The sequence below is a fragment of the Roseospira navarrensis genome (assembly GCF_009601025.1).
Taxonomy (GTDB): domain Bacteria; phylum Pseudomonadota; class Alphaproteobacteria; order Rhodospirillales; family Rhodospirillaceae; genus Rhodospira; species Rhodospira navarrensis.
In genome coordinates this window covers 1-52,996 of the sequence record NZ_WIVE01000028.1, presented here as the reverse complement: position 1 = coordinate 52,996, position 52,996 = coordinate 1, and the positions used below count along the sequence as shown (strand labels likewise).

Here is a 52,996-nt window from a genome sequence, read left to right as displayed (position 1 = left end):
GGACGGGGCCGGGTCGCCCGCGCCGGCAGGTCGGCCAGCGCCCGCTTCAGCACCGAGGCGGCGTCGCGCCGCCGCACCGCGTCCAGCCCGCGCAGTTCCAGGGCGTTGCGGCCGTCGATGTCATTCCCCAGGCGCTGCGCGGCCCGCGTCAGTTCCTCAAGGGACGCCAGCCGCACGCCGGTGCGCAGCAGGGCATCCGCCTCCAGCTCGGGCGTGGATTCCGCCAGCACCGCCTTGCGGTTCGACAGCAGGTAGAGCAGCCGCGTGGGCTCCGGCGTCTGGTCCTCCATCGGCGCCAGTTCCAGCACCAGCCGGGCGCGCGCCACCAGGGCGTCGCGCTTGTTGCCATAGACCTCCGCCACATGGCGCACGGCGTGGCCCTGGGACTCCAGGTCGGCCAGCAGGCGCCAGCGAACCCGATCCATGGGCCCGATGTAGAGCAACCCGATATCCTGGGCGCGCGCCACCGGCACCCGCCCCAGGCCGGGCACCCAGCCCGGCGGCACGTGCTGGAGCCCGTCGCCCGCGGTCCGGCTGCTGAACGCGGCCAGCGCGTCCAGGGACGTCCGGCTGACGTCCCACACCGGGTTGCGCGCCAGCAGGCGGGCATAGCCGGGAAAGCGGTCCGCCAGCCCGCCCGGCGGCACCGTCACGGCGTTGTAGACCACCACCTCGGGCGGCACGGCCTCGATCCCCCGCGACTCCAGCAGGTGGCCGCCGATCAGGATCGTCAGGGTCTCGGGGTCGATGTCCTCCGTGGCGTGGTCCACGGTGTGGCCCAGCGCCCGCAGCCCCTCCACGGTGATCGCCGCCAGGTCGTCCAGGGCGGAGGCCCCGGGCACCCCGGGCGGCCGGGCCTGGACGACGCGAATGGCGGAGGGCTGCGACATGCGAACGGGCTCGGCGCGCGGCGGATGCGACCCCCAGGCAGGGAGGGGCCGCCGCCGTCAGATGTCCAGGTTGACGACGTTGAGGGCGTTTTCCTGGATGAAGTCGCGGCGCGGCTCCACCAGATCGCCCATCAGGCGGGAAAAAATCCCCTCCGCGTCGTCCACGGCGCTCACCTTCACCTGCAGCAGCGAGCGGGCGTTGGGGTCCAGGGTGGTTTCCCAGAGCTGTTCCGGGTTCATCTCGCCCAGGCCCTTGTAGCGCGACAGGCTGAGCCCCTTCTTGCCGACCGCCATGACGGCGTCGGCCAGCCCGGCGGGGCCGTAGACGGTCAATGGCCCGTCCGGGGTTTCCAGCAGGACCGGGGCGTCGAAGGCGGCCCGCAGATCGGCGGCCCGCCCGTGCAGATAGCGGGCCTCGGCGCTGTGCAGGAGCGCGGCGTCCAGGTGATGACGCTCCGTCACCCCGCGCAGGGTGCGGGTGAACAGCAGGCTGCCGTCCCCGGGCAGGGCCTCGCCCCGCCAGCCCCGACGGATGTCGTCCTCCTGGCGATCCAGTCGCTGCGCCACCTCGGCCGCGCGCGCGCCGGCGGCCGCCGGATCGGCCAGCACTTCGGGATCGAAGCCGTCGGCCACGGCCATCTGCTCCAGCACCCACACCGGCACGCGGCGGCTGATCGCCTCCAGCGAGTGCTTGAACAGCCGCGCCTGTTCGGCCAGGGCGCGCAGGTCCTCGCCGATCATGGCGCTGCCGTCGGCCAGGATCAGGCGCAGCTTGTCCAGGCCGCTGCGGATCAAATACTGCTCCATCTCGCGGTCACCCTTGAGATAGACCTCGGATCCGCTGCGCTTGACCCGGTAGAGCGGCGGCTGGGCGATGTAGAGATAGCCCTTCTCGATGATCTCCGGCATCTGACGGAAGAAGAACGTGAGCAGCAGCGTGCGGATATGGCTGCCGTCCACGTCGGCGTCCGTCATGATGATGATCTTGTGGTAGCGGATCTTGGCGATATCGAAATCGTCGCGGCCGATGCCCGTGCCCAGCGCGGCGATCAGCGTGCCGATTTCCGCCGACGACAGCATCTTGTCGAAGCGCGCCCGCTCCACGTTCAGGATCTTGCCCTTCAAGGGCAGGATGGCCTGAAATGCCCGGTCGCGCCCCTGCTTGGCGGAGCCGCCGGCCGAGTCTCCCTCGACGATGAACAGTTCGGACTGGGCCGGATCGCGGTTCTGGCAGTCCGCCAGCTTGCCCGGCAGGCTGGAGATGTCGAGCGCCCCCTTGCGGCGGGTCAGGTCGCGGGCGCGGCGGGCCGCCTCGCGCGCGGCAGCCGCCTCGACGATCTTGCCGACGATCTTGCGGGCTTCCTGCGGGTGCTCCTCCAGCCACTGGCCGAGCCGGTCGGCGGTGATGTTCTCGACCACCGGCCGGACCTCCGACGAGACCAGCTTGTCCTTGGTCTGGCTGGAGAACTTCGGGTCCGGCACCTTGACGGACAGCACACAGGTCAGACCCTCGCGCATGTCGTCGCCGGTGGGGGTGACCTTCTCCTTCTTCAGCAGGCCCGACTCCTGGGCGTAGTGGTTCAGGGTGCGCGTCAGCGCGCCGCGGAACCCGGCCAGATGGGTGCCGCCGTCCCGCTGGGGGATGTTGTTGGTGAAGCACAGCATGGTCTCGTGGTAGCTGTCGGTCCACTCCATCGAGACCTCGACCACGATGCCGTCGCGCTCCCCCATCACCGTGATGGGTGGGGCATGCAGGGCCGTCTTGGAGGTATCGAGGTACTTCACGAAGGCTTCGATGCCGCCTTCGTAATGCAGATCCACGCTGACGGCCTCGCCGGCGCGGGCGTCCACCAGTTTCAGATAGACGCCGGAGTTCAGGAACGCCAGCTCGCGCAGCCGGTGTTCGAGCGTCTTGAACTCGTAGGTCGTGTTGGTGAACACGGCGGTCGAGGCCTTGAAGGTGATCTCGGTGCCCGTCGTGTCTCCGCAGTCTCCGACCACGGACAGCGGCGCTTCCGCCTTGCCGTCGCGAAAGCGGATGTGGTGTTCCTTGCCGTCGCGCCAGATGCGCAGATCCAGCCACTCCGACAGCGCGTTGACCACGGAGACCCCCACGCCGTGCAGGCCGCCGGAGACCTTGTAGCTGTCCTGGTTGAACTTTCCGCCGGCGTGGAGCTGGGTCATGATGACCTCGGCCGCCGACACGCCCTCGCCCCGGTGCAGGTCCACGGGGATGCCGCGCCCGTTGTCGCGCACGGTCACCGAGCCGTCGGCGTTCAGGATCACCTCGGTGCGGTCGCAGTGGCCGGCCAGCGCTTCGTCGATGGCGTTGTCCACGACCTCGTAAACCATATGGTGCAGCCCGGAGCCGTCGTCGGTGTCCCCGATGTACATGCCCGGCCGCTTGCGGACGGCCTCCAGCCCCTTCAATACCTTGATGGATTCGGCGTCGTATGCCTGCTGCGCCATGCTGGGTCCCATTCGTGATCGAAAAAGTGAATCAGTCTACCAGATTGCCGTCGGCGAGACGGAGAAATTGCGCCTGACCCGCAAACGACTCGAACAGCGCCACGTCGGTCCCGGTCAGCCAGGCCTGGGCCCCGAGCCCGGCCAGAGTGGCGGCGAGTGCGGCCCGGCGCTCCGCATCCAGATGGGCCACCACCTCGTCCAGCAGCAGCAGCGGCGCCCCGCCCCGCGCAGTGGCCACGACGCGGGCATGGGCGAGGATCAGGGCGATCAGGACGGCCTTCTGCTCGCCCGTGGAGCACTGCGCCGCCGGCAGATCCCGGCCGGCGTGGCGCACCAGCAGATCGGTGCGGTGCGGCCCGATGGCCGTGCCGCCGCCGCCGTCGGCATCACTGGCCCGGGTCGCCGCCATGGAGTCGCGCAGCCAGTCCTCCACCGCCAGCGCCGGGCGTCGGGCGAGCGCCGTTTCCACCGCGCCATCCAGCGTCATGGTGGCCCGGGGGAACGGCCCCACCGCCTCGGCCAGCGCGGCCGAAAGACGGCCCACCAGATCCTGACGGGCGGCGGCGATGGCGACCCCGTAGCGGGCCAGCGTGTCTTCCAGGGCATCCAGCCAGGACGACGTGCCCCGCCCCTCCCGCAGCAGGCGACTGCGCTCGCGCAGGGCGTGGGCATGGGCCGCGCAGCGCCCGGCGTGGTCGGGGTCGAGCGCCTGCACGAGCCGGTCCAGGAACCGCCGCCGGCCGCTGGCGCCGTCCCGGAACAGGCCGTCCATCGCCGGCACCAGCCACAGAGCGCCCACGTGCCGGCCCAGCTCGGTCTGCCCGCGCGCGGTCTCGCCGTTGACCCGGACGACCCGACGGTCGGGTCCACCGGCGCCCTCTGCCCCGCCGACGAGGCCGCTGCCCAGGGTGACCGGCCCGCTGTCCGTATCCAACGTGGCGGCCACCGCCCAGGCCCCGGACGCCGCCCCATGCCGCGTGATCTCGCCCAGCCGCGCGGTGCGCAGCCCGCGCCCCGGGGTGAGCAGCGACAGCGCCTCCAGCACGTTGGTCTTGCCGGCGCCATTGGGCCCGGTCAGCACCACCGAGGATGGCTCCACGTCCAGGCGCAGCCAGTCATAGCAGCGAAAGTCGGTCAGGGTCAGCCGCCGGACCGCCGGCAAAGCGGCGGTGACCGGCGGCGATGCATTGGCGGCGAACCGATACGGGGGCGGTCCTGCGGGCGCCATCACACCCGCATCGGCATCAGCACATAGATGGCGGAGCCGTCGGCCACGTCCCGGATCACCGTGGGCGCGGAGGCATCGGCCATGACCAGCCGCACGGCATCGCCCTCGACCTGCCCCAGTATGTCCAGCAGGTACCGGCTGTTGAAGCCGATCTCGATCGGGGACGCGTCGTAGCTGGCCTCGATCTCCTCCACGGCGCTGCCCGCATCCGGGCTGTTGGCCGAGAGGGTGACCTGCCCCTTCTCCACCGCCATCTTCACGGCCCGGGACTTCTCGGCGGAGATGGCCGACACCCGGTCCACCGCCTTGCCCAGGGTGGCGGCGTCGATCTCCAGGACCTTGTCGTTGTCCGTCGGGATGACCCGCTCATAGTCCGGGAAGGTGCCGTCGATGAGCTTGGAGACCATGACGCAGTCGTCGAAGGCGAAGCGGATCTTGGAGTCGGACAGGGACACCGAGACGTCCATGCCGGTCTCGTCGATCAGCTTGCGCAGTTCCGCCACCGTCTTGCGCGGCACGATGATGCCCGGCATGCCGGCCGCCCCGTCGGGCAGCGGCACCTCGACCCGGGCCAGCCGGTGGCCGTCGGTGGCCACCGCGCGCAGCACCGGCACACCGTCGCTGGTGGTGGCGTGCAGGTGGATGCCGTTCAGGTAATAGCGCGTCTCCTCGGTGGAGATGGCGAACCGCGTGCGGTCGATCATGCCGCGCAGGTCGGCGGCCGAGACCGAGAAGCTGTGCGTATAGCTGCCCGCACTCATGGCCGGGAACTCGTCCACCGGCAGGCAGGCGAGGTTGAAGCGCGACCGGCCGGAGCGCAGCACCAGATGGTTGCCCTCGCCGTCCAGGCTCAGTTCCACCTGCGCACCGTCCGGCAGCTTGCGGACGATGTCGTACAGCGTGTGGGCCGGCGCGGTCGAGGCCCCCGCCTTGGCGATGTCGCTGCCGACGGACTCGGCGATCTCCAGATCCATGTCCGTGGCGTTCAGGCCCAGCGCACCGTCGCGGGCATCGAGCTTCACGTTGGACAGGATGGGAATGGTGTTGCGGCGCTCGACGACACTCTGGATATGGCCGAGGGACTTCAGCAGGGCGGAACGCTCAATGGTCAACTGCATGGCCGGTTCGTTTTTGTCTGGGATGTCGGAGCGGCGGGCGGGCCGGCGCGGGGCCGCACAGTATACTCATGCGACCCTGGGGCCCAAAGTGAAATTCCGCACCTGCGCACGTCTCGCGACAGCCGGCCCGTATGGCGCCGGTCAGCGCCCGATCAGCCGGGTGATCGACCCGGGCGGCGGGTGGAACAGCGGGTGGGACGGGCGTGAAAACGTGGAAGTCTATTCAAATTGCGCATAACGCACCCCTAGCCATGCGACCGTTGCATGGCAAATGTTCGCAAATCAGTGTGGTGTCCAGAGGGGCGTCTCATTACCTTACGCACATCGGCGTTGGCCGAGACGGTTGTTCGGCACTGGGTGCGCGGTCGCGATGATAGCGATAACCACTTGGGGCCGATCCGGAACATCGGGTGTCTCATCCGGTGCGGGTCCTGTCTCCGACAGGTTCCCGACGTCTCCCAGACGTGAAACCTCCCTGTTCCACTTGCCCCGGAAAGCCTTCGCTTTCCGGGGTTTTTTTTGCCCAGGGACAGCCGCGACAGGCCGAAAGCAGATCTCCGGGGCCGGATCGTTCGCCAGCGCAAGAGGCCCCATCGCCACAGGTGGGAGTGGACGGTTACGGCCGTTCGAGCCAGGGGTTCAGGAAGGGAACGCCCGTCTCCCGGAAATCTCCCACGTTCCGCGTGACCACGGTCATGCCGTGAACAAGAGCGGTCGCGGCGATCAGCGCGTCCCTTTCTGCTCTCGGATCCGGCACATGCAGTTTGGCGCACCGAAGGGCGACGGGTATGTCGATCGGAAGAACGCGGCCCGAAAACTCGGGCAGGACACGGCCGTCAATCCATTCGCGCAACCGCGCACCCCGGGCCGGGTCACGCCGTTCGACCCGACCAACGCCGATTTCGAGTTCCAAGAGCGTCACGACAGAGAGGAAGAAGCGGGGTGCATCCTCCCCGGCCAGCCAGTCGGTCACCCCCTTGTCCGCTCTCCCGTCGCCCGCCTTGCGCAGTTCCGAAACGACATTGGTATCGAGCACATAGAGCATCAGGAGAGATCCGGAACGTGACTCCCGATCCGCACGGGCGGGGGCTCAAAAGCAATGTCGGATAACCCCGGCATTGACAGGGCCTCCACAATATTCCGGCCTCGGCTGGTCAGGTTCTCATAGTCCTCAATGCTCAGAAGAACATGGGAAGGCTTGCCCCGGTCGGTGATGAAGACGGGCCCTTGCCGTGCCGCCTTTTTGGCCCGGCCAACATCCTGATTGAGTTCGCGGCTGGACAGGGTGGTGATCGGCACGATGACCTCCTTCGCCGAACTGGTGGTAGTGATGTTACTACGTCGTGGGCGCCCTAGCAAAGGTCGATCGACTCTCCCCGGGCTTCGGTGATGACCCCCTTTTTTTCATGCTTAGGCCGCCCGCGTCACGCCAGCGGCAGCGTGAACCAGATGGTGCTGCCCTGGTTCTCGCCCGCCGACTCCGCCCAGATGCGGCCGCCGTGGTACTCGACCACCTTCTTGCAGATGGCCAGACCGAGGCCGGTTCCCCCGCCGAAGGCCTCGCGGTGGTGCAGGCGCTTGAACAGGCCGAAGATCCGCTCTTCCTGGCCCTCGCCGGCCGGCAGGCCGATGCCGGTGTCGCGCACGAACACCCGCACCATCGGCGCGCCCGTGGCCACCTCCGGGGACAGAACCTCGGCGCCGATCTCGATCTGAAGCGGCCGGCCCGGCTGGCGATACTTGACCGCGTTTCCGATCAGATTCGTGAAAACGCGCCCCAGATCATCGGCGTGCCCCCGTACGGTCGGCAGGTCCTGCGCGACGGACACCCGGGCCTCGGTCAGATCGATCTGCGCACGCATTCCATCCATGGCGGCCTCCACCACGGCCCGCAGGGACACGGCGGCCGCCGGTCTGTCCGCCCGCCCCACGCGGGCGAACTCCAGGAGATCGCTGACCAGCGCATCCATGCGCAGCGCGCCTTGATGGATGAAGCCCATGAACTCGCCCTCATCGAGGGCAAGGCGGTCCCCCAGGCGGCGCCGCAACAGCGTGACATATGACGTCACGGTGCGCAGCGGTTCGCGGAGATCGTGCGCGGCCACATGGGCGAAGGATTCCAGCTCGGCGTTGGAGCGCTCCAGTTCCTCGTTCTTGAGACGCAGGGCCGCCTCGGCGCGTTTCTGCTCGGTCAGGTCCACCAGACTGACCGGCACGACCCGCGACTCCTCGGCGGTCTTCGGAATGGGCGTGCAGAACAGCACGTCGCGTTCTTCGCCGCTCCGGGTGCGGATTCGCCCCTCCATGCGGAACTGCGCCCCGCCGGTCCAGGCGGTACACAGCATTTCCACGAACAGGTCCCAGGTGGTGTCCATGAAGTGGTCGGCGAACCGCGGAACAGGGCCGCCCTCGGGATCGAGCCCAAGCAGGCGTCGCGTCGCCGGGTTGGCGTCAATGACCCGGACACGGGCGGCGAAGTCCCGCAGCACCTCGGGATGAGCCCGCAGATGAGCCCGCAGGTCCGTGACCCCCTGCGTTCGCAACGCATCCAGACCCGCCATCAGGTCGGAGAGGTCCTCGTTGCAGATGGCGACCTCGGCATTCCGGAACAGGCGACGGAACCTGTCCTCCGCCGCACTCAGGTCCGCCAGATGGCGGTCCTGCAACGCCTGCGCCGCCCTCAGGCGCCGGATCATCTCGTTGAAGGCCCGGGCCACGGCGCCCACCTCATCGCCGCCGCGCTCCGGCAGAGTCCGGGACAGATCGCCCCGCCCCACCGCACCGGCCGACGCCGCCACGTCGGCCAGCGGCGCCAGGGCCCGGCGGATCATCAGGGTCGCCAGTCCCGCGATGAGCGCGACCGCCAGGGTGGTCAGCGCCAGGGTCCGCAGGTTGACCGCCACGATGGGGGCTTCATGGGCGGCAACCGGCACGACGGTCGCGATGATCCAGGACAGGCCCCTGGGATCCTCAAAGGGCGTGGCCCCGACCACGAACGTCTCGCCCCCCACCGTGATGCGGCCGACCTGCGGCACGCCGCCCCCCTCCGGCCCGGTCGGAGGCATGGTCTTCGGGCCATGGTCCGGGGAGAGCGCCCCGGACAGGATCAGCCGCGCGCTTTCGGCCACCTCTGGCCGGACGCTGTCCAACGCCGACAGCCGCCCGGTAGGCGTGCCCAACGGCCCCTCGATGTGGAACGGCCGCTCGGCCGTGGACGAGGCGATCAGAAGCCCCGACGGCTCCATGATGTAGGTGATGCCGTCCGTTCCGGCGTGCAGATCCTCCAGGAAGTCGCCGATGGCCGAGACGAACAGATCGACGCCCAGCACCCCGATCAGGCGCCCGTCCGGCGCCCGCACGGCGCGGCTGGCGGGCAGGGACAGATCATGCCGCGTGAACAGGACGTAGACTTTGCCCCACGTCCCTCCGTCCCGTTCGAGCGCGGCCGTGTACCAGGGGCGCTGCCGGGCGTCGTAGGCCGGCAGGGACGCCACGACGGCCCCCGCGCGGCCGTCCGGCGTCGTCTCGATTTTCCTGAAGCGCCCGGCGGTGAACCCCTCGGTCCCGGTGGTGTAGAAGGCGTTCCGCTCTCCTTCGTGGCCCGCGCCAGCCAGTCCCCCCGCCGTGTTGCCGAAATAGATGCTGGTCGCGGGCACCGGGATCGTCGCCTGTTGCAGGAACAGGGCCTGCAGCGCCGCCTGGTCGTCCGTCGGAATGATGCCGGAAGACAGCAGGCGGTCGTTCTGGATCAGAAGGACCTGGGGCATGTCCAGGTAGGCTTTCAGGTGACCGAACACCCGCGCCGACACTTCCCTGTGCAAGGTCTCCGTGACCGATTTCAGGGTCAGCGTTGCATTCAGGGTGGCGATATACCCGACCGCACCGCTTGTAATCAAAATGATCACGAGGGCCGACACAACGAAAACGGTCCGCAAGGACGGCTTTTTCATAGTCCTATGACGCCACCCCAGTTCAGGACATCGCCGCTCAGCCTAGCTCCCGCCACGGGCGCGCACAAGGCGATCCCTCGCTTTGTTCGGTCCCTGCGCGGTCCTATGCCGCCGTCGGTAGATGCATGGCGGTGCGGTCACGCCAAAGCCCGCGCGCACGATGGTCCGCAGGATCTCACCCAGGGCCATGATCCCGTTGCCTAGCCCCGGTCAGGGGGCGATCTCGAACAGGCCTTCCACCTCCACCGGCACCCCCAGCGGCAGCGAGGAACAGCCGACGGCCGCACGGGCATGGCGGCCGATGTCGCCGAACACCGCGCCCATCAGGTCGGAGACCCCGTTGGCGACCTTGGGATGGTCGGTGAAGTCGGGGGTCGCGGCCACGAACACCCCCAGCCGGATGACCCGGCGCACCCGGTCCAGGTCGCCGTCGCATACCGCCTTCACCTGGGCGATCAGGTTGACGCCGCACAGCCGCGCGGCCGCCTGCCCGTCCTCCAGCGACAGACCGCCGCCCAGCAGGCCGGTGAAGGCGGGCTTGCCGCCGGCCAGGGGGATCTGCCCCGACATGAAGACCAGCGACCCGGTCGTGACGGCGGGCACGTAGTTGGCGACCGGCGCAACCGCCTCCGGCACCGTGATCCCCAGTTCGGCCAACCGGGCCTCGATCTGTCCTGTCATGAAAACCCCTTTCGTGTTCGCGGGTGCTCTGTGGTAGGAGAAGCGGTCCCCCGCCCCCGTTTCGTGTCCACAGTCTTGGAGAACCCGACCGTCGTGAGCAAGCTTTCAATGCCCAAGGACAGGATCAACGTCCTGCTCCTGGAGAACGTCCACGAGAACGCCGTCGCCCTGTTCGAGCGCCACGGCTACACCAGCGTCCGCCACCTGAAGACCGCGCTGTCCGGCGACGCGCTGAAGGACGCGCTGGCGGAGACGCATATCCTTGGCATCCGCTCGCGCTCACAGGTCACCGACGAGGTGCTGGAGGCCGCCGAAAAGCTGATGGCCATCGGCTGCTTCTCCATCGGCACCGATCAGGTGAGCCTGAAGGCCGCCAAGATGCGCGGCATTCCCGTGTTCAACGCGCCCTACTCCAACACCCGCTCGGTGGCCGAACTGGTGCTGGCCGAGATCATCTGCCTGTTCCGCGGCACCTTCGAGAAGTCCTGGTCCGCCCACGAGGGCGGCTGGATGAAGAGCGCGGAGGGCAGCCACGAGGTGCGCGGCAAGACCCTGGGCATCGTCGGCTACGGCCACATCGGCTCGCAGCTGTCGATCATGGCGGAGGCCATGGGCCTGAAGGTCGTCTTCTACGACATCGTGGAGAAGCTGGCGCTCGGCAACGCCTCGTCGCTGCCCTCGCTCGACGCCCTGCTGGAGACGTCCGACGTGGTCAGCCTGCACGTGCCCTCGTCGCCGACCACCCGCGACATGATCGGCGAACGCGAGCTGGCCCTGATGAAGCCCGGCAGTCTGCTCATCAACGCCGCCCGGGGCGAGGTGGTGGACATCGACGCCCTCGCCGCCAGCCTGCGGCGCGGCCACCTGCGGGGGGCCGCCGTGGACGTGTTCCCGAAGGAGCCCAAGGGGGGCAACGACACGTTTGAGTCGCCGCTGCGCGGCCTGCGCAACGTGATCCTGACCCCGCATGTGGGCGGCTCGACCGAGGAGGCCCAGGCCAACATCGGCGCCGAGGTGGCCGAGAAGCTGGTGAAGTACTCCGACAACGGCTCCACGGCCGGCGCCGTGAACTTCGTCGAGGTGGCCCTGCCCGAAAACGACGATGTCAGCCGGTTCATGCACATCCACAGGAACGTCCCGGGCGTGCTGAGCGCCATCAACGAGATCTTCGCCACGCGCGGCATGAACATCTCCGGCGAGTACCTGCGGACGGACGGCGACATCGGCTACGTGGTCGTGGACATCGACGCCCACATCGAGGCCGGCATGGGCATCCGCAAGGCCCTGGCCGCCATCCCCGGCACCATCCGGACGCGCTTTCTGCTGTAGGACGGGCCGCTGACCTCTGGCGGGTCCTCATCCCGCACGCGGAATGGGGCACGCGGGGGCTTGCGTTCCCCGCCGCGAGGGCTATTATTGGAACTGTTCTAAACAACGGGTCGGCGCGGGTCGGATCGCGCCGGCCCGGCCTTGAAACCGGCCGCCGTCCGTCCTTTATCAAAGCAGCCATCCGCGTCCCCTGACGGGAACAAGAGGGAGATTCCAGAGATGACCGAGACCATTGGCAACCTGATCGGCCAGCCGGCGCCGGACTTCACCGCGCCGACCGTCATGGGCGACAACACCATCAACGAGTCGTTCACGCTGAGCGAGTACATCAAGGACTCCTACGCCCTGATCTTCTTCTATCCGCTGGACTTCACCTTCGTGTGCCCGTCCGAGATTCTGGCGCACGACCATCGCCTGGGCGAGTTCGAGCAGCGCGGCGTGAAGGTGGTGGGCGTGTCCATCGACAGCCACTTCACCCACCTGGCGTGGAAGAAGACCCCGACCGAGCAGGGCGGCCTGGGCCAGGTCAAGTTCCCGCTGGTCGCCGACCTGACCAAGCAGATCGCCAAGGATTACGGCGTGCTGCTGGACATGGGCGTGGCGCTGCGCGGCTCGTTCCTGATCGACAAGGCCGGCAACATCCGCCACTACGTCATCAACGACCTGCCGCTGGGCCGCAACGTGGACGAGTCCCTGCGCATGGTGGACGCCCTGCAGTTCCACGAAGAGCACGGCGAGGTCTGCCCCGCCGGCTGGAAGAAGGGCGAAGCCGGCATGACGGCGACGCCGGACGGCGTGGCCGCCTTCCTGTCGGAGCACGCCGACGCGCTGTAAGCACCGATGGCGGAGCGGGTCCCCGGGCCGGCTCCGCCACCGACCGCGACGGAAACGGGGCGCTCCATCGGGGCGCCCCGTTTCCTTTGACCGGCCCGGTTTCCATATTTACCGTCAGGCCATCAACACCACTTGGCGCGGCCCCTCTCCCGCCCTGCCCGGGACCGGCGCCGGCCCATCAAGGACACGTCTCGTCATGGCTGAATACCGTACCAAGGTGCTGGTGCTGGGCTCGGGTGCCGCCGGCTGCACCGCCGCGATCTATGCCGCCCGCGCCAGCCTGGAGCCGATCATGGTCGCCGGCCTGCAGCCGGGCGGTCAGCTCACCATCACCACCGATGTCGAGAACTACCCCGGCTTCGCCGATCCCATCCAGGGCCCCTGGCTGATGGAGCAGATGCGCGCCCAGGCGCAGAACGTGGGCACCCGCGTCTTCGACGACATCATCGTCGAGGCCGATCTGTCCAAGCGCCCCTTCGTCTGCAAGAGCGACTCCGGCGACGTGTTCATCGGCGAGACCCTGGTCATCGCCACCGGCGCCAGCGCCAAATGGCTGGGCCTGGACAGCGAGAAGAAATACTCCGGCCTGGGCGTGTCCGCCTGCGCGACCTGCGACGGGTTCTTCTATCGCGGCAAGGAGGTCGCGGTCATCGGCGGCGGCAACACGGCCGTCGAGGAAGCCATCTACATGACCAACCACGCCTCCAAGGTGACCCTGATTCATCGCCGCGACAGCCTGCGCGCCGAGCGCATCATGCAGGAGCGCATGTTCGCCAACCCGAAGATCGCGGTGCGCTGGAACAGCGTGGTGGACGAGATCCTGGGCGGCGGCATGCCCGCCGGTGTGACGGGCGTGCGGCTGCGCGACACCCAGACCGGCGAGACCTCGGACCTGGCCGTGGACGGCGTGTTCATCGCCATCGGGCACCAGCCCAACACGGACCTGTTCAACGGCCAGCTTGAGATGGACGAGACCGGCTATCTCCTCACCAAACCCGACAGCACCGCCACCAGCATCCCCGGGGTGTTCGCGGCGGGCGATGTGCAGGACCACGTCTTCCGTCAGGCCGTCACCGCCGCCGGCACCGGCTGCATGGCGGCGCTGGAAGCCGACCGCTTCCTGGTCGCCCACGGCGAAACGACCGAGGCCGCGGCCTGACCCCATCGGAACCCTCGGTCCCGGCCCGGCCGCCGGTTCCCGCATCGCGGCCCCCCCGCCCCCGCCGATTCCTTCTTTCCGACCAAACAGGTTGGCGATCGCTCTTGATCTTGCCCCTCGGAACAGGGTCGAATGGGTGGGGCTTTGGGGGGGCGCGACGGGCTCCCACCATCCGACCCTGCCCTTCGGTTTCTGACGGCAGGGATCACAACGAAAAGAAGGCCGCAGGACACCGGGGCCAAGACCCCAGGACCAGGGAGGATGCTGCGATGCCAGCGCGGGGAGGCGCGATGGACTGGGACAAGCTGCGCGTGTTTCACGCGGTGGCCGACGCCGGCAGTTTCACCCATGCCGGGGAATCATTGAATCTCAGCCAGTCCGCCGTCAGCCGACAGATCAGCGGCCTGGAGGAAAGCCTGGGGGTCACCCTCTTCCACCGGCACGCGCGGGGCCTGATCCCGACCGAGGCCGGGGAGATGCTCTATCGCACCGTCCACGAGGTGTTCGCCAAGCTGGCCATGGTGGAGGCCAAGCTGGGCGAGACGCGCGAGCGCCCGGAAGGACAGCTGACCATCACCACCACCGTGGCCTTCGGCTCGCTGTGGCTGACGCCGCGCGTCAAGCGGTTCCTGGAGCGCTATCCGGAAATCGAGTTGACCATCATCCAGAACGACGGCGAGCTGGATCTGGCCATGCGCGAGGCGGACGTGGCCCTGCGCTTCATGCCGCCGCGCCAGCCCGATCTGGTCAAGCGCCAGCTCGTGACCATGCACTATCACTGCTTCGCCGCGCCGGAGTACATCAAGCAGCACGGCATCCCGCAGTCGCCCGAGGACCTGGACACCCACAACATCATCATCTACGGCGAGAAGTTCAAACCGCCCGTCGAGCGCATGAACTGGCTGCTGGAGGCCGGGGCCAGCCCGGACCGGCCCAAGCGCAAGCCCATCCTGCGCGTCAACAACATCTACAGCATGTTCCGCGCCGTCCAGAGCGGGCTGGGCATCGCCGCGCTGCCGGAATACTTCAGCCTGGAAGCCGCCAATCTGGTGAAGGTGCTGCCGGACCTGCGCGGGCCCGAGGTCACCATCTACTTCGTCTATGCCGAGGAACTGCGGCACTCCAAGAAGGTCGAGGTGTTCCGCGACTTCCTGATCCGCGAACTGGCCCAGCGGCGGTTCTGACAGGCCGGCCCTACCGTCGCTCGGCCCCCAGGCGGGCCACGAACAGCACCGCGCCGTCGCTGGCGCGGCGGCCCTGCACCTGCACATCGACCGCGTCCACCGCCCCCGCGCCCGTTACGGCGTCCATCGGGCCGCGCTCCACGATCACGGTATCGCCCAGCGCACTTTCGGCCAGGAAGTTGATCTCGTAGCGGACCAGCCTGTGCGCCTCGATCTCCGCCAGGGGCAGCGTGTCCAGGATCCAGCGGGCATAGTGCGTGTTGTTGACGTGCCCGTTCACATCAAGGTCGCTGTTGTGGACGGCCACCCGGGCGACCTCGGGCAGATCGGTCCGGGGCGGCAGCTTGCCGGGCTGAAGGGTCAACGTCCCGTCCCGGCGGTACGGGAACCGGCCGTCCCCATCGAGGGCGAGTTTGCGCGGGCGGCGGCTGGCGGCGTCCAGGGTCAGCCACCCGGCGGTGGCCTCGGCGACGGGGGCGCCGTCCTCGGCCAGGATCTCGTAATCACGCAGGGCGATGGGGCCGGCCGGCGGCCGCACCCAGGTGCGCACGGTCACATCCTGGCCCCAGGTCGGCCGGGGCCCCAGGATCGCGAGTTGGAAGCGGGCCAGCACCCACAGGGTGCCCCGGTCCATCATGGCCTCGTAGCCATGCCCCAGGTGCCGGGCGTGCAGCCACGCCACGTCCTGCAGGATCTGCAGCAGGCCGACCAGACCCAGCCGCTTGCGGTGGTCGAGAACGAGGGTGTTGACGGGATAGTGGGCGGTCCAGATGGGGTGCGTCGTGGTCATGGCGCGCATGGTAGTGTCGGGCCGTCCGCCTCGGCAACCCATCCGACACGCCGGACCAGGGCGACGGGCTCAGGTTAACGGGATCGCTCTTCCAGATTTTTTGCAGGGAGTCGGAGACCTGCGCTCGAGGTCCTTCAGCCGCTTCGCGGCTTCAGGATGACATCCTATCATTTTAGTGTGTCATCCCGAGTGAGCGAAGCGAGACGAGGGATCTCGAGAGCCCTGCTCCGACAGCGCGGACCGTGCCGTCATGTTAACCTGAACCCGTTGCCCTGCACGCCGGACAGGGCTCCGAACCCGGATTGCCGGTCTGTGACACTGGTGGGGGTCGAACCCACCTCCCGAGATCCTTCGGTCGCTTCGCTCTCTCAGGATGACACACTATTCGTAGTTCTTGTCATCCTGAGCGCCCTAAGGGCGCGAAGGATCTCGTGATGTGGCACGAACCGTGATACCCCGGTCATCTGGATTCGGAGCCCTGACACGCCGGACCGATCCGACTCCATGAAATGGCCACAAGGCGGCATCACGCTGCCCCTGACATCCTTCAGCGCAGGAACAAGGGACGGCCGCATGGCGCGCGATCTCAAGACCGGCATTTCCGATCTGGCCACGACCACCTCGGCCGCGCTGGGCATCCTGGCGCTGGCGTCGGGGGTCTACACCTACATCGGCGTCAAGGGCCTGCTGGACGGATCGAGCGGGCTCAGCGCCGCCGCCGCCGTGGCCTACGCCATCGCCGTGTCCGTGGGCATCTACGTCTTCTGGACCTACATCCTGCGGTTTTTCCCGCTGCTGCGCTGCCCCCGGCGGCGCGCCCAGATGACCGTCGCCATGCTGATCGGGGCGGCGGCCATCGTCGCCATGTCCTCGTGGCTGAACGCGGCCGCGCTGGCCGGGTCCGCGGCGGTCGAACAGCATCTGGCGGAGACCGTGGAGGACTACCAGGAGACCCTGGAAGCCGCCCACGAACAGGCGCTCGCCGCCCAGGGCCTGCTGCCGGACATCCGCATCGCCGCCGGCAACTTCGAGTCCCTCGCCGACCAGGAGCGCCGGGACGGCACCCTGACCGGCACCAGCGGGTCCGGGACCGTGGTGCAGCTTCTCACCCAGATGGCCGGGCAACTGCGTGAGTTGGAAGGCCAGATCGCGGCCTCCCGCGAGGAGGTGGCGAGCCTGTTCGCCCAGGGCACCGACCACCTGCGGCGGATGCGCGAACTGGTCGCCTCGCAGGGCGCGGTGGAGGAACGCTCCATCGCCTTTTCCGAGGAGGCCGTGCAGGTCGCCGGTCTGGTCGCGGAATTGAAGCAGACCTCGGTTGCCCCCGCCGTCAAGCGCGCGGCGGAGGACCTGTCGCGCAGCTTCATCGCGCCCGCGCCCGACGGGGCCTCCACCGACCTGCGCCAGCGGCAGGCCGTGGTGGTGCAGTCCGTGCGCGAGACCATCCAGGCGCAGTCCCTGGCCCTGGCCCAGGCCGCCGCCGAGGTGCTGGACGCCCCCACGGTCGAGACCCCGCGCTTCACGCCCATCTCGACCGCCGAGGCCGTGCTGATCTACGCCGAGGACTTCATTCCCTCCTGGGCCGGCGCCATCGCCATCGACCTGCTGCCGGGCGTGATCGTGTTCATCCTGATGATCGTGCAATCCGCCATCCGCAGCTACGAGGACCCGCTGCCGGTCGAAGAGACCATGACCCTCAAGGACCTCCAGGCCGCCATGACGGCGCTGCGCCGGATCGAGGCGGAACGGGACCGCACCGCCACGCCCGCCGCCGCCCATACCGAAGACCCGGCGGCGCAGCCCTCCGCCGCGCCCCGCCCGGCGCGGTCGGCGGCGGAGTAACGGGCCATGGAGGCCGAGCCCACGCGCGCCGAATGGGCCGGATCCCCGGGCCGCCTGCGGGCCTGGATCGAGGCCCGGCCGACCGGCTGGGCGCTGCGACGGCTGTTCCAGGTCATGGCCGTGGCCTGCATCGGCGGCATGGTGCTGGACGCGGCCGGGGCGTTCCCGCAGTTCGGCCCGGCCCCCGAGGGCCCCGGCACACGACCCGAACCGACCGTGATCCCGCGCCCCAGCCCGGGCGACCATGTGCGGCCCTACCGGCCGGAGATCGTGCCCAAGGACTCGCCGGACCGCCCCGCCAATCCCAGCCTGCCGGACGGCACGCCCATCGATGCGCCGCCGTTCGAGCGCATGCGCTTCACGTTCGACACCACCGCCGCCGATGTGCCCTATATCCTGGCGGTCGGGGACATCGCCACCGGCACGGCCGAGCAGTTCCGCCGCTTCGACGCCGACACGGGCGAAACGGCCCGGTACCTGGTCCTGATCTCGCGCGGCGGCGTGGTCGGCGAGGCGCTCACCATGTCCGCCCGGGTGCGCGAGCGCGACCTGAAGACCATCATCCCGCGCGAGGGCTTCTGCTTCTCCGCCTGCCCGCTGATCCTGGCCGGCGGGATCGAGCGCGTCGTCTACCCCGACGCCTGGGTCGGCGTGCATCGGTCGCGCCTGCACCAGATCTCGGCCGGCGCGTCACCCGCCGACGCGTGGGAGGCCGGGCAGGCCTCGGCCGCCGACATCATGACCCATCTGGAAAGCATGGACGTGGACCCGCTGGTCTGGCGCCTCGCCATGGAAACGCCGTTCGAGGACCTCTATGTGCTGACGGAGGACCAGCTCCGCGAGACCGGCCTCGCGACCATCGTCAGCGCCAACATCCGGCTGCGGTAGGGCGCTACCCCCCGATCAAGCCGACCACGGCCCCCGTCATCAGGGTCGCCAGGGTGCCGGACACGATGGTGCGCCCGCCCAGCGAGACGATGTCGCCCCGCCGCTCCGGCGCCATGGCGGTCAGGCCGCCCAGCATGATGCCCAGCGAGCCGAAGTTGGCGAACCCGCACAGGGCATAGGTCATGATGAGTTCGCTGCGGGCCGACAGAGCCTCCGCCGGCAGGCCCGCCATGGCGGCGTAGGCGAGCAGCTCGTTCAGCACGGTCTTGGTGCCCATCAGCGCCCCGGCCGTGGTCGCCTCGGCCCAGGGAATGCCGATCAGCCACATGACCGGCGCCATGACCCATCCCAGCACACGCTCCAGGGTCAGGGCCTCGCCCGCGACCATGGGCAACAGCCCCAGCGCCTGATTGACGAGACTCACCAGCGCGACCATCACCAGCAGCATGGCGGTCACGTTGATGAGCAGCGTCACGCCGTCGCGCGTGCCCAGCAGGACCGCCTCCATGGTGTTGCGGGCCTCGGGCGGGGGCAGCTTGAACTTGGCCTCGGTTGGGGCCTCGTCCGGGTCGCCCGGCACCAACATCAGGGCGATGGCCAGCGCCGCCGGTGCGCTGATGATGGACGCGATCAGGATGTGCGCCAGCGGCGTTTCAAGGATCCCGCCCAGGAAACTGGCATACAGCACCATCACCGTGCCGGCGATGGTCGCCATGCCCACGGTCATCATCATGAACAGCTCGGCCCGGCTCATGCGGTCGATGTAGGGCCGGATGAACAGCGGCGATTCGACCATGCCGACGAAGACGTTGGCGGCCGACGACAGCCCGACCGCGCCGCCCACGCCCATGGTCCGGCGCAGGCCCCAGGCGAGGCCGTTCACGATCACCGGCAGCACCCGCCAGTAGAACAGGACGGAGGTGATGGCGCTGACCACCAGGATCAGCGGCAGCGCCTGGAAGGCCAGCACGAAGGCCGCGCCCGGGAAGGGCTCCTCGAACGGCAGATCACCGCCACCGACGAACCCGAACACGAAGGAGGTGCCGGCCCGCGTGGCCTCCTGCACCGCCAGCACCGCGCCGTTGAGCCACACGAAGACGGTCGGCGCGCCGGGCGTCTTCAGCAGGATCAGAGCCAGGATCGGTTGCAGCGCCAGCCCGATCAGGACCGGCCGCCATGGAATGTCCCGCCGCCGTTCGCTCAGCGCCCAGCACAGCGCCACGATGGCGACCACCCCCAACAGTCCCTGCACCGCCGTCATCGTCACAATCCCCCTGCACCGCCATGGCCTTTGCGGCGCGCATTATACGGGGTGCCCTGGACGGAACAACCGCGCCGGCCCGCCGCGGGGATCAGCGCGCCACGGGCTCAGGCATCCGGTCGCGCACCGTCAGCATCAGCAGCAGGCCCGGGATCAGGAACAGCAGGATGGAGGCCATGCCGAGGCGCTGGCTGCCCGTCAGCGCCACCACCCAGCCCAGCACCAGCGGCCCCATGAAGGCCGTGATCCGCCCCGAGAGCGCGAACAGGCCGAACATCTCGGCCCGCATCTCGGGCGGGGCCAGTCGGGCCATCAGGGTGCGGCTCGGCGCCTGGACGGGGCCAAAGAACACGCTCATGGACAGGCCCAGGATCCAGAACCAGGTGACATCCTCGACCAGCAGGATGCCGATCCCGAAGCCCGTCATGCCCAGCAGCCCGATGATGACGGTCGCGCGCGAGCCGATCCAGTCGTCCACCCAGGCGAAGGCGGCGGCCCCCAGGCCGGCGGCGATGTTCATGGCGATGCCGAACAGGACGATCTGGTCGAAGCCCATGCCGAACGTGCCGGCCGCATAGATGCCGCCGAACGCGAACAGGGTGTTCAGGCCGTCGGTGTAGAGCATGCGCGCGATCAGGAAGCGCAGAAGGTTGGGGTCGCGGCGGGGCAGCGTGCGCAGGCTGGCCCACAGGGTGGCGAGCCCCTGCCGCACCGTCGCCAGGACCGGCAGGCGGGCCGTCGGCCGGTCCTCGTCCGGCGCGCCGTCGGGCACCCACAGGAACAGCGGCCAGGCGAACGCGGCATACCAGACGGCGACCAGCAGGCAGGTGGCGCGGATGTTCTCCAGCGCGTCCTCGCCCGGGTCCAGTCCGAACGGCGGCGGATCGGCCTGCACGAACAGAAACAGGGCGATCACCAGTCCCGCCAGCCCGCCGGCATACCCCAGGCCCCAGGCCCAACCCGAGATCCGCCCCAGCCAGCGCTCGGACGCCACCGCCGGCAAGAGGGCGTTGTAGAACACGATGCCGACCTCGAACGCCGTGTTGGCGATCACCACCAGCAGCAGGCCCAGCAGCGCGAAGGACGGGTCGGGCGCCACGAAGTACAGCAGACCCGACGACACGATGGTCAGCAGCGAGAAGGCCGCCAGCCAGGGCTTGCGGCGGCGTCCCCGATCGGCGATCGCGCCCAGGGTCGGGCTCAGGATCGCGATCAGCAGCCCGGACAGCGCGGTGGCCCAGGCCCACAGGGTGGTCCCCTGCTCCGGCGTTTCGGCCACGGCCTTGGTGAAGTAGGCCGAGAAGACGAAGGTGGCGATGACGGTGGGGAAGGCCGAATTGGCCCAGTCGTACAGGCACCATGCGGCGGCGGGCGCGAAGCGGGGGGCATCGCCGGCCGGAGGCGGGGCGCCCGGCCCCCTCACTCAATGGCCTCGCTGTCATGGATGCCCCACAGGGCGCCCCGGGCGAGCCAGCCCTGGAAGCGGTCGGTTTCCACCCGGCAGTGCAGGCCGTCCAGCGGGCATTGCAGCAGCGTGACCACCACGCCCGGTTCCACCTCCGCCACCGGCTCGGCGTCGGCCGCCGGACGGCGCAACAGCGGCTGGCGGATCTCCCCGATCACCACGGCCGTGCGGGTGCCGCTGGACAGCATGTTCCGGTGCATCCAGCCGGTGGCCCCGGCCGGGTCGCGCACGTTCCGCCAGTCTTCGCTTTCGCGCAGGATCTCCAGCGGCAGGCCCTTGCGCTGGTAGACCCACGCGACCGGATAGCGGATGCCGGGACCGATGCGCAGGTTGACCTTGTTCGAGCCCAGCGAGACGAAGCGGGGCAGCGGCAGCCCGCTCGGCCCGGTCACGGGCCCCTCGTCAGCGGCGCCCGGGTCCTGCGCCGCCGCCGGCACGGCCACCACCACGGCCACGGCCACGGCCAGCATCGCGGCCATCAGCGCGCACGCGAGACCCGGAGTCCCGGTCCGCACCGCCCCCGTCACCCCCCCCCATATCCGCGAAGCCCGCCTGGTCATCGCGCCCTTATGGCCCCCATCATTGTTTCCGCCCAAATCGCGCCCAATAGTGCGGTCCCCACCTCATGGCGGTCAAGGCCGCGCGCGTCCGCATCACGGCAACGGGCTCGAGTTAACATGACGGCACGGTCCGCGCTGTCGGAGCAGGCCTCTCGAGATCCCTCGTCTCGCTTCGCTCACTCGGGATGACATACGAAAACCATAAGATGTCATCCTGAAGCCGCGAAGCGGCTGAAGGACCCCGAAAGCAGGTCTCCGCCCCCCTACAAAGACCTGGAAGAGCAAGGCCGTGACCCTGAGCCCGTTACCCTGGCGTCGGCGTCCGCTTGCGCCGCCGACGCGCCCTCTTTCCGCCACCGGCGGGATGTCCTATGTGTGCCCATGATGCACCCGTCCCACCACGGCACACGGGGCCGGGATCGGACGACGAACTCGTGTAACGATCGTGATCCTGAAATGAAGACGGAGTCCGCATGGCGCGCCTGACAGTCAACGGCTCGTCGAAGTCGATCGACGTGGCCCCTGACACCTCCCTGCTGTCCGCCCTGCGGGATGTCCTGAACCTGACCGGCACCAAGTACGGCTGCGGCATCGCGCAATGCGGGGCCTGTACGGTTCTCGTCAACGGCGACGCGGTGCAGGCCTGCCAGGCCTATGTCGGTGATCTGGGGGATGCCGAGATCACGACCATCGAGGGCCTGTCCGGTCCCATCGGGGACGCGCTGAAGGCGGCCTGGCTGACGCATGACGCAACCGAGTGCGGCCATTGCCAGCCGGGGCAGATCATGCGGGCCGCCGCCCTTCTGGCGGAGACCCCCGACCCCGATGACGCGGCCATCCGGACGGCGATGAACGGCAACCTGTGTCGCTGCGGCACCTATGGCCGCATCCACGCCGCGATCCGGACGGCGGCCACGTCCCTGTCCGACCCGGCGAAGGGGTGACGCCATGACCATGACCAACCATCGCCCTCGTCCCGACCGCACACCCGCCCCTGACGCCCCGAGCCGACGCACCCTCCTGCGGGTGATGATGGGCACGGGGGCCGGCCTGACCCTGGGGCTTGTCCTGCCCGGCAGCGAGCCGGCGGCCGCCGCCGACGGAGACAACACCACGGACGCCGGATCGGCGGACCTGGCCCCCAACGCCTTCGTGCGGCTGGCCCGGGATGGGCGCGTCACGGTCATCTGCAAACACCTGGAGATGGGCCAGGGGGTCTACACCGGACTGTGCGCTCTGGTCGCCGAGGAACTGGACGCCCCCTGGGACAGTGTGCATCCCGCGCCCGCGCCGGCCGATGCGGCCCTGTACAACAATCTGTACTGGGGCCCGCTCCAGGGCACCGGCGCCAGCACCTCGCTCGCCAACGCCTTCGAGCAGATGCGCAGGGCCGGAGCGGTCGCCCGGGCCATGCTGGTGCGCGCGGCGGCCGAGGCCTGGGACGTGCCGCCCGACGAGATCGAGACCACCGACGGCAGGCTCCGGCACGCGGCCGGCGACCGCTCGGCCGGGTACGGCGAGATGGCCGCCGCCGCCGCCGCCCTGCCCGTCCCCGACCCGGACACGGTGCCCCTCAAGGACCCCGCGACCTTCCGCCTGATTGGCCGCGTCGATCTGCATCGGCCGGATGCGGCCGCCAAGATCGACGGCAGCGCCCTCTACGCCAGCGACATCCGGTTGCCCGGAATGCTGGTGGCCCGTATCCGTCGCCCGCCCCGCTTCGGCGCGACCGTGAAGAGCGTCAACACCGAAGCGGCTTTGGCCGTCCCCGGCGTGAAAGCCGTCACCCCGCTGCCCGCCGGCGCCGGTCTGGCGGTCGTCGCCGAGATGCCGTGGCAGACCGCCCGGGCGCTGGCCGTCCTTGCCGTGGAGTGGGACGACTCGGCCACGGTCACGACCGGGACCGACGCCATCCTGGAGCGCTACCGCGAGCAGGCCAAGACCCCCGGCACGGTCGTCCGCAACCAGGGTGATGCCGCCGCAGCCCTGACAAAGCCCGACTCCGTCGCCATCGAGGCCACCTATGACGTGCCCTATCAGGCCCATGCCCCGATGGAAACGCCGAGCGCGGTCGCGCACCTGACCGATTCCGGCATCGAGATCTGGACCGCCTCGCAGACCCCCACCACCGACGTGCTCGCCGTCGCCGAAGCCGCCCGCGTGGATCCGGCCCGGGTCACGCTGCACCCGACCTTCGCCGGCGGCAGTTTCGGCCTGCGGGCGCGCCCCGACGGCGGATGCGCCCGCGATGTGGCGGCCATCGCCCGCGCGCTGGCCGAACAGGGCATCGGCGCGCCGGTCCAACTGGTCTGGACCCGGGAGGACGAGATTCGCGGCGGATGGTATCGACCGATGGCGTTGCATACGGTGTCGGGCGCCGTGGATGCCAACGGGCGTCCGACCGCCTGGCGACACCGCGTGGTGTGTCAGTCGATCCTGAAAGGGACCGTGTTCGAAGGGCCGCTGATGGGTGACGGCATCGACCCGACCTGTGTCGAGGGGGTCGCCGACCTCCCGTACGCCGTGCCGAACATGTACCTTGACCTGCACATGCCAGAAACCGGCGTGCCGGTGCTGTGGTGGCGCGCGGGCGGGCATTCCCACACCGCGTTTGCCACCGAAAGCTTCGTGGACGAATTGGCTCACGCCGCCGGGACCGACCCGCTGGCGCTGCGGCTGGACCTGCTGCGGGACGCCCATCCGGACATGCTGAACGTGCTGCTGCTGGTCGCGGACAAGGCCGGCTGGGCCGCCCCCCTCGCCCCGGGGCGCGGGCGCGGTCTGGCTGTCCACCGCAGCCGGGGCACCAGCGTCGCGCAGGTGGCCGAGGTCACGGTGAAGGACTCCACCATCGTGGTGGACCGCGTCGTCTGCGCCGTCCACTGCGGCCTGCCGGTGAACCCGAGTGTGATCCGCGCCCAGGTGGAGGGCGCCATCGTTTTCGGCCTGTCGGCCGCGCTGCGCGGGCGCATCACAATGGACGACACGGGGGCCGTGGAGCAGTCCAACTTCCACAACTTCGAAGTGCTGCGCATGGCGGCGGTGCCCGACATCGAGGTCCATATCCTCCCCTCGACCGCCGCGCCGACCGGGATCGGCGAACCGGCGCTGCCGCCGGTCGCGCCCGCCGTGGCCAACGCCGTCTTCGCCGCCACCGGCACGCGGCTGCGGTCCTTGCCCCTGCGCCTGAAGGGATAACCAGACCCCATGACGCCCGGTGGTTTCGTCACGGCGCCCGCCGTGCGGGTGGGCGCGTTCTACGGCCTCCTGTTCACGGGCATCGGCGTCATGCTGCCGTTCTGGCCGGCGTGGCTGGAGACCCGCGGCCTGGGCGCGGTCGAGATCGGCTTCATCATGGCTGCCGCCCAGTGGTCCAAGGTGCTGGTCAACCCGGTGGTTTCCAGCCATGTGGACCGCACGGGGCGGCGGCGGACGACCATGGTGGTGATGGCCCTGGCCGCGCTGGTCGGGTTCACCGTCCTGTTGCCGCTGTCCGGGTTCTGGCCCCTGTTCCTGGTCGCGGTGCCCGCCACCGCCTGCATGGCCTGCCTGATGCCGCTGGCCGAGTCGGTGGCCATGGGCGTGGTGCGCCGCACCGGCGCCGACTACGGCCGCATGCGGCTGTGGGGCTCGATCACGTTCATGCTCGCCGCCGTGGTGGCGGGGGCCGCCCTGGAGGCGCTGCCGGTCGAAGTGGTGGTGCCGGCGGCCATCCTGGGCAGCCTCGCCCTGACGGCGGCCAGCGCGGCCACCCTGCCGGACGATGCGCCCCGGACGGTCGGCACCGCGCCGCTGCGCCTGGACGGCTCCGGCCTGCTGCGGCTGCTGCGCAATCCGCCGTTCCTGCTGTTCCTGGCCTGCGTGGGGCTGTCGCAGGCCAGCCACGCCCCCTATTACGGATTCTCCACGCTGCACTGGCGCGCCGCCGGCCTGTCGGACGCGTTCATCGGCGCGTTGTGGGCGCTGGGGGTGATCGTCGAGGTCGCGCTGTTCGCCTTCGGCAACCGGGTACTGGCCGCACTCGGCCCCATGGGCCTGCTGATGGCGGCGGCCGTGGGCGGAATCGTGCGCTGGACGGTGCTCGCCGGCACCACCCATCCGGCCGCGCTGGTGGGGGTGCAGGGGCTGCACGCCCTGACCTACGCCGCCGGACACCTGGGGGCGATGCACTTCATCGCCCGGGCGGTGCCGCACAGTCACGCCGTGCGAGCCCAGGGCCTCTATTCCGCGCTCGCCATGGGGGCGTTGCTGGGGCTGTCGATGATCGCCGCCGGCTCGCTGTACGAAAGCACGGGCGGGCTGGCCTTCCTGCTGGGGACCGGCCTGTGCGCGGGCGCGGCCGTGTTCGGCCTGCTGCTGGCCCGGCGCTGGGACGGCGGCGCGCTGTGGGTGGAAGACGAGACCCCGGCGACCGGAGCCGCCGTCAGCCCGCCATCTCCAGGAACTCCGCCTCGCTCAGCGTCGTAACGCCCAGGTCGCGGGCCTTGGCGGCCTTCGAGCCCGCGTCCGCACCCACCACCACGTAATCGGTCTTGGCCGACACACTCCCCGTGACCTTGGCGCCCATGGCCTGGGCGCGGGCCTTGGCCTCGGCGCGTGACAGGGTCTCCAGCGAGCCGGTGAACACCACGGTCTTGCCGGCAAGCGGGCTGTCCCCCGCCCCGGCCCCGCCTCGGGCCGGACGCTCGAACGGGCGCACCTCCAGCACCTCGGCCAGTTCGTCCAGCACCTGCCGGTTATGGTCCTCGTGGAAGAAGGCCAGGAGATCCTTGGCCACACTGGAGCCCACATCGTTGATGTTCACCAGGGTCCGGTACGCCTCCGACTCCCGGTCCTGGGCCGCGGCCATGGCGGCGCGCAGATCCGCCAGGGTGCCGTAGTGCTCGGCCAGCAGGCGCGCCGTCGCCTGCCCCACCTGCCGGATTCCCAGGGCGTAGATGAACCGCTCCAGGCTGATCGACCGCCGGTCGCGGATGGCGCGGAACAGGTTTTCGGCGGACTTCGGCCCCCAGCCGTCGCGCTTGCTGATCCGGGTCAGGGACTGGCCGTCGCGCTCCTCCAACAGGAAGATGTCCGCCGGGGCGCGGATCAGGCCGTCGTTGAAGAACGCCTCGACCGCCTTGGATCCCAGGCCCTCGATGTCGAAGGCCTCGCGCGAGACGAAGTGCTTCAGGCGCTCCACCGCCTGCGCCTCGCAGATCAGCCCGCCGGTGCAGCGGCGCACGGCCTCGCCCTCGGGCCGCGCCGCTTCCGAGCCGCAAACCGGGCAGTGATCGGGAAACGTGAAGGGTTCGCTGCCCTCTGGCCGCGCCTCCAGCACCACCGAAACCACCTGCGGGATGACATCGCCGGCGCGCTGGATCACCACGGTGTCGCCCACCCGCGCGTCCTTGCGGCGGATTTCGTCCTCATTGTGCAGCGTGGCGCGCGAGACCACCACGCCGCCCACCGTCACCGGCTCCAGATGTGCAACCGGAGTCAGCGCGCCGGTGCGGCCCACCTGGACATCGATCGCATGCAGCACGGTGCGGGCCTGCTCGGCCGGGAACTTGTGCGCCGTGGCCCAGCGCGGCGCGCGGCTGACGAAGCCCAGGCGCTTTTGCCAGTCGATGCGGTCCACCTTGTAAACCACGCCGTCGATGTCATAGGGCAGATCGGCCCGCCGCGCGCCCAGACCCTCGTAGACCGCCAGCGCCTCCGACTCGTCGCGGCACAGTTTGGTGTCCGGATTGACCGGCAGGCCCCAGGCCCGCAGTTGCTCCAGGAACGCATGGTGGCTGTCGAACGCGACACCCCGCACCTCGCCCCAGGAGTAGGCGAACAGGCGCAACGGCCGCTCCGCCGTGATCGCCGGGTTCTTCTGGCGCAGAGACCCCGCCGCCGCGTTGCGGGGGTTGGCGGGCGGCTTTTCGCCGGCCGCCACCTGTCGCTCGCGGAAGGCCAGGAAGTCATCGCGGGTCATGTAGACCTCGCCCCGGATTTCCATGACCTCCGGCGGATCGTCGGTGGCCAGCCGCTCCGGCACCTCGTCCAGGGTGCGCACGTTGGCGGTGACGTCCTCGCCCTCCGATCCGTCGCCCCGGGTTGCCGCTTGCACCAGCCGGCCGGACTCGTAGCGCAGCGAGAGGGACAGGCCGTCGATCTTGGGTTCGGCCACCAGGGCCAGCGGCTCGGCCGCGTCCAGACGCAGGAAGCGGCGGATTCCGGCGGTGAACTCGGCCACCTCCTCGGGCGCGAACACGTTGGACAGCGACAGCATGGGCACGGCGTGCACCACCTTGCCGAAGCCGGAGACCGGGGCCGCGCCCACCCGCCGCGATGGGCTGTCATCGCGCACCAGCTCCGGAAACCGGCCCTCGATGGCGTCGTTCCGGCGCACCAGCGCATCATAGTCCGCGTCGCTGATCCCCGGCGCGTCCTGCTGATGGTAGAGCGCATCGTGTCGCGCGATCTCCGCCGCCAGCCGCTCCAGTTCGGCGGCGGCCTGGTCCTGGGTCAGGTCCTCGGGGGGGATGGTGGCTGTCTCGGTCATGGGGTCTGCGGGGGTTCCGGCGTGGACAGGTCGAAGTGCATCTGGGGCGCGGCCCCGGCTTTCAACAGGGTCTCGGCGGCGGCGCGGGCCTCGGCGGTGATGGTCGCGCCCGACAGCATGCGGGCGATCTCCTCGCGGCGCTCGCCGTCGGACAGCGGCACGACGCGGGTGACGGTGGCCTCGGCCTCGCTGCCCTTCTCCACCCGCCAGTGATGATGGCCGGTGGCGGCGACCTGCGGCGAGTGCGTGACCACAAGCACCTGGACATCCCGCGCGAGCCGCGCCAGCCGCTCCCCCACCGCCGCCGCCGTCGCGCCGCCGATGCCCGTGTCCACCTCGTCGAAGACCAGCGTGGGCACGGTGGAGGCGCGCGCCAGCACCACCTTCAGGGCCAGCATGAAGCGCGCCAGTTCGCCGCCCGAGGCGATGCGGTGGATCGGCCCGGGCGTGGCCCCGGGGTTGGTGGCCACCTCGAACGCCACGCGGTCCAGCCCGTCCGGCCCCCACTCGCGTTCCTCCAGCGGCTCGACGCGGGTGACGAAGCGCGCCTTGTCCAGCTTCAGGGGCGGCAGTTCCACCGCCACGGCGTCATCAAGGGTGCGGGCTGCCGCCGCCCGACCCTCCGACAAGACCCGTGCCGCCGCCAGATAGCCTTCCCGCGCCGCCTGTTCGTCGCGGGCCAGACGGGCGATGTCGCCGCCGCCGGCCTCCAGCGCGTCCAGCGTCGCGCGCGTGTCCGCCATCAGGCCGGCCAGCGCATCCACCTCCACCCCGTGCTTGCGGGCCAGCCCGCGCAGCGCGAACAGCCGTTCCTCCACCTGATCGAGGTGCTGGGGGTCCAGGTCGATGTCGGCGGCGGCATGATCGAGGGCGTTGCGGGCCTCGGCGATCTCGATGGCCGCGCGCTCCAGGCCCTCGGCGATGGGCGAGACCGTGGCCCCGTGCAGATCCGCCAGCCGCTCCAGCGCCCGTTGCGCGGCCTGCACCGCCCGTTCCGCGTCCGCCGGCTCGCTGAGGGCGGCCAGGGCCTCGTTGAGGCCGGCGGCCAGCTTCTCGCCGTCCATCAGGCGCGCGCGCTTTTCCGCCAGGGCCTCTTCCTCGCCCGGTTTCGGGTTCAGGACCTCCAGTTCGGTGAGCATGGCGCGCAATTCGTCCTCGCGCGCGCGGGCCTGCTCCAGGTCGCGGAGCGCGGCGGCATGCACGCGTTTCGCCGCGCGCCAGCGCTCCCAGGCCGTCTGACAGACCTCCCGCGCCTTGCCCAGGCTACCGTGCGCGTCCAGCACGCCCCGATGCGTGCCGGGGTCCAGCAGGCCGTGGGTGTCGAACTGACCGTGAATTTCCACCAGCGTATCGCCGAGGCGGCGCAGCAACCCCACGCTCGCCGGCTGGTCGTTGACCCAGGCGCGGCTGCGGCCGTCGGCCCCCACGGAGCGCCGCAGCACCAGCAGGTCCTCGCCCGTGTCCATGTCCTGCTCGGCCAGCAGCGCGTGCACGGGGTGATCCGGCCCGATGTCGAACTGGGCGGTGACGGAGAGCCGGTCCGCGCCCGCGCGCACCAGTCCGCTGTCGGCCCGCGCACCCAGCGCCAGCCCCAGGCTGTCCAGCAGGATGGACTTGCCCGCGCCGGTTTCGCCCGTGAGCACGCCCAGACCGTCCGCGAACGCCAGGTCGAGGCGCGCGATCAGCACCACGTCGCGAATGGACAGCGAAACCAGCATGACGGCGGGTCCGGTGGAAGGGGTCAATCAGAAGGGCCGGCGGGGTTATCCCGCGCCGCGAAGCGGCGGAGGCACGGACGTTGACGCGTCCGCCTCTCAGCCGACAAAGATTATAGCCAGTCGTACAGGCTTTCGTACCAGGCGGTGTCCTCGTCCGGATTGCCGATCCGCTCGCCGGTCGCGAGTTCATAGGCGTCCACGTACCAGTCACTGCCCGGATAGTTGTAGCCCAGCACAGAGGCCACCTTTTTCGCTTCCTCCTCCAGACCCAGGATCATGTTGATCTCGGCGATCCGGTACAGGGCCTCCGGCACGTGCGTGGTCTGCTCGTAGCTCTCGACCACCCGCTTGAAGCGGTTCACCGCCGCCAGATAGTGCTTCTCGTCCAGATAGAAGCGGCCGACGCTCATTTCCTTGCCGGCCATGTGGTCGCGGGCCAGATCGATCTTGAAGCGGGCGTCGCGGGCGTACTTGGTGTTGGGGAAGCGGTTGGCGACCTCGCGCAGGCTATCCAGGGCGAGACCCGTGATCTCCTGATCCCGGCGCACGTCCGCGATCTGCTCGTAATAGCTCAAACCCTTGAGATAATACGCATACGGAATATCGCGGTTGCCCGGGTGGAGCTGGATGAAGCGCTCCAGCGCGACGATCGCGTCGTCGTATTCGTTGTCCTCGTAGTAGCTGTAGGCCGCCATGAGCTGGGCCTTGGTCGCCCAGACCGAATAGGGGTGCTGGCGCTCCACCTCGTTGAAGGCGTCGGCGGCGTCCTCGTACTCGCCGGCTTCCAGCAGGCTGACGGCCTCGTTGTAGATCTGTTCCACCGGCCGCTCGATGTAGGGTTTCTCTTCCGGCCCGCCGCAGGCGGCGAGCCCGGCGCCCAGGCCCGAAACCAGCACCAGGGCGGCCAGGAGGCGAAGGGTCGCCCGCGCCCGGACGCGGGACGGCGGACGCCGGCGTCCGGAAGACGGGGCAGGCCGGGGACTGAGACGAAGCATCATGGCCGGGACGGACATCCTCTGGTCGGCGGAAACGGGGGCGGCGGCGTGGGGGGCGATGTCAGGCGCCGGGCCGCACTATACCATGGCCGGGCCGGCTGTCACCGGGGGGCGTCGGGGCCAGCCCTCTCCGGCAGCGCCGCCAGATGGGCGGGACAGCGCGGGCAGTCGCTGCTGCCGAACCCGGGGACCGGGACGGTCGCTCCGGGCAATGCCAGCACCGACGCCATCAGGGCGCATTCGTCCCCGCCCGGCACCGGGCCCGCCCAGACCCGGACGCCGGGGGCGGTGGTCAGCCAGTCCACGTGCCAGCGGCGGGCCTTGTCCGGACGCAGGTGCCGACGCAGGCGCGCCCGCAGCCCGCCCGGACCCCGCGCGCTGCCGGCGTAGACCAGCCAGCCCGGCGGCAGATCCGCCCGCGCCCGCGCGACAAAACGCGGCGGCGGCGCCACCGGGTCCGGCACCCGGAGCACCAGCAGATAGGCCCCGGGCGCGGTCGGCAGAGCCTCGATCGCCGACGCGTCCCCGGCCGCCACCCAGTCTCCGGCCAGGGCGCGGAGCCCGGCGGGACCGTCAAGGGGCTTGTCCGCGCCGGGCTCAGGCGGCAAGGTCCCGTTCGCGCGCACGCGGTTCCGTGCGGCCGCGCCGTCTTTCCGATCGCGAGGACTCTTCCCCATGCAGCATCGTTCCCTGGGCCGCTCCGGCCTGTCCGTCAGCGCCATCTGTCTCGGCACCATGACCTGGGGCCAGCAGAACACCGAGGCCGACGCCCACGCCCAGATGGACCTGGCCCTGGACCGGGGCGTGGACTTCTTCGACACGGCCGAACTGTACCCCGTTCCGCCGCGCCCGGAAACGCAGGGCCGGACGGAAGAGTACATCGGCACCTGGTTCCGCGACCGGGGCACCCGCGACAAGGTGATTCTGGCCAGCAAGGTGGTCGGCCCCGGCCGCATGACCCATTTCCGCGACGGCAGCGTGCGCCTGGACCGCACCAACATCCGGCAGGCCGTCGAGGACTCGCTGCGCCGCCTGCGGACGGACTACATCGACCTGTATTACCTGCACTGGCCGGAGCGCGGCGCGAACTACTTCGGCCGACTGGGCTATGAACCGGATCCGGAGCGGGACGCCAATGCCATCGCCCTGGCCGAAACCATGCAGGTGCTGCAGGAGCTGGTCCGGGCCGGGTCCATCCGGCACGTGGCGCTGTCCAACGAGACCGCCTGGGGCCTGATGCACACGGTCGGGCTGGCGGAGACGCAGGGCCTGCCGCGCCCCGCCTGCATCCAGAACCCCTACAACCTGTTGAACCGGGGCTTCGAGGTCGGGCTGGCCGAGGCCGCCATCCGCGAAGAGGTGCCCCTGTGCGCCTACTCGCCGCTCGCCATGGGCACGTTGTCGGGCAAGTACCTGGGCGGCGCCCAGCCCGAGGGCGCGCGCCTCACCCAGTTCGGCGACATCTTCGGGCGGTACCTGAAGCCGCGCGGCGTGGCGGCGACCGAACGCTATGTCGCCCTGGCGCGCGACCACGGCCTGGACCCGGCGCACATGGCACTGGCCTACGTGAACAGCCGCCCGTTCGTCGCCAGCAACATCATCGGCGCCACCACGCTGGAGCAGCTCGCCCGCAACATCGACAGCATCACCGTGACCCTGCCGGAGTCGGTTCTGGAGGGCATCGAGGCCATCCACGCCGAGTTCACCTACCCTTGCCCGTAATACGGGCCGGCATTTGTCCTGACTCGTCAGGACAAATGCCCTACGCCGCTTCGCGGCGCCGGTGCAGTCGCACCGGCCGTCCGGCCTATGAAATCACGTCATAGGCCGCGCGGTGTAACCCGGGTGAATTCACGCACGGCGGGCGAAACAGGATCCATGATCCGATTGCGTCGTCCCGCCGCCATCACGCCGGGACGGCCTCCAGGCCAAGGGCGGCGCGGCTCTCGTCCTCCAGGCGGCGGCGCAGGGCCAGCGCCTCGGTGTGGGCCGTGCCCAGGTCCACATCGCCGATGCGCACCACCTCGCCCCGGCGGACGGGCTCGGTCAGGCGCACTCCGTGCGCCAGGCCAATGGGCAGCGCCCGGTCCGACAGCGAGCGCCGGGCCGTGGTCAGGCGGCCCCAGACGGTGAATCCGCCCTCGCCGTCCAGCACCTCGCCCGGGGACAGGTCGCGCTTGGCCACGGCCACCACATCGGCGGAAAATCCGCGCGGCGCGCCCGTGGGCTCGCCCCGCAGCGCGGCCGACAGAATGGACACGTTCAGTTCCATCCCGATCAGGTGATAGGGCTTGTACATGGCCGCGAACCGCCCGCTTGGATCGGTGACGAGGCCGTACTGCCGGAAACAGGCCCCGGCGTAGTTCGTCGGCGCCTCGACGGTGACATAGACACCCCAGCGCAGATCGCGGAACACCGGGCGACCATCGCGCTCCAGCGACGAGACCACCTCGACCATGCCACGCCCGTCCAGATGGCCGCCCATGGCCCGGGGGCGCAGGGTCCGGGGCAGGTCGTCGGCCCCGCTGGGCGGAAACCCGAGGCCGTGAACCGGCGCGGCCAGCCCGGTGGCGTTGGCGACCGCCGCCATCTCGATGGCCGACTTGGTGCCGTCCAGGAAGGAATTGAACATGCGCGGGTTCATGCCGCCCGCGGCCGCCTGTTCTCCGCTGATGCCGTAGTGGTCCCACACCGTCTCGGGCGTCGAATCGTGATAGGCTGGCAGGTACTTGGTCCCCTTGCCGGCGGCCGTGACCTCGAAGCCGCAGGCCCGCGCCCAGTCCACCAGCTCGCAGATCAGGGCCGGCTGATCGCCGTAGGCCATCGAGTGCACCACCCCGGCCGCCTGGGCCTCGCGCGCCAGCAGGGGACCGGCCAGCACGTCGGCCTCGACGTTGACCATCACCACATGCTTGCCGGCGGCATAGGCCGCGCGGGCATGATGAATGCCCGCCCAGGGATCGCCCGTGGCCTCGACCACCACATCCACGTCATCGGCCGAGACCACCGTGTCGGCGTCATCCAGGATGCGGGTCGCCTCGATCCGGTCCGGCCGCCAGCCGACACCCTCCAGCGTGCGCCGCACCCGCGCCGGGTCCAGGTCCGCGATGGCCGTCACCGCAATGCCCGGGCTGGTCGGCACCTGGGCCAGGAACATGGCCCCGAACTTGCCGGCCCCCACCAGCCCCACCCGGACCGGGCCGTCCCCCTGCTCCAGGCGTCGCGCGATCAATCCCGTCAGTCCCATATGCGTCCGTCCTCCCCTCAAGCCGTCCGTCCGGTTTCGCCCCCGGGCGGGCCGGAAAGTCTCCGGCAATCCCGGCGCAAGGGCAAGAGTCCGCGCGGCATGCAGGGCAATCGGGTGAGCACACCTTTGGCGAACTGCCGGACCGCATCGGGCGGGTTCGCCCCGCCGCGCTTCCTTATCGGGAAACGGGCGGGGTCGAATCCGCCCGACACCGCGTCCTTGACACCAGACGCCCTTTCACCCGATTGCCCTGGCGCGGCATGCGTTCGCCCTTACGGGTGCCCGCCAAGGGTGCTATAACCCGGCCGGAACAGACGACGGCCGGACACGGGGAGCCCTCCGGGGCGCCGAACCGGGCGGCCGCGCAACAGGGAGGACTTTTATCCATGATGCCGCGCACCATCCTGGTTCATGTGGACGATACCGACGCCTGGCGCACCCGGCTGGATATCGCCCGGTCCATTCTCGGCGACCATGCGGGCTCCGGGTTCGTTCTCGGCATCTACGGGGTGGTGGACCACACCGAGCGGCATCCCTACACCCGTCAGGTCTCGTCGGACTTCCTGGCCAAGGTGGACGCCGCCGAGGCGCCCTTCCGCGCCGCCTGCGAGGAACGCGGGCTGGCCTGCGGCTGGCACGGAATCCACGGGGCCGACGCCACCCTGATCGGCGTGCAGCTCGCGGCCAACCTGCAGACGACCGACGTGGGGCTCATCTCCCAGCCGCGCCAGCAGGACGCGGGGCACACCATCACCAACGAGGTGATCGAGCAGGTGGCCGTCAGCGGCGGCCGGCCGGTGCTGGTGCTGCCCTACATCACCAAGAGCTTTTCCATGCCCAAGCGCGCCGTCGTCGCGCTGAACGAGGATGCCGCCAGCGCCCGTGCGCTCGCCGACGTGCTGCCGTTCCTGGGCCAGTGCGAGATGGTCACCCTGCTCGCCGTCAGCCGCGATCCGGTCGCCCAGCAGTGGCGCTGGGAGGCGCACCGCGACATGCTCGCCCGCCACGGCATCAAGGCCCAGATCGAGCACGAGGCGCCGACCGACATCCCGGTGAGCGAACTGATCCTGTCGCGCGCGGCGGATCTGGCGGCGGACGTTCTGGCGATGGGCGCCCACGGCGCCTATGACACGCCCCGCCTGCGGCGCGGCGGCGTGACCAAGTCGATCCTGCCGGGGCTGACACTGCCCATGATCCTGTCGCGGTAGTCGGCGATCGCCGGACCCAGTATTTCAGGGTCATCAAGGATTTCCGGGGACCGGAGGGTTCAGGGCGGCGAGGGGTTTCGCGCGGGCCTGGCTCGCTCTCTGTATTCGCGTGTCAAGCCCTGCCCCCCTCCCGACCAGGGCAACGGGTTCGAGATAACACGACGGACTGTTCCGGGCTGTCGGAGCGGGCCTCTCGAGATCCCTCGTCTCGCTTCGCTCACTCGGGATGACACACTGAAATTATAGGGTGTCATCCTGAAGCCGCGAAGCGGCTGAAGGACCTCGAGCGCAGGTCTCCGACCCCTGCAAAGACCTGGAAGTACGATCCCGTTAACCTGAGCCCGTCGCCCTGCCCTCCCCACCTCCCCCATAAATGGGGGAGGACTCCCGGTCCACACGGCGCAGCACGGACTCCCTCCCCATGGAATGGGGAGGGCTGGGGAGGGCTTTTCTCGGGGGCCGCAACGGTCCAGAAGCCGCCCGACCCCGGTTATCCGTGTTGAACGTTGTTTCAGCCGGGATCGCGAAGCGATGCCTGAGGCGCGCCGGTCGCCCGACGAAGAGATCAACCGTGTCGTTTCGTCGGGCGGTCCTACATCAGCACGATCTCGACGCGGCGGTTCTGCGCCTCTCGCACGCCGTCCGGCGTGGGGATCAGCGGTTCATCCTCGCCGCGGGCGAAAACGGCAATGTCCCCGCGCGCGATGCCCTGCGAGACCAGCCGCTCCATGACCGTCTGGGCGCGGCGCTGCGACAGCACCAGATTATAGGACTCCGCCCCCACCCGGTCGGTGTGGCCGGTGACCTCGATGCGGGTGCGCCCCACGTCGCGGGCATTGCGGGCCGCCGTGTCCACGATGCTGGCCGCATTGGGGGACAGGTCCGCGCTGTCGAACTGGAAGAACACCAGATAGCTGGTGGGCACGGCCGCCGGCGGCGGTGGAATGGGCACCTCGGGCGCGGCCATCTGGTCCAGGCTCTCGCCCCGTCCCCGCTGGTCCGGGACGCCGAAAGCATACCGCAGCCCCACGACGAGGGCGTGGTTCATGTAGGAGTCCGACACGCCGCCGCTGCCCGCGTCGGCCGTGATGTCCACGGCGTGGAAGAAGCGGTAATCCGCCGACAGGCTCAGGCTGTCGGTGACGCTGTACCCCAGCCCGACCATGGCCTGATAGGCCAGCCCCACGTCGGAGTCGTCGGCGGAGAGACCGCGCGCGCGGTTGTCGGCGTCGATGCTGACGAAAGCCGCCCCCAGGCCGGCGCCCACGAACGGCGTGAAGCCGGTGCCCGTGTCGATGTCATAGAGCAGGTTGACCATGCCGTGCCAGGCGCTCAGGTCGCCGTCCAGGCCCGTCCCGCCCCAGTTGTCCACGGTGTTGCGGCGGTGGCCGCCCTCCACCTCGGCCCGCAGACCGTTGCCGAAGGCATAGCCGAAGCTGGCCAGACCGACGAACCCCAGGTCCGTGTCCAGCTCCCGCTGCCGGCCGCCGATCTCCAGGTCCCCGGTGTCATTCAGGTTGAGGCCCCCGCCGGCCCCGACATAAGGGCCTTCCGGCACGGGATCGGCGAGCCCGGGCCCGGCCGGCACGATCGCCGCCGCGCCCGCCAGGATCATGCCGCGCCACAGGCCCCAGGCCCGTCCCGCCCGTCGCATCATGCCGACTCCAGAACACCCCATGCGCCGCCCGGCCCCGCACCGTCCGGATGCCGGCGGGCGCGGGGCCAAGCTTAACCAAGTGTCTTAGAGTTTTCTATGATCCCACTGATATAGCAAGACTTTTCTGCGGCGTTCAGATGGGAGATCAAGATATGGCCATCCAGGCCCTTTCGGAACACGAGATGCGGGCGCTCTGCCCGCCCCTCGCCCGGGATCAAAGATACCGCGCCGACACCGGACCGCCGTGGCCGATCAGGGCCACCGCCTTCAACAGGGCCATCAGGCGCGCCCCGCCGGCCTCCAGCGGACCGCTGTTGTCCACGCGCGCCAGCGCCGGGTGTTCCACCTGGATCTCGGCGGCCCGCTGCAACCGCTGCTCGATCTCGGCCGCGCTCTCCCGTCCGCGCGCCTCAAGGCGGCGGCGCAGCACCTCCGGCGCGGTGGAGATCAGCACCGGACGCACATCGGGATAGCGCTGCGCAACCACCGGCAGATAAGCCCGCGAGCCATTGACCACGACGGTCAGGCCGGCGGCCCGCCACAGGTCGATTTCCGCGCCCACCGCATAGCGCAGCCCCAGGCTCTCCCAGACCAGGGCGAACAGCCCGGCCGCCTCCCGCGCCGCGAACTCCTGATGCCCGAGCGGCACATGAAGCGCCGTCGCCGGACGCCCCGACCCGACCATGTAGCGATGCGCGAAGGCCAGCGGCGCCGCCGGGTTCTCTTCGGCCAGGCGGTTTCGCGTCCATTCGATCAACGTATCCTTGCCGGCGCCCGATGCGCCAATGACATACACCAGACCGCCCCGCGCCGGGGTCCGATCGTCTCCGCTACCGTCCATCATGATCCTCTCAGGCCCGCCGCGCGCGGCGCGCTCAGGCCGCCGCCTCGCCATTTTGCCGGGCGCCGAGCCGCTCGATCAGCGCGCGAGCCCGGGCCACGCTGTCCGTCACCGTATCCGGCGTGGCGTATTTCGGCGTGATTTCCAATGTAATGCTGACCTCGTCCGGCAGCGGCAATCCGGCCATGGCCGCCTCCCACGGCAGGTCGCCCCAGCCCAGCGGCAAGTGCAGATCGCCGAGGCCGTAGGCCAGGTTTTCCCCGGGGCGCGGTCGCGGCAACGTGGCCACGCGCCCGAACGAATCGTGCCAGTGCAGATGCCGCGTGACGGGCGCCAGCGCTTCCAGTTGAGCCCGCAGGTCCTCCCCCAGCCACGCGCTGGAGATGTAGGCGTGGCTGACGTCGATGGTCGCCGCAAGCCCCGGGTGATCCACCGCGCGCACCTGTGCGGCGACGCTGCGGCAGTCGAGCCCGTGGTTGTCCAGGGTGCCGTCCGGTGACTCCTCGGTGGCCGGCATGTTTTCCAGGCACAGGGTCACCCCGCTGTCCGCCGCCACCGTGGCGAGATGCCGCAACCCCGCGCGCTCCATCTGCATCAGACGCTCGCGTTCCAGCTTCAGCCGCCGCCCTTCGACCCATCCGGGGTGGATGACCATGCGCCGCGCACCCAGTCCGGCGGCGAACGCCACGCTGGCCTCGCCCACGGCCCGCTGCAGGCCCGCATGTTCCTCGTCCATGAGGCTCAGCGACAGCGGCGCGTGCACCACAGCGCCCAGGGACCGCGCGGTCAGGTCATCCCGCAGGGTCCGCACCACCTCGGGCCGAACGCGCCCGTTCAGCAGGCCATGCACCAGGGTCGGATTGATCTCGACATGCTCCGCCCCCGCGGCCGCCAGCATGTCGAGCGAGCGCGCGAGACCGTCGCCGTCGGTGCGTGTGAGCATGACGCCCAGACTGGAGACCGTGGTCATCGCTCATCCTCCCGCTTCAGCGCGGCGCCCAGCCCCTTCAGGGGCGGCCCCACCGTCGCGGCCTTCCTACCAGTCAACCCGTAACCCATTGCATGACCTTTTTATTTCGACTCACCTCGTTGCACCCGCGTCACGTCGCCGGTGCGGGGCGCGGCGGCGCGGCTCAGCCGGTCGTTGATCGCCTGCCCGAGCCCCCGCGTCGGCACCGGCGCGACCGCGATGCCCCGATGGGGTGGGACATCCAGCGCGCGCAGCATGGCGAACAGATTGCGCGCGGCCTCGTCCAGGTCCCCGGCCGGACTGAGGTCCAGGTCGGCGCCCGCGGTCCCCCCGAATCCAAGCAGGGCCTCGCCCGGATCGGCCCCGGTGGCGTCCAGCCGCACCGGGCGGCTGGGGGCGTAATGACTCGACAGCATGCCGGGGGCGGCAAGCGGGCCGCGCGCCCCTGTCCCGTCCGTCTCCGAGTCGCCGGACGCGCTGTCAAGTGGACCGCCCAGGGCCTCCTCCAGCGCCGCGCGGGTGATCCCGCCCGGTCGCAGCACGCGCGGATGCGGGCCGCTGAGGTCGAGCACGGTGGACTCGACACCGACGGGACAGGGCCCGCCGTCCAGGATCATGGCCAGGGCCTCGGGCGGCGGCGCGCCCAGATCAGCCGCCACATGCGCCGCCGTGGTCGGACTGACCGCCCCAGAGCGGTTGGCGCTCGGGGCGGCCACAGGGATCGCCGCCCGGCGCAGCAACTCCCGTGCGACCGGATGCGCCGGCGCGCGGATCGCCACCGTCGCCCCGCCCGCCGAGACCCGCGCGCACAACCGCGACTCCGGCCGGCGGCGCAGCACCAGGGTCAGGGGGCCGGGCCAGAACAGGCGGGCCAATTCCTCGGCCGCCGCCGTCACCTCGACGAAGGATTCCGCCGCCGCCAAATCAGGGACATGCACGATGACGGGATTGCGGGCCGGCCGCCCCTTGGCGGCATAGATCGCGGCCACCGCCGCGTCCGACCGGGCATCCGCGCCCAGACCATAGACCGTCTCGGTCGGAAACGCCACCAGACGGCCCGCACGCAGCGCATGCGCGGCCGCCTCCAGCGCCGCGGAGTCGGCGGGCCGGGACTCGAGCGGTGGCCTGATGGCCCCGCCCCGGGACTGGGTGGGTTGATTACACGGCATCGACGCGGTCGCGGCTGTCCCTGTCTGTGGACCCCGAGCGCCGGGGTCCCTCCGCGCCGGACAAAGACAGGACAGGGCGTCGGATGCAAGCGCACGGCCCGCATGGGCGACATGCACACGCCTGCCACGCGCCATCGGGAGCCCGGGTCAGCCGGCCGGACTCCCGATGCACGACGTGGTGACTCAGACGCGGGTTGACCCCCCGGCCCGACCGTTCGACCCGGCCGGGCCCTGCGCCGACCGCGCAGGGGCCCGCAATGGCGGTCGTCAGCCGGCCAGCTTGGCCTCGGCCTGTTCCGCGCGGCGGCGCGCCGAGTTCAGGTCGCTGCGCAGGCGGCGGTTCTCGGAGCGGCGCTTGCCGCCCGAAAGCCAGGCAAAGAACACGCCGAGGATCAGACCGATCAACAGCGCACCCAGCACGGCCCAGAACATGGGCATCTCGGCCGTGTACTCGGTCGGCCAGAAGCTCAGCGTGGTCGACTCCTGATTGGAGATGGCGAAGAAGACGGCGATAACGATGATCGGCAGCCCGATCACCCATGCGAAGAATTTGAACACTGGTCGCGTCCCGTTCTTGAGTGTTGCCAGCCCCCAGTGCCCAACAACCCGCCCCGGGGTTGTCCCGTGAGCGGTCAGCGTCATTGGGCTCTGGCGCCCCTCTTGTCACGGAAACCGGACACATGACGGCCCCGGTCCCCGTCCGGAAACGGACCCGTCCGGGGCACGACGTGGCTCAGCCAGCCCGCGCCATGCCTCGGCCCACGGCCCCGTTTCCCTCAGGCCGGTGTCCAGTCTACTAGACACTTTCCCCGCCGTTCAACAATTCCCGCAGTTGCTTTCCGGTCTTGAAGTAGGGCGCGGCCTTCGCATCCACCGACACGGTCTCGCCGGTCCGCGGGTTGCGGCCGACCCGCGCATCCCGGTGCTTCACCGAAAACGCCCCAAACCCGCGCAATTCCACACGATCCCCACGGGCAAGCGCACTCGCGATCTCGTCAAATATGGTGGACACGATGCGTTCAACGTCGCGCTGATACAGATGGGGATTCAGTTCCGCGATACGGGCGATCAGTTCGGACTTCGTCATCCTACCAAGACCTCATGCGTCGGCGGCCCCACCAACGGTGGCGACTCGGCCCCCCTATGAGCCCGAGTCGCCGCGAACGCCGCCCTCAAATTAACCCTAAGCTGCCAAAGGGTTGCGGGCGGGTCAAGGTAACGGCCTCGACAACAACGATTTTTTCTCGGTGAGTGTATTCCGGACACTATGCGGCGGCCCCGCCGCTCCCCCCAAACGGACAACGGCGGCCCGGAGCCCCGGACCGCCGTCGCCACAGGGCGGATCCGCGTGCGGATCCGCGAAGGGTCGCGAGTGCCTACTCGTCGTCGCCCTTCTTGCCGGCCTGGGCCTGCTTCAGGGCCGCCCCGAGGATGTCGCCGAGCGACGCGCCGGAGTCGGTCGAGCCGTAGTCGGCCATGGCCTGCTTTTCCTCGTCCACCTCGCGGGCCTTGATGGACAGACCGATGCGGCGGTTCGCCTTGTCGATGTTGGTGATCTTGGCGTCCACCTTCTCGCCGACGGCGAAGCGCTCCGGCCGCTGATCGGCGCGGTCGCGGGCCAGGTCGCTCTTGCGGATGAAGCCGACGGCCCCGCCGACCTCGACCTCGATGCCGTTGTCCTGCACCTGGGTCACGACGCCGGTGACGATCTGGCCCTTGCGCAGGTCGGCCGTGGCGGCGGAGTACGGATCATCGCCGAGCTGCTTGATGCCCAGGCTGATGCGCTCCTTGTCCACGTCCACGTCGAGGACCTTGGCCTTGACCACGTCGCCCTTGCCGTAGTCCTTGACCGCCTCGTCGCCGGAACGGTTCCAGTCCAGGTCTGACAGATGGACCATGCCGTCGATCTCGCCGGGCAGGCCGATGAACAGACCGAACTCGGTGATGTTCTTGATCTCGCCCTCGACCTCGGAGCCGACGGGGAAGCGCTCCAGGAAGTCCGACCAGGGGTTGCCCATGGTCTGCTTCAGACCCAGCGAGATCCGGCGCTTGTCCGGATCCACGTCCAGGATCATGACGTTCACTTCCTGGCTGGTGGAGACGATCTTGCCCGGGTGTACGTTCTTCTTGGTCCAGCTCATCTCGGAGACGTGCACCAGACCCTCGACGCCCGGCTCCAGCTCCACGAAGGCGCCGTAGTCGGTGATGTTCGTGACGCGGCCCGCGAACACGGTGCCGACCGGGTACTTGGCGGCCACACCCTCCCAGGGGTCGGCCTCCAGCTGCTTCATGCCCAGGCTGATGCGCTGGGTGTCCGGGTTGAACCGGATGACCTGCACGCGCACGGTCTGGCCGATGCTCAGCGCCTCGGTCGGGTGGTTGATGCGCTTCCAGGAAATGTCGGTGACGTGCAGCAGGCCGTCCACGCCGCCCAGGTCCACGAAGGCGCCGTAGTCGGTGATGTTCTTGACCACGCCGTCCAGGATCTCGCCTTCCTTCAGGCGCTCCAGCAGCTTAGCCCGCTCCTCGGCGCGGGTCTCCTCCAGCACCGAACGGCGCGAGACCACGATGTTGCCGCGCGCGCGGTCCATCTTGAGGATCTGGAACTCGAACGGCTGGCCCATCAGCGGGGTGACGTCGCGCACGGGACGGATGTCCACCTGGCTGCCCGGCAGGAACGCCATGGCGCCGGACAGGTCCACCGTGAAGCCACCCTTCACACGGCCGAAGATCTGGCCCTTGACGCGCTGGTTCTCGTTGTAGGCCTTCTCCAGCTCGTTCCAGGCCTCCTCGCGGCGCGCCTTGTCGCGGGACAGCATGATGTTGCCATCACGGTCCTCGTAGCGCTCGACGAACACGTCGATCGGGTCGCCCGGACGCAGTTCCGGGTCCTCGCCGGCCTTGGTGAACTCCTTCAGGGGCACGCGCCCCTCGGACTTCAGGCCCACGTCAACGACGATGTGGTCGTTGCGCACGGCGATCACGGTGCCCTTGATGACGGTGCCTTCCAGAGAGGCGTTCTCGCCCAGGGTCTCGTTCAGGAGCGCCTCGAAGTCTTCCATCCCGCCCATCTCGGCGGTCATGTCTGTGGCGGCTTCGGCCATGGAGTCTCAATCCTTTCGGGTGGTGACTGTTTTCCGGCCTGCCGGTTGGATCCGGCGGTCTTTGTGGCACAGGTTTGGTCAGGAGGTGTGCGGTCCGCCCATCCCTTGCGGGCCCGCGCGCAGGCGAGCCCCGGCCAATGCCAATGCGCCGAACAGCGCCCCGTCCCGGTCCAGGTCGGAGGTGTCCAGCACGACGGCATCGTCCGCGGGAACGAGCGGTGCAACGCCGCGGGCGGAATCCCGCGCGTCGCGTGCCTTCATATCCTGAAGGACACGCGACTCTATACCCTCTTGCCCCCGCTGCCGCAACTCCAGAACGCGCCGTTTGGCCCGGGTTTCCACGCTGGCCGTCACGAACAGTTTCACCGGCGCGTCGGGGCAGACCACCGAGCCGATGTCGCGCCCGTCCAGCACCGCGCCGCGCGCGCCCGCCGGCGGCTGGCGGGCGAAGGCGCGCTGCTGGTCGAGCAAAGCGGCGCGCACCGCCGGGATCGCCGCCACCCGCGAGGCCGCATCGCCGGCATCCTCACCGCGCAGGGCGTCGGGCTCGATCGCGGTCGGGTCCAGGGCGCGGGCCGCCGCCTCGGCATCCCCCGGATTGTCCGGGTCGCCCCCGGCCGCCCTCACCGCCATGCCGGTCGCCCGGTACAGAAGGCCGGTGTCCAGATAGGCCAGCCCCAGCCGATCCGCCAGCGTCCGGGCCAGCGTGCCCTTGCCGGCCGCCGCCGGGCCGTCCACCGCAATGGTCAACGGACGGGGCGCGGCCGCCGCCCAGGCCGGCAGGGCGGGCCAGCCGTCGGGCAGAGCGGCCGGGGTCGTCTCCGTCTGGCCGGTGACCGCCACGCACAGCCGCGCCCCCTGCGGCGTCACCGCAACCGGAACCCCGAAGGCCCCGAACAGGTCCACCGCCAGCGCCGCCAGCGCCGGCGGCAGCAGACCCCTGGTTTCGCCCGGCGCGGTCAGGCCGATGCACAGCGCCGCCATCGCCAGCTCCGGCGGGTCGTCCGGCCGGTCGCTGCGATCCTGCGCCATCGGCGCGTCGCGGCCCGCGATGGCCAGCGGACCGTGCGCGCCGGCCCCGGGGGCCACGACCCGCGCCCCGCTCGCCTCCAACACCGCGGACAGCCCGGGCGGCACGGTCCCGACAAGCACCATGGCCGTCACCGCCTGCCCCGCCAGCAGCCCGCAGACCGGGCCGACCAGGGCCGGCAGGCCGCACAGGTCCAGGGGCGCCGCCGGCTCCCGCAGGCCGCCCGGCCCGCGTCCGGCGATCACCATCCCCCCGTCCCGCGCCGGATCGGCGGCGCTGTCGGCGCCCAGGGCCGTCGCCAGGGCCGCCGCGCGCGCCGGCGCCAGCCCGGGCGGCAAGCGGGTCTCGCCCACGGTCGAGGCCGCCAGCAGCACGGCCAGGGGGGCTGCCATTTCGCGCGCCAGGGCCTCCCCCGACCCGACGGCCTCGTTCGGTGTGGTTCTGGTCTCTGTCATCGACTGCGGTTCCTTCTGCGCCCGGTGTGACGGGGCATCTAGCACACGCCCGCACGGGGTGACAGACGCCCGCCCGCCCGCGCGGCAAGAAACGTTGACTTGACCGGGCGATGATGGCAAACGCGCCCAACTCAACCAGTGGCGGCCCCGCAGGGGTCCGGGGTGCCGGCCGGGGAACCGAACCGGACTCCGCCCCCGACCGCGCCGCGGTGTTTCGAGCCAGACTCCAGGGAGGACCAGGGTGGCCAAGCCGGAATGGGGATCCAAGCGAACCTGCGGCTCTTGCGGAGCGCGCTTCTATGACATGCGGCGCCAGCCCATCACCTGCCCCAAGTGCGGGGCGGTGTACGAGGATGAGGCGCCCGTGCGCCAGCGGCGGCCCAAACCGGCCCCGGCGGCGGAGAAAAAGCCCAAGGCGGCCCCCGTGCCAGACGAGACGCTGGACGAGCCCGGTCTCGACGAACCGGGCCTGGGGAGCGACGACGAGACGACCGACGAGGAAAGCGGCGACATGATCGAGGACGCCTCGGACCTGGGCGAGGACGAGGAAGACATGGCCGAGGTCATCGAGCACCTGGACAACGACAACGACGACGACTGAGATCGATCGGCGATGAACCGGACTCGTCCGGTTCATCGCCGCCGTCGCCCCGGTCGCCCAGGGGCGACCACCTCCGGGATGGCGACGCGACGCGACGCCTTGAGCACCGGCCCCGTCGGGGTCGCCCGGGGCGCAGCGAGCCAACAGAAATTCATCCGCCACCGCACCGAAAAAAAGCGCAGGAGACCCCAATTTTCTTCTTGCCCCGGCGGAGCCGAGACCCTAAGTTCCCGGGCCTCGACAGGGGGCACCCACCGCACCGGCGGGGCGCTCCGACCCTCCCCGGGGTCCGACGGAAGATCGTCAGACGATCGCCCGACCGGACCCACCCAACGCCCGGAGGGTGACGCGAGACAAAGACAGCGACGGGGCCGTAGCTCAGTTGGGAGAGCGCTACAATGGCATTGTAGAGGTCTGGGGTTCGATTCCCCACGGCTCCACCAATAAAATCAAGGGGTTAGGCCAGACCGTCTAGCCCCTTATTTTATTCCAGTAAGCACATAGTAAGCACGGGGGGCCGAGCGCCCACAGGACCACATTTCGCGCCTCCGAAACCGTCGCCGCTCATCCTGCTAAACCTGCTAACCCATTCGCACCCGGCTCATCCACGGACCACCCGCCATGCTTCTTTCCGCCGGGCGCCGTCAATTTCGGCGCCGGGGATCGGAACGAGCCAGCCGTGATCTTCGAGGATGCGGGTGATCCGCCGGGCGTCCTTCGCGGAGCGGAGCGAGCCCGGGCCGGACTGGTACAGATTGGCGAGCATCACCACGGGCTTGCCCCACCCCGTATGGAGCCAGTCCAGCGCCCGCTGGGCGTGGCGGAGGTCGGGATCGTCGTGCCCGGCCATATGCAGCCGCACCGCCTCACCCGCGTAGAAGTCCGCAAGGGCAATGCCCGCCTCCATGTGGTTCGCCGCGACCGAATCCGTATGAACATACGCCACGAGCGCCAGGACGGCCGCGAGCCGGGCGGCATGCTCAGGGAGCTTGTTGGCCAGGGCCCGGATCGCTTCGTACATACCGGCGGGACCAAGCCGCGCCTCGACCTCCCCTATGTACGGAATCAACCGGGCACGGGCGTTAGCAGACAAACCCAAAACCGGCGGCGCCAGTTCGTTCCGCTGCCCCTCGGCCAACGGAAGCGGCTCCCGAAGCAAACCCGCGATTGTCCGTTCATACGTATGGAGGGCGGACCGGCAGGCGTCCGACGGCTCACGGAAACACCGTGTCCCGGCGGCAGGGGCCGGGGCGCACACGAGGAAGCGGGAGAGAAGCCCCTGATCGCCCAACACCCGATTCTGGAGGAACCGGGACGCCACGTCCGGTTGGGTCATCATGTGCATGGCGAGACGCCGCCCCGGGAGCACGCTGGTTCCGGTGCCCCCACGGACGCGGGTAATGGGCTGCCCGTCCCAGACCTCGCTGAGCGCCGCCGCCGTGCGCAGTTGGTTTTCCTCGCTCATGCCATGGCCGCCGATGAATTGCCCGCCCTCGGCCGAGAAGATGCCCAGCGAGGGCCGGCCCTCTTCGTACAGCCGGCACAACCCCTCGAACGTCGGTTCCGCGCAGACGATGACCGGCTTCAACGGGGGCGCTGGCTCCGGCCCCAGGCCATCCAACTTCGCGCGGATATCGGGGATGGTGCCGGACTTCTTGCCGCGCAGGATCGCTTGCCGGCAGGCGTCCCATGCCTCCTTCTCATTCCGGTACGTCATCTCCTCTTCATCGTACGCGGCGCGGAGGGTCTGTTCGTACGTTCGTACGGGCGCCAGGGCCTCCGAGTCGCATGAGCTTTTGCGTTCACCGCTGGGGGCGATGGACAGGAAGAAACAGGACAACGGCCGCGCCTGCCCATGGGGCAAGGCAACGTCCCGCCGGCCCTGAACCGTGAGCGCGGCCGCCGCGAGAACGCTTTGGGCGCACATGCCCAACGGCGCCTGGATCTTCTCATGGATCGCCCGCGCGGCGCCCCCCAGCACGGGGCCGAGGGCGTCCACCGGGTATGGGTCCCCCTCGGGCAGGTCGCGCAAGAGGGGGCGCGGCGGCTCCGGGGTGAAGTCCTCCATCATCCCGCCCCCCGCAGCACGTCGTTGTAGTCGGCGCCTTCGTCGGGCGGACACGCGAGTCGGACACGATGCCCAAGCGCATGCAGACGCGCCGCCAGGCCCCGCGCCGCAGAGAGACCGGGCTGGTCATGATCGGCGGCAATCACGATATCCGGCACAAGGTCAGGCGGCGGCACGCATACGCCGCGCAGTCCGCCGGTCGAAAGCGCGGCCCACCCCGACAGGTCGAACACCGCCATGGCGGACAGCGTGCTTTCGATGCCCTCCCCGATCAGCAGGCACGGCCCAAGCGGAGCCAAGCGCACGGCGCCGCCGGCCAGCGGCCCCAGGGTCATCTTCGGCGGCGACACCGCCGCCTTGCCCTCCCCGCCGGGCTTCAGGAACGTTCGATGCACCGCGCGCACGTCCCGGTCCGGCCAGACGGTGACGGCGGCGACCATACCCGGGAGACGCCCCCTCGCCTCCGGATGTCGCAAACCGCCGTGGAACCGAAGAGAGCCGGGCGGCGGCTCATGCAGATGACGCCCCTTTAGATACGTATGGGCCAGCGTGCCCGCCGCCGGGACGGCCTCCCGCCAAATCCGCCGCGCAAAGTCCACATGGCGCCCATCCCGAAAGGCCGCCGTGTTCGCGTGATTAGCACGATGAGCAGAATGAGCAGGGGCACACCCAGCCCCGGCGTTTTTGAGCCCCCACAGGCCCCGGTCGGTCAGGACGTCCATGATGGCGTCCTGATCGCGGCAGGCGTGGCAGCGGAACAGGACCCGCTCCCGCCCCTCGCGCAGGAAAAAGGCGTTCGGGTATCCGCAGGCGGGACAGGCGCCGCCAAACGTGCCACGCCCCGTCCGCCGGAGACCGAGCGCCCCGGCCATGGTGTCCGCGTCCATCATGCCCGGCCTCCCGTGTCGGAAGTCGAGGTCCGGCGGCGGCCCGCAAGCCAAACGTCGAGGTCCGCCACGTCATACAGCACGATGCGCGGCCCGGCCTTGGAATAGACCGGCCCGTCGCCCCGCAGGCGCATCTTGGCCAGGGTGGACGCGGACAGGCCGAGGTAGACGGCGGCGGCGGGCGCGCGGAGTTTGCGCGGATGGGTGTCGCTCATATGAGTCCTCCTTGAATCCAGGTCACTCGCGATGACCGAGGAGGACGCTAAACGACTGAAAACGAATGGATAACGAGTCCCAAGAAACTTTGGACTGCGGGGAGTCCAATGTTTTCTAGGACTCCTTGACAAACGCGTAGATCAGCCTCGTTCGCCAAGCCACCAGACTTCCGTGTCGGATATTCGGGGGTACGTCACCGGCAAGGGATCGAGGTCAAGCGCCTCCGGGAACGTCCAGGCGGTCTGCCGGTCCAAAAGCGGTTTGTTCAGCTTTTCCTGACCCCTCGCGTAATACCCGGAGGCATCGTCAAGGACCCGGTTCGCTGTTGATAGGAAGCTGAGCGAGCGTTTTTCCAACTGCCCCAGGATGTCGAGACCCAGGGCATGGAGCGGCGAGCCTTCCGGAAATTCAGCTCGCGAATCATCCGGCCCATCGTCGGGCAATCGCATCTCACCAAGATCAGGCCAGCCCGACAAACCGAAGGATGAAAGGAATTCCGGCGGCACGTCCTGAAACGCTGGGCACAGCACCATAGCCGCCCCGAGGTGGGCCATAGGGCTCCACGTTTTCCAGTCCGCGAGAAAGCCGCTCCGGGCGCCGCGCAACTTCGCTGCCGTGCGGCGCCGCCCCACGATCCGAAGAGCATTTTCCAGAGTCGACCATTTCGGGCTGGTCTTGGACAAGCTCAAGACGACGATCAGCAACTCGGCGGTATTGACGAATCCGACCATCCCTCGGGTGATGTCGCCTTGCCACTCCCGGCGAAAAGCGCCGGCCTCGACAAGGTTCGCGTGCGCCTGCCAGTCCATATCGGGGACCGTACCCCGTTGGGTGATCGACAAGTAGTCCGCTTGCGCGAGCAGACCGCGATACATCAGGTCATGTTTGGCGGCATCGCCCCGGCTGAACACCATGGCCATGGCGGACAGGAATACGTTGCCAGCCAAGGGAAGGTCCGTCTCCTGGATCGGAAGAACAGGCATGCCTCACGCCCCCTCTGCCGCCGCGCGGTCCTGATTGAGGGCGAACAGGCGGGCGAGCGCGTCATCATCGGAGATGTCGGCGGGCCAGCCGTAGGCGTCGGCAACGGCCTGATCCAACGCCTCGTGCGCGTTGGCGAGCCACGCCGGCCGCTGGTTATACAGGTTCGTGAGCGTGCGCTTCTTGAGCACCGCCGCCGCCTCGTCGTCCTTGGGGATCAGCCGATCCGGATAGCCCGGCACGACCTCCGGCACCACCTCCACCAGATCGGCCGGATTGAGCCAGTTGCGGCGAAGTTCATCCAGATTGCGCGCGGCTTCCGCAATCGCGATGGCGCGCGGATCGCCCGCGTAGTCGGCGGCGGGAATGTCGGGCGTCAGCCCCTCGGGGAATGGGAACGTCTCGAAGGTCGTGCTGGGGGTATAGCGCGGATCGTTCCCCTTGCCGAGCCACGTCCCCAAGCGGAGCGCCCAAGTCTCATGGAACCGGCTATGCAGGATGCCGAACGCCGTGTCGTCGTCGCGGGCAATCACGATGAGTTGGTGATCCGGGCAGACCGTCCGGGGTAAGCGAACGAAGAGCCGATACTTCGCAACCGTTGGAGTCGCAATGTAGGCACCGTTTCCCTTGAGGGCATCCCACATCTCCGGCCTTGGGCGTTCGTGGCGCCACCAAGCCTTCGCATACCCTCGTGACTGACGCTTCTCACGATCAGGTTTAATTTTCTCTTGTGAGTATAGAAAAGGTTCTTCGTAAAGTGCGCAGTCGGCCTCCGACATGTCCCACCCGAAGTCGATGATCCACTTGCCGGCCGGGCGCCGCGTCAGGTCCATGCCATTGACCCACGGCATCAACACGTCGGCATTGGGCCGCCCGTTCGGGTTCAGCGGCTGTTTCAGCCACGCCCGAGCCACGTCCCCCGAAACATCGAACGCGCCGCCCTTGGTGTCGCCCATGAACGCCACGCCCTTGTTCTCGGGTAGGCGTTGCGCTTTGGTCAGGTCCACCCCGCCGGACGTGAGGTCCGAATAGATGCGGTCCACCGGCACCCCGTCCAACCGGCTTTCCCCGAGGGGCGGCGCGGCAGCAAAGCAGACCATCGCGACCCGCACGGCCGCGCCCTCGACCACCCAGGGTTCATCGTCCCACGCTTCGTAAATGGCACCCTGTTCGACAATCGGTGTCAGAACCCGGCGGGAGGCGCCACCCCGGATGGAGTTGGTCGAGACCAGCCCCGCGCGCGTCAGCGTCCCCGCCTGGATCGCCTGCCACGCCTTGGCGAACCAATAGGCCACGAGGTCGGCTTCGGCCGGCACGCGGTCGTCATAGGCCCGGAACAGGCGGTTCACATAGTCATCCCCCAGCCCGTCGCGCATGCGCTTGCCACCGAGGAACGGGGGGTTGCCGATCACCACGTCCGCCTTCGGCCAAGGCGCCTCCTTGCCCGCCTCCGTCAGCACCGCGTCCCGGCATTCGATCGTATCGAGCGGCTTCAGGATCGGGTTCCGTGACACGTCAAAGCCGCGCCGCTTCATCCACTGGATTTCGCCGATCCACACCGTCACGCGGGCCAGTTCGGCGGCATAGGGGTTGATCTCGATGCCCTTGACCACCTCCGGCCCCAGGGACGGGAATTCCTTTTGCAGGCCCAGGGCCTCGCATTCCAGGTTGACGCGCAGTTCCAGGTCCTTGAGCGCGTGCAGCGCCACGTAAAGGAAGTTGCCGGACCCGCAGGCGGGATCGAGCGCCCGGAAGCCGCGCAAGCGCTCCATGAAGTGCTGCCGCAGCGTTTCGGCGCGGTTGCGGTGCCGAGTGCGCGTGGCGGGCGTGGACTTGGGGTTCTCCGCCTTGGCCATGGCCTCCGCGATGGCCGCTTTCGCATCGGTCCACTCGGCCAGCAGGGGGCGGAGGATCACCGGCTCCACGATCAGCATGATCTTGTCGCGGTCGGTGTAGTGCGCCCCCAACTGGCTTCGCTTGTCGGGGTCAAGCCCGCGCTCGAACAGGGTGCCGAAGATGGAGGGGTCGATGTCGCCCCATTCCATGGCCGCCGCCTTGCGGCAGATGTCGATTTCCGCGCGGGTCAGAGGAAAGACGGTATCGTCGGCATCGAACAGGCCGCCGTTGAACCAGGCGATCCGGTCCACCCCGAAGAACCCGCCGGCCGCCATGCGCGCGAACAACTCCCGCACGAGGTCCGGGAAATCCTCCGGCGCGTGAAAAGCCCGGTCCAGCAGCCGCGAGAACATGTCGTTGGGCAGAAGGTCCACATCCTCCGCGAACATGCAGAAGATCATCCGGTTGATGAAGTGGGCCACGGCCTGTGGCTGATCCGCGAACCGCGTGCGCAGGGACGCGGCGAGCGCCGCGAAGTCGCTGGCCACGTCCGCCGTCAGGCTGTCCCGCGTGCGGGTGGGCTTGAGCCGATCCGGCTCGCTCATGGCCCACTTCAGTTTGTCCCGCACATCGGCGCGGGTCAGGTCATCGAGCGTGAACCGATGAACCTCGGAGACCGTGTTGGTCCAGTTGGTGTGAATCTCGAAATCGTCGAGGTCACAGACGATCAGCAGCGGCGGGTTTTCCAGCGCCACCGCGTATTGCTGAAGCTGGACGAAGGCGGCGGACAAGTCCTTGCGCTTGCCCTTGTACTCCCACCCGAAATGGCCGCGCTTCCAGACGTCGGCCCAGCCCTCGCCCCCCGTGGTCTTGGTGGCGCCGCGCTCGAAGCAGTACCACTCGCCCTTGGGATCAGCCTCGGCCGGGGTCTGCTCCCCCAGCATGCGGCACAGGTCGATGAAATGCTCCTGAGCGGCGGACCGCTCCTTGAGCTCGGCGGCTTGCCATTTGGCGATGAAGGATTCGGGGGTCACCTTTGCCCTCTTGCGTGCGCCCGCGAGCGTTCTCTCGCTTGATGGCCAGGGGTACGGCATATTGTCGGCCCCTTCCATATCATTCACGCGCTGCCATCTGTAAGTTGCCCTTGACATAGCGTCCGCGAATCCGCCTTGAATACGGTCTCATCAAGGCTAGCTTTTCAGGCAGTCGGGGGCAGGACCTGAGAGGTATATATGTCAGACCAAAAATTCGCTGCAGCCACTGCAAGCGGCTTAACAAAGAACTCAGTGGAAAAGCTCGCGGAAAGCGTAGCTAAGCAGGTTGGCTACGATATCGGCGGAAATCTCGAGGACATCGTAGAAAAACTGGGCGGCGACATTCAATACAAAGACTTTTGGAACGAGAACACGGATTCTGGCTCGACTGAGATTAGAGGCGAAAGAGATTTCACAATATTTCTAAGCTGGGATACAAGTCAAACACGTGATCGATTCACTTTGGCCCATGAGCTTGGTCATTATGTTCTTCACTTTCTTTGGCCAAATCGCAACGGAGAGATAACAGGACCTGTCAAGGCACTCAGGTATGGCTCTGACCGAACGGAATGGGAAGCCAATTGGTTCGCCGCTGCCTTCTTGATGCCTGAAAGTGATTTTCGCAATGCGTATAAAGATACGAATGGGGATATTACCGAAGAGGGCTTATCCCTTTGAGTCCGGGACCACATCATGTGGTGACAGGTGGCCTGAAACGGCGTAGAACATAACGTGAACGCACGCCATTTCCGGAGCCCGACCATGAGCAAGTTTCCTCGATCCCTGCTCGAATTCCAGC

At 69.4% G+C, this 52,996-nt stretch carries 43 protein-coding genes and 1 tRNA gene; 14 read left to right on the top strand and 30 right to left on the bottom strand.

Annotated elements, in window-relative coordinates:
- The 8 genes from GHC57_RS10330 to GHC57_RS10295 all read right to left on the bottom strand — a co-directional run.
- On the bottom strand, positions 1-890 hold an 890-nt coding region (locus GHC57_RS10330; protein ID WP_153343861.1), incomplete at its 3' end, for a hypothetical protein.
- Positions 891-947: 57 nt separating this feature from the next.
- Positions 948-3,359: a DNA topoisomerase (ATP-hydrolyzing) subunit B gene (gene gyrB / locus GHC57_RS10325; protein WP_153343859.1), complete on the bottom strand. Its 2,412-nt coding sequence runs from the start codon at positions 3,357-3,359 to the stop codon at positions 948-950.
- A gap of 31 nt (positions 3,360-3,390) precedes the next feature.
- Positions 3,391-4,587 (bottom strand): DNA replication/repair protein RecF, encoded by a 1,197-nt coding sequence (recF, locus tag GHC57_RS10320; protein ID WP_153343857.1) that lies wholly within the window; start codon positions 4,585-4,587, stop codon positions 3,391-3,393.
- Positions 4,587-5,705: a DNA polymerase III subunit beta gene (gene dnaN, locus GHC57_RS10315; protein WP_153343855.1), complete on the bottom strand. Its 1,119-nt coding sequence runs from the start codon at positions 5,703-5,705 to the stop codon at positions 4,587-4,589. Before dnaN ends, recF begins: the two co-directional genes overlap by 1 nt.
- Before the next feature lie 616 nt (positions 5,706-6,321).
- Positions 6,322-6,750: a type II toxin-antitoxin system VapC family toxin gene (locus GHC57_RS10310; RefSeq protein ID WP_153343853.1), complete on the bottom strand. Its 429-nt coding sequence runs from the start codon at positions 6,748-6,750 to the stop codon at positions 6,322-6,324.
- A complete protein-coding gene (locus GHC57_RS10305; RefSeq protein WP_170294818.1) occupies positions 6,750-7,004 on the bottom strand; it encodes a type II toxin-antitoxin system prevent-host-death family antitoxin in 255 nt (84 codons plus the stop codon). Before GHC57_RS10305 ends, GHC57_RS10310 begins: the two co-directional genes overlap by 1 nt.
- Before the next feature lie 125 nt (positions 7,005-7,129).
- On the bottom strand, positions 7,130-9,526 hold the full coding sequence (locus GHC57_RS10300) for an ATP-binding protein (protein ID WP_170294817.1): 2,397 nt from the start codon (positions 9,524-9,526) through the stop codon (positions 7,130-7,132).
- A gap of 339 nt (positions 9,527-9,865) precedes the next feature.
- Positions 9,866-10,336, bottom strand: coding sequence for a RidA family protein (locus GHC57_RS10295; protein WP_153343847.1), 471 nt, complete (start codon positions 10,334-10,336; stop codon positions 9,866-9,868).
- Between the two features lie 93 nt (positions 10,337-10,429).
- On the opposite strand from GHC57_RS10295, the gene serA reads away from it, so the two are divergent.
- The 4 genes from serA to GHC57_RS10275 all read left to right on the top strand — a co-directional run bounded on the left by serA (position 10,430) and on the right by GHC57_RS10275 (position 14,842).
- Positions 10,430-11,665, top strand: a complete 1,236-nt coding sequence (gene serA, locus GHC57_RS10290; protein ID WP_425500665.1) for a phosphoglycerate dehydrogenase — start codon at positions 10,430-10,432, stop codon at positions 11,663-11,665.
- A 219-nt stretch (positions 11,666-11,884) separates the two neighbouring features.
- Complete coding sequence (locus GHC57_RS10285) at positions 11,885-12,499, top strand: peroxiredoxin (protein WP_153343845.1); 615 nt, start codon at positions 11,885-11,887, stop codon at positions 12,497-12,499.
- A 196-nt stretch (positions 12,500-12,695) separates the two neighbouring features.
- Positions 12,696-13,658 carry a thioredoxin-disulfide reductase gene (gene trxB, locus GHC57_RS10280; protein ID WP_153343843.1) on the top strand — a complete coding sequence of 321 codons (963 nt, stop codon included), beginning with the start codon at positions 12,696-12,698 and terminating at the stop codon, positions 13,656-13,658.
- Between the two features lie 269 nt (positions 13,659-13,927).
- Positions 13,928-14,842: a LysR family transcriptional regulator gene (locus GHC57_RS10275; protein WP_425500664.1), complete on the top strand. Its 915-nt coding sequence runs from the start codon at positions 13,928-13,930 to the stop codon at positions 14,840-14,842.
- Between the two features lie 10 nt (positions 14,843-14,852).
- On the opposite strand, the gene GHC57_RS10270 is transcribed toward GHC57_RS10275, so the two are convergent.
- Positions 14,853-15,632 carry an acyl-[acyl-carrier-protein] thioesterase gene (locus GHC57_RS10270; protein ID WP_170294816.1) on the bottom strand — a complete coding sequence of 260 codons (780 nt, stop codon included), beginning with the start codon at positions 15,630-15,632 and terminating at the stop codon, positions 14,853-14,855.
- Positions 15,633-16,205: 573 nt separating this feature from the next.
- Here GHC57_RS10270 and GHC57_RS10265 point away from each other — a divergent pair.
- Both GHC57_RS10265 and GHC57_RS10260 read left to right on the top strand, forming a co-directional pair.
- Positions 16,206-17,474 (top strand): hypothetical protein, encoded by a 1,269-nt coding sequence (locus GHC57_RS10265; protein ID WP_153343831.1) that lies wholly within the window; start codon positions 16,206-16,208, stop codon positions 17,472-17,474.
- 6 nt (positions 17,475-17,480) lie between these two features.
- A complete protein-coding gene (locus tag GHC57_RS10260; RefSeq protein WP_153343827.1) occupies positions 17,481-18,362 on the top strand; it encodes a COG3904 family protein in 882 nt (293 codons plus the stop codon).
- A 4-nt stretch (positions 18,363-18,366) separates the two neighbouring features.
- Here GHC57_RS10260 and GHC57_RS10255 read toward each other — a convergent pair whose 3' ends face one another.
- The 3 genes from GHC57_RS10255 to GHC57_RS10245 all read right to left on the bottom strand — a co-directional run bounded on the left by GHC57_RS10255 (position 18,367) and on the right by GHC57_RS10245 (position 21,567).
- Entirely contained in the window at positions 18,367-19,623 is a 1,257-nt protein-coding gene (locus GHC57_RS10255; RefSeq protein ID WP_153343825.1) for a NupC/NupG family nucleoside CNT transporter, read from the bottom strand.
- Between the two features lie 91 nt (positions 19,624-19,714).
- Complete coding sequence (locus GHC57_RS10250; protein WP_170294815.1) at positions 19,715-21,046, bottom strand: MFS transporter; 1,332 nt, start codon at positions 21,044-21,046, stop codon at positions 19,715-19,717.
- Complete coding sequence (locus GHC57_RS10245) at positions 21,043-21,567, bottom strand: SH3 domain-containing protein (protein WP_246152250.1); 525 nt, start codon at positions 21,565-21,567, stop codon at positions 21,043-21,045. Before GHC57_RS10245 ends, GHC57_RS10250 begins: the two co-directional genes overlap by 4 nt.
- A gap of 554 nt (positions 21,568-22,121) precedes the next feature.
- On the opposite strand from GHC57_RS10245, the gene GHC57_RS10240 reads away from it, so the two are divergent.
- The 3 genes from GHC57_RS10240 to GHC57_RS10230 are packed head-to-tail and all read left to right on the top strand — an operon-like array spanning position 22,122 to position 26,115.
- Positions 22,122-22,592, top strand: a complete 471-nt coding sequence (locus tag GHC57_RS10240; RefSeq protein ID WP_153343824.1) for a (2Fe-2S)-binding protein — start codon at positions 22,122-22,124, stop codon at positions 22,590-22,592.
- A gap of 4 nt (positions 22,593-22,596) precedes the next feature.
- Positions 22,597-24,846, top strand: coding sequence for a xanthine dehydrogenase family protein molybdopterin-binding subunit (locus GHC57_RS10235; protein WP_246152249.1), 2,250 nt, complete (start codon positions 22,597-22,599; stop codon positions 24,844-24,846).
- A 9-nt stretch (positions 24,847-24,855) separates the two neighbouring features.
- Positions 24,856-26,115, top strand: a complete 1,260-nt coding sequence (locus tag GHC57_RS10230; protein WP_153343822.1) for an MFS transporter — start codon at positions 24,856-24,858, stop codon at positions 26,113-26,115.
- On the opposite strand, the gene ligA is transcribed toward GHC57_RS10230, so the two are convergent.
- From ligA to GHC57_RS10210, 4 genes are all read right to left on the bottom strand, one after another.
- Positions 26,072-28,180: an NAD-dependent DNA ligase LigA gene (ligA, locus tag GHC57_RS10225; protein WP_153343820.1), complete on the bottom strand. Its 2,109-nt coding sequence runs from the start codon at positions 28,178-28,180 to the stop codon at positions 26,072-26,074. The two genes, GHC57_RS10230 and ligA, sit on opposite strands and share 44 nt — an antisense overlap.
- Positions 28,177-29,898, bottom strand: coding sequence for a DNA repair protein RecN (gene recN / locus GHC57_RS10220; protein ID WP_153343818.1), 1,722 nt, complete (start codon positions 29,896-29,898; stop codon positions 28,177-28,179). The genes ligA and recN overlap by 4 nt, the downstream gene beginning before the upstream one ends.
- A gap of 110 nt (positions 29,899-30,008) precedes the next feature.
- The gene (locus GHC57_RS10215) at positions 30,009-30,896 is read right to left on the bottom strand and encodes an outer membrane protein assembly factor BamD (RefSeq protein WP_484592872.1); all 888 of its coding nucleotides are present in this window, start codon (positions 30,894-30,896) and stop codon (positions 30,009-30,011) included.
- A gap of 98 nt (positions 30,897-30,994) precedes the next feature.
- Positions 30,995-31,501 (bottom strand): GIY-YIG nuclease family protein, encoded by a 507-nt coding sequence (locus tag GHC57_RS10210; RefSeq protein ID WP_246152248.1) that lies wholly within the window; start codon positions 31,499-31,501, stop codon positions 30,995-30,997.
- Between the two features lie 67 nt (positions 31,502-31,568).
- Between GHC57_RS10210 and GHC57_RS10205 the strand changes: the two genes are divergently transcribed.
- A complete protein-coding gene (locus GHC57_RS10205; protein ID WP_153343808.1) occupies positions 31,569-32,615 on the top strand; it encodes an NADP(H)-dependent aldo-keto reductase in 1,047 nt (348 codons plus the stop codon).
- A 184-nt stretch (positions 32,616-32,799) separates the two neighbouring features.
- Here the strand turns inward: GHC57_RS10205 and GHC57_RS10200 are convergent, their stop codons facing one another.
- On the bottom strand, positions 32,800-34,140 hold the full coding sequence (locus tag GHC57_RS10200; RefSeq protein WP_153343806.1) for an NAD(P)H-dependent oxidoreductase: 1,341 nt from the start codon (positions 34,138-34,140) through the stop codon (positions 32,800-32,802).
- Between the two features lie 386 nt (positions 34,141-34,526).
- Here GHC57_RS10200 and GHC57_RS10195 point away from each other — a divergent pair, with 386 nt between their 5' ends.
- Entirely contained in the window at positions 34,527-35,348 is an 822-nt protein-coding gene (locus GHC57_RS10195) for a hypothetical protein (RefSeq protein WP_153343804.1), read from the top strand.
- 592 nt (positions 35,349-35,940) lie between these two features.
- Here the strand turns inward: GHC57_RS10195 and GHC57_RS10190 are convergent.
- The 8 genes from GHC57_RS10190 to cmk form a co-directional block, all read right to left on the bottom strand.
- A complete protein-coding gene (locus tag GHC57_RS10190) occupies positions 35,941-37,005 on the bottom strand; it encodes an OmpA family protein (RefSeq protein ID WP_170294814.1) in 1,065 nt (354 codons plus the stop codon).
- Positions 37,006-37,219: 214 nt separating this feature from the next.
- Positions 37,220-37,849: a phosphonate metabolism protein/1,5-bisphosphokinase (PRPP-forming) PhnN gene (phnN, locus tag GHC57_RS10185; RefSeq protein WP_246152247.1), complete on the bottom strand. Its 630-nt coding sequence runs from the start codon at positions 37,847-37,849 to the stop codon at positions 37,220-37,222.
- A gap of 31 nt (positions 37,850-37,880) precedes the next feature.
- Positions 37,881-38,816, bottom strand: coding sequence for a sugar phosphate isomerase/epimerase family protein (locus GHC57_RS10180; RefSeq protein WP_153343800.1), 936 nt, complete (start codon positions 38,814-38,816; stop codon positions 37,881-37,883).
- 101 nt (positions 38,817-38,917) lie between these two features.
- On the bottom strand, positions 38,918-39,985 hold the full coding sequence (locus tag GHC57_RS10175) for an L-threonylcarbamoyladenylate synthase (protein WP_153343798.1): 1,068 nt from the start codon (positions 39,983-39,985) through the stop codon (positions 38,918-38,920).
- 267 nt (positions 39,986-40,252) lie between these two features.
- The gene (locus GHC57_RS10170; RefSeq protein ID WP_153343796.1) at positions 40,253-40,627 is read right to left on the bottom strand and encodes a lipopolysaccharide assembly protein LapA domain-containing protein; all 375 of its coding nucleotides are present in this window, start codon (positions 40,625-40,627) and stop codon (positions 40,253-40,255) included.
- Between the two features lie 154 nt (positions 40,628-40,781).
- Positions 40,782-41,072 carry an integration host factor subunit beta gene (gene ihfB, locus GHC57_RS10165; protein WP_153343794.1) on the bottom strand — a complete coding sequence of 97 codons (291 nt, stop codon included), beginning with the start codon at positions 41,070-41,072 and terminating at the stop codon, positions 40,782-40,784.
- 289 nt (positions 41,073-41,361) lie between these two features.
- Positions 41,362-43,089 carry a 30S ribosomal protein S1 gene (gene rpsA / locus GHC57_RS10160; RefSeq protein ID WP_153343792.1) on the bottom strand — a complete coding sequence of 576 codons (1,728 nt, stop codon included), beginning with the start codon at positions 43,087-43,089 and terminating at the stop codon, positions 41,362-41,364.
- 78 nt (positions 43,090-43,167) lie between these two features.
- Positions 43,168-43,839: a (d)CMP kinase gene (cmk, locus tag GHC57_RS10155; RefSeq protein WP_170294819.1), complete on the bottom strand. Its 672-nt coding sequence runs from the start codon at positions 43,837-43,839 to the stop codon at positions 43,168-43,170.
- Positions 43,840-44,815: 976 nt separating this feature from the next.
- Between cmk and GHC57_RS10150 the strand changes: the two genes are divergently transcribed.
- Both GHC57_RS10150 and GHC57_RS10145 read left to right on the top strand, forming a co-directional pair.
- Complete coding sequence (locus GHC57_RS10150) at positions 44,816-45,175, top strand: TIGR02300 family protein (RefSeq protein ID WP_170294813.1); 360 nt, start codon at positions 44,816-44,818, stop codon at positions 45,173-45,175.
- Between the two features lie 367 nt (positions 45,176-45,542).
- A tRNA-Ala gene (locus GHC57_RS10145) sits at positions 45,543-45,618 on the top strand.
- Positions 45,619-45,776: 158 nt separating this feature from the next.
- Here GHC57_RS10145 and GHC57_RS10140 read toward each other — a convergent pair.
- The 5 genes from GHC57_RS10140 to GHC57_RS10120 all read right to left on the bottom strand — a co-directional run bounded on the left by GHC57_RS10140 (position 45,777) and on the right by GHC57_RS10120 (position 52,197).
- Positions 45,777-47,246: a YfjI family protein gene (locus GHC57_RS10140; protein ID WP_153343790.1), complete on the bottom strand. Its 1,470-nt coding sequence runs from the start codon at positions 47,244-47,246 to the stop codon at positions 45,777-45,779.
- A complete protein-coding gene (locus tag GHC57_RS20550) occupies positions 47,243-47,965 on the bottom strand; it encodes a DUF7146 domain-containing protein (protein ID WP_425500663.1) in 723 nt (240 codons plus the stop codon). The genes GHC57_RS10140 and GHC57_RS20550 overlap by 4 nt, the downstream gene beginning before the upstream one ends.
- Before the next feature lie 164 nt (positions 47,966-48,129).
- A complete protein-coding gene (locus tag GHC57_RS10130; RefSeq protein WP_153343786.1) occupies positions 48,130-48,345 on the bottom strand; it encodes a helix-turn-helix transcriptional regulator in 216 nt (71 codons plus the stop codon).
- A 141-nt stretch (positions 48,346-48,486) separates the two neighbouring features.
- Positions 48,487-49,329 (bottom strand): hypothetical protein, encoded by an 843-nt coding sequence (locus GHC57_RS10125; RefSeq protein ID WP_153343784.1) that lies wholly within the window; start codon positions 49,327-49,329, stop codon positions 48,487-48,489.
- 3 nt (positions 49,330-49,332) lie between these two features.
- The gene (locus GHC57_RS10120; protein ID WP_170294811.1) at positions 49,333-52,197 is read right to left on the bottom strand and encodes a class I SAM-dependent DNA methyltransferase; all 2,865 of its coding nucleotides are present in this window, start codon (positions 52,195-52,197) and stop codon (positions 49,333-49,335) included.
- Between the two features lie 198 nt (positions 52,198-52,395).
- On the opposite strand from GHC57_RS10120, the gene GHC57_RS10115 reads away from it, so the two are divergent.
- A complete protein-coding gene (locus tag GHC57_RS10115; RefSeq protein WP_153343780.1) occupies positions 52,396-52,875 on the top strand; it encodes an ImmA/IrrE family metallo-endopeptidase in 480 nt (159 codons plus the stop codon).
- The last annotated feature ends 121 nt before the right edge of the window (positions 52,876-52,996 follow it).

Excerpts from the sequence above, each read along its gene's own strand:
- gyrB (WP_153343859.1), bottom strand. The coding sequence starts at position 3,359 with ATGGCGCAGCAGGCATACGACGCCGAATCCATCAAGGTATTGAAGGGG.
- recF (WP_153343857.1), bottom strand. The coding sequence starts at position 4,587 with ATGGCGCCCGCAGGACCGCCCCCGTATCGGTTCGCCGCCAATGCATCG.
- dnaN (WP_153343855.1), bottom strand. The coding sequence starts at position 5,705 with ATGCAGTTGACCATTGAGCGTTCCGCCCTGCTGAAGTCCCTCGGCCAT.
- GHC57_RS10310 (WP_153343853.1), bottom strand. The coding sequence starts at position 6,750 with ATGCTCTATGTGCTCGATACCAATGTCGTTTCGGAACTGCGCAAGGCG.
- GHC57_RS10295 (WP_153343847.1), bottom strand. The coding sequence starts at position 10,336 with ATGACAGGACAGATCGAGGCCCGGTTGGCCGAACTGGGGATCACGGTG.
- GHC57_RS10285 (WP_153343845.1), top strand. The coding sequence starts at position 11,885 with ATGACCGAGACCATTGGCAACCTGATCGGCCAGCCGGCGCCGGACTTC.
- trxB (WP_153343843.1), top strand. The coding sequence starts at position 12,696 with ATGGCTGAATACCGTACCAAGGTGCTGGTGCTGGGCTCGGGTGCCGCC.
- GHC57_RS10275 (WP_425500664.1), top strand. The coding sequence starts at position 13,928 with ATGCCAGCGCGGGGAGGCGCGATGGACTGGGACAAGCTGCGCGTGTTT.
- GHC57_RS10270 (WP_170294816.1), bottom strand. The coding sequence starts at position 15,632 with ATGACCACGACGCACCCCATCTGGACCGCCCACTATCCCGTCAACACC.
- GHC57_RS10265 (WP_153343831.1), top strand. The coding sequence starts at position 16,206 with ATGGCGCGCGATCTCAAGACCGGCATTTCCGATCTGGCCACGACCACC.
- GHC57_RS10260 (WP_153343827.1), top strand. The coding sequence starts at position 17,481 with ATGGAGGCCGAGCCCACGCGCGCCGAATGGGCCGGATCCCCGGGCCGC.
- GHC57_RS10255 (WP_153343825.1), bottom strand. The coding sequence starts at position 19,623 with ATGACGGCGGTGCAGGGACTGTTGGGGGTGGTCGCCATCGTGGCGCTG.
- GHC57_RS10245 (WP_246152250.1), bottom strand. The coding sequence starts at position 21,567 with ATGGCCGCGATGCTGGCCGTGGCCGTGGCCGTGGTGGTGGCCGTGCCG.
- GHC57_RS10240 (WP_153343824.1), top strand. The coding sequence starts at position 22,122 with ATGGCGCGCCTGACAGTCAACGGCTCGTCGAAGTCGATCGACGTGGCC.
- GHC57_RS10235 (WP_246152249.1), top strand. The coding sequence starts at position 22,597 with ATGACCATGACCAACCATCGCCCTCGTCCCGACCGCACACCCGCCCCT.
- GHC57_RS10230 (WP_153343822.1), top strand. The coding sequence starts at position 24,856 with ATGACGCCCGGTGGTTTCGTCACGGCGCCCGCCGTGCGGGTGGGCGCG.
- ligA (WP_153343820.1), bottom strand. The coding sequence starts at position 28,180 with ATGACCGAGACAGCCACCATCCCCCCCGAGGACCTGACCCAGGACCAG.
- recN (WP_153343818.1), bottom strand. The coding sequence starts at position 29,898 with ATGCTGGTTTCGCTGTCCATTCGCGACGTGGTGCTGATCGCGCGCCTC.
- GHC57_RS10215 (WP_484592872.1), bottom strand. The coding sequence starts at position 30,896 with ATGATGCTTCGTCTCAGTCCCCGGCCTGCCCCGTCTTCCGGACGCCGG.
- GHC57_RS10205 (WP_153343808.1), top strand. The coding sequence starts at position 31,569 with ATGCAGCATCGTTCCCTGGGCCGCTCCGGCCTGTCCGTCAGCGCCATC.
- GHC57_RS10200 (WP_153343806.1), bottom strand. The coding sequence starts at position 34,140 with ATGGGACTGACGGGATTGATCGCGCGACGCCTGGAGCAGGGGGACGGC.
- GHC57_RS10195 (WP_153343804.1), top strand. The coding sequence starts at position 34,527 with ATGATGCCGCGCACCATCCTGGTTCATGTGGACGATACCGACGCCTGG.
- GHC57_RS10190 (WP_170294814.1), bottom strand. The coding sequence starts at position 37,005 with ATGATGCGACGGGCGGGACGGGCCTGGGGCCTGTGGCGCGGCATGATC.
- phnN (WP_246152247.1), bottom strand. The coding sequence starts at position 37,849 with ATGATGGACGGTAGCGGAGACGATCGGACCCCGGCGCGGGGCGGTCTG.
- GHC57_RS10180 (WP_153343800.1), bottom strand. The coding sequence starts at position 38,816 with ATGACCACGGTCTCCAGTCTGGGCGTCATGCTCACACGCACCGACGGC.
- GHC57_RS10175 (WP_153343798.1), bottom strand. The coding sequence starts at position 39,985 with ATGCCGTGTAATCAACCCACCCAGTCCCGGGGCGGGGCCATCAGGCCA.
- GHC57_RS10170 (WP_153343796.1), bottom strand. The coding sequence starts at position 40,627 with ATGACGCTGACCGCTCACGGGACAACCCCGGGGCGGGTTGTTGGGCAC.
- ihfB (WP_153343794.1), bottom strand. The coding sequence starts at position 41,072 with ATGACGAAGTCCGAACTGATCGCCCGTATCGCGGAACTGAATCCCCAT.
- rpsA (WP_153343792.1), bottom strand. The coding sequence starts at position 43,089 with ATGGCCGAAGCCGCCACAGACATGACCGCCGAGATGGGCGGGATGGAA.
- GHC57_RS10140 (WP_153343790.1), bottom strand. The coding sequence starts at position 47,246 with ATGATGGAGGACTTCACCCCGGAGCCGCCGCGCCCCCTCTTGCGCGAC.
- GHC57_RS20550 (WP_425500663.1), bottom strand. The coding sequence starts at position 47,965 with ATGGACGTCCTGACCGACCGGGGCCTGTGGGGGCTCAAAAACGCCGGG.
- GHC57_RS10130 (WP_153343786.1), bottom strand. The coding sequence starts at position 48,345 with ATGAGCGACACCCATCCGCGCAAACTCCGCGCGCCCGCCGCCGCCGTC.
- GHC57_RS10125 (WP_153343784.1), bottom strand. The coding sequence starts at position 49,329 with ATGCCTGTTCTTCCGATCCAGGAGACGGACCTTCCCTTGGCTGGCAAC.
- GHC57_RS10115 (WP_153343780.1), top strand. The coding sequence starts at position 52,396 with ATGTCAGACCAAAAATTCGCTGCAGCCACTGCAAGCGGCTTAACAAAG.